General features: G+C 39.8%; 37 protein-coding genes, 12 pseudogenes and 1 other annotated feature. Of the genes and pseudogenes, 24 read left to right on the top strand and 25 right to left on the bottom strand.

The features are described from left to right. Window positions 1-159 precede the first annotated feature (159 nt). The 3 genes and pseudogenes from EGS47_RS01600 to EGS47_RS01585 all read right to left on the bottom strand — a co-directional run. Window positions 160-636: pseudogene (locus EGS47_RS01600) on the bottom strand (IS3 family transposase); the annotation flags it as partial. A 79-nt stretch (window positions 637-715) separates the two neighbouring features. Next, window positions 716-1957 carry a group II intron reverse transcriptase/maturase gene (gene ltrA, locus EGS47_RS01595; RefSeq protein WP_004826931.1) on the bottom strand — a complete coding sequence of 414 codons (1242 nt, stop codon included), beginning with the start codon at window positions 1955-1957 and terminating at the stop codon, window positions 716-718. A 504-nt stretch (window positions 1958-2461) separates the two neighbouring features. Continuing rightward, window positions 2462-2824 (bottom strand): annotated as a pseudogene (locus EGS47_RS01585) (IS3 family transposase); the annotation flags it as partial. Window positions 2825-3327: 503 nt separating this feature from the next. On the opposite strand from EGS47_RS01585, the gene EGS47_RS01580 reads away from it, so the two are divergent. Continuing rightward, entirely contained in the window at window positions 3328-3849 is a 522-nt protein-coding gene (locus EGS47_RS01580; protein WP_125269126.1) for a DUF6973 domain-containing protein, read from the top strand. Window positions 3850-3879: 30 nt separating this feature from the next. Beyond that, window positions 3880-4212, top strand: coding sequence for a hypothetical protein (locus EGS47_RS01575; protein ID WP_005253224.1), 333 nt, complete (start codon window positions 3880-3882; stop codon window positions 4210-4212). 291 nt (window positions 4213-4503) lie between these two features. On the opposite strand, the gene EGS47_RS01565 is transcribed toward EGS47_RS01575, so the two are convergent. The 6 genes and pseudogenes from EGS47_RS01565 to EGS47_RS01535 form a co-directional block, all read right to left on the bottom strand. After that, window positions 4504-5208 carry an IS6-like element IS1008 family transposase gene (locus EGS47_RS01565; RefSeq protein WP_125269125.1) on the bottom strand — a complete coding sequence of 235 codons (705 nt, stop codon included), beginning with the start codon at window positions 5206-5208 and terminating at the stop codon, window positions 4504-4506. Between the two features lie 104 nt (window positions 5209-5312). Further along, window positions 5313-5597 (bottom strand): annotated as a pseudogene (locus EGS47_RS01555) (transposase); the annotation flags it as partial. A 10-nt stretch (window positions 5598-5607) separates the two neighbouring features. After that, window positions 5608-6039: a MarR family winged helix-turn-helix transcriptional regulator gene (locus tag EGS47_RS01550; protein WP_005401805.1), complete on the bottom strand. Its 432-nt coding sequence runs from the start codon at window positions 6037-6039 to the stop codon at window positions 5608-5610. A gap of 6 nt (window positions 6040-6045) precedes the next feature. Beyond that, window positions 6046-6474 carry an organic hydroperoxide resistance protein gene (locus EGS47_RS01545; RefSeq protein ID WP_062034276.1) on the bottom strand — a complete coding sequence of 143 codons (429 nt, stop codon included), beginning with the start codon at window positions 6472-6474 and terminating at the stop codon, window positions 6046-6048. 269 nt (window positions 6475-6743) lie between these two features. Then, on the bottom strand, window positions 6744-7376 hold the full coding sequence (locus EGS47_RS01540) for a glutathione S-transferase family protein (RefSeq protein ID WP_078390380.1): 633 nt from the start codon (window positions 7374-7376) through the stop codon (window positions 6744-6746). A 16-nt stretch (window positions 7377-7392) separates the two neighbouring features. Then, window positions 7393-8412, bottom strand: a complete 1020-nt coding sequence (locus EGS47_RS01535) for an NADP-dependent oxidoreductase (protein WP_078390381.1) — start codon at window positions 8410-8412, stop codon at window positions 7393-7395. 143 nt (window positions 8413-8555) lie between these two features. Here EGS47_RS01535 and EGS47_RS01530 point away from each other — a divergent pair, with 143 nt between their 5' ends. After that, entirely contained in the window at window positions 8556-9164 is a 609-nt protein-coding gene (locus tag EGS47_RS01530) for a TetR/AcrR family transcriptional regulator (protein WP_078390382.1), read from the top strand. 113 nt (window positions 9165-9277) lie between these two features. Then, window positions 9278-9508 (top strand): hypothetical protein, encoded by a 231-nt coding sequence (locus tag EGS47_RS01525; protein WP_029574618.1) that lies wholly within the window; start codon window positions 9278-9280, stop codon window positions 9506-9508. Window positions 9509-9591: 83 nt separating this feature from the next. On the opposite strand, the gene EGS47_RS01520 is transcribed toward EGS47_RS01525, so the two are convergent. The 5 genes from EGS47_RS01520 to EGS47_RS01500 all read right to left on the bottom strand — a co-directional run bounded on the left by EGS47_RS01520 (window position 9592) and on the right by EGS47_RS01500 (window position 14502). Continuing rightward, window positions 9592-10719 carry an alkene reductase gene (locus EGS47_RS01520; RefSeq protein WP_078390383.1) on the bottom strand — a complete coding sequence of 376 codons (1128 nt, stop codon included), beginning with the start codon at window positions 10717-10719 and terminating at the stop codon, window positions 9592-9594. 104 nt (window positions 10720-10823) lie between these two features. Continuing rightward, a complete protein-coding gene (locus EGS47_RS01515) occupies window positions 10824-12212 on the bottom strand; it encodes an NAD-dependent succinate-semialdehyde dehydrogenase (protein ID WP_010116205.1) in 1389 nt (462 codons plus the stop codon). 58 nt (window positions 12213-12270) lie between these two features. Beyond that, window positions 12271-12570: a DUF1330 domain-containing protein gene (locus EGS47_RS01510; RefSeq protein WP_010116206.1), complete on the bottom strand. Its 300-nt coding sequence runs from the start codon at window positions 12568-12570 to the stop codon at window positions 12271-12273. Window positions 12571-12580: 10 nt separating this feature from the next. Continuing rightward, the gene (locus EGS47_RS01505) at window positions 12581-13258 is read right to left on the bottom strand and encodes a type 1 glutamine amidotransferase domain-containing protein (RefSeq protein ID WP_125269124.1); all 678 of its coding nucleotides are present in this window, start codon (window positions 13256-13258) and stop codon (window positions 12581-12583) included. Window positions 13259-13344: 86 nt separating this feature from the next. Next, the gene (locus EGS47_RS01500) at window positions 13345-14502 is read right to left on the bottom strand and encodes an iron-containing alcohol dehydrogenase (RefSeq protein WP_062034281.1); all 1158 of its coding nucleotides are present in this window, start codon (window positions 14500-14502) and stop codon (window positions 13345-13347) included. A 225-nt stretch (window positions 14503-14727) separates the two neighbouring features. On the opposite strand from EGS47_RS01500, the pseudogene EGS47_RS01495 reads away from it, so the two are divergent. The 3 genes and pseudogenes from EGS47_RS01495 to EGS47_RS01485 form a co-directional block, all read left to right on the top strand. Beyond that, window positions 14728-14875, top strand: a pseudogene (locus EGS47_RS01495) (transposase); the annotation flags it as partial. 126 nt (window positions 14876-15001) lie between these two features. Next, a pseudogene (locus EGS47_RS18485) lies at window positions 15002-15151 on the top strand (transposase); the annotation flags it as partial. An 82-nt stretch (window positions 15152-15233) separates the two neighbouring features. Then, window positions 15234-15938, top strand: coding sequence for an IS6-like element IS1006 family transposase (locus EGS47_RS01485; RefSeq protein WP_125269123.1), 705 nt, complete (start codon window positions 15234-15236; stop codon window positions 15936-15938). A gap of 35 nt (window positions 15939-15973) precedes the next feature. Here EGS47_RS01485 and EGS47_RS01480 read toward each other — a convergent pair whose 3' ends face one another. Beyond that, window positions 15974-16546, bottom strand: coding sequence for a recombinase family protein (locus tag EGS47_RS01480; protein WP_005401814.1), 573 nt, complete (start codon window positions 16544-16546; stop codon window positions 15974-15976). A gap of 190 nt (window positions 16547-16736) precedes the next feature. Between EGS47_RS01480 and EGS47_RS01475 the strand changes: the two are divergent. From EGS47_RS01475 to EGS47_RS01465, 3 genes and pseudogenes are all read left to right on the top strand, one after another. Beyond that, window positions 16737-17120 (top strand): annotated as a pseudogene (locus tag EGS47_RS01475) (integrase core domain-containing protein); the annotation flags it as partial. Window positions 17121-17870: 750 nt separating this feature from the next. Further along, window positions 17871-18227 (top strand): annotated as a pseudogene (locus EGS47_RS01470) (type II toxin-antitoxin system RelE/ParE family toxin). Next, window positions 18220-18522 carry a helix-turn-helix domain-containing protein gene (locus EGS47_RS01465; protein WP_104039651.1) on the top strand — a complete coding sequence of 101 codons (303 nt, stop codon included), beginning with the start codon at window positions 18220-18222 and terminating at the stop codon, window positions 18520-18522. The pseudogene EGS47_RS01470 and the gene EGS47_RS01465 overlap by 8 nt, the downstream one beginning before the upstream one ends. A gap of 47 nt (window positions 18523-18569) precedes the next feature. Here the strand turns inward: EGS47_RS01465 and EGS47_RS01460 are convergent, their stop codons facing one another. The 3 genes from EGS47_RS01460 to repM all read right to left on the bottom strand — a co-directional run bounded on the left by EGS47_RS01460 (window position 18570) and on the right by repM (window position 23802). Further along, window positions 18570-19769 carry a hypothetical protein gene (locus EGS47_RS01460; RefSeq protein WP_104039650.1) on the bottom strand — a complete coding sequence of 400 codons (1200 nt, stop codon included), beginning with the start codon at window positions 19767-19769 and terminating at the stop codon, window positions 18570-18572. 1288 nt (window positions 19770-21057) lie between these two features. Further along, window positions 21058-22133, bottom strand: a protein-coding gene (locus EGS47_RS01455) for an IS3 family transposase (protein ID WP_085946061.1) whose coding sequence is annotated in 2 segments (ribosomal slippage) — window positions 21058-21881 and window positions 21881-22133 — 1077 coding nt in all. Because the reading frame shifts where the segments join, the coding sequence is not laid out codon by codon here. A 721-nt stretch (window positions 22134-22854) separates the two neighbouring features. Further along, window positions 22855-23802: a replication initiation protein RepM gene (repM, locus tag EGS47_RS01450; protein WP_213070258.1), complete on the bottom strand. Its 948-nt coding sequence runs from the start codon at window positions 23800-23802 to the stop codon at window positions 22855-22857. Window positions 23803-24194: 392 nt separating this feature from the next. Between repM and EGS47_RS01445 the strand changes: the two genes are divergently transcribed. From EGS47_RS01445 to EGS47_RS01415, 7 genes and pseudogenes are all read left to right on the top strand, one after another. Then, window positions 24195-24833, top strand: a complete 639-nt coding sequence (locus EGS47_RS01445; protein WP_104039648.1) for an AAA family ATPase — start codon at window positions 24195-24197, stop codon at window positions 24831-24833. A gap of 2 nt (window positions 24834-24835) precedes the next feature. Then, window positions 24836-25135 (top strand): hypothetical protein, encoded by a 300-nt coding sequence (locus EGS47_RS01440; protein WP_104039647.1) that lies wholly within the window; start codon window positions 24836-24838, stop codon window positions 25133-25135. A 791-nt stretch (window positions 25136-25926) separates the two neighbouring features. Further along, entirely contained in the window at window positions 25927-26223 is a 297-nt protein-coding gene (locus EGS47_RS01435; RefSeq protein ID WP_104039646.1) for a hypothetical protein, read from the top strand. Next, complete coding sequence (locus EGS47_RS01430) at window positions 26220-27989, top strand: VapE domain-containing protein (RefSeq protein ID WP_104039645.1); 1770 nt, start codon at window positions 26220-26222, stop codon at window positions 27987-27989. The genes EGS47_RS01435 and EGS47_RS01430 overlap by 4 nt, the downstream gene beginning before the upstream one ends. Window positions 27990-28180: 191 nt before the next feature. After that, a pseudogene (locus tag EGS47_RS01425) lies at window positions 28181-28435 on the top strand (DNA-directed DNA polymerase); the annotation flags it as partial. Window positions 28436-28489: 54 nt separating this feature from the next. Next, window positions 28490-29698 (top strand): IS256-like element ISAba26 family transposase, encoded by a 1209-nt coding sequence (locus EGS47_RS01420; RefSeq protein ID WP_004987597.1) that lies wholly within the window; start codon window positions 28490-28492, stop codon window positions 29696-29698. Window positions 29699-29731: 33 nt separating this feature from the next. Continuing rightward, a pseudogene (locus tag EGS47_RS01415) lies at window positions 29732-30154 on the top strand (DUF4113 domain-containing protein); the annotation flags it as partial. A 164-nt stretch (window positions 30155-30318) separates the two neighbouring features. On the opposite strand, the pseudogene EGS47_RS01410 reads toward EGS47_RS01415, so the two are convergent. From EGS47_RS01410 to EGS47_RS01390, 4 genes and pseudogenes are all read right to left on the bottom strand, one after another. Beyond that, window positions 30319-30606, bottom strand: a pseudogene (locus tag EGS47_RS01410) (type II toxin-antitoxin system RelE family toxin). 73 nt (window positions 30607-30679) lie between these two features. Beyond that, window positions 30680-31899, bottom strand: a protein-coding gene (locus EGS47_RS01405; RefSeq protein ID WP_125269079.1) for an IS3 family transposase whose coding sequence is annotated in 2 segments (ribosomal slippage) — window positions 30680-31623 and window positions 31623-31899 — 1221 coding nt in all. Because the reading frame shifts where the segments join, the coding sequence is not laid out codon by codon here. Then, window positions 31508-31624, bottom strand: a sequence feature (AL1L pseudoknot). (Overlaps the previous gene by 117 nt.) Before the next feature lie 47 nt (window positions 31900-31946). Further along, window positions 31947-32096, bottom strand: coding sequence for a type II toxin-antitoxin system Phd/YefM family antitoxin (locus EGS47_RS01395; RefSeq protein ID WP_125269121.1), 150 nt, complete (start codon window positions 32094-32096; stop codon window positions 31947-31949). A gap of 68 nt (window positions 32097-32164) precedes the next feature. Beyond that, window positions 32165-32869, bottom strand: coding sequence for an IS6-like element IS1006 family transposase (locus EGS47_RS01390; RefSeq protein ID WP_004676054.1), 705 nt, complete (start codon window positions 32867-32869; stop codon window positions 32165-32167). A 146-nt stretch (window positions 32870-33015) separates the two neighbouring features. Here EGS47_RS01390 and EGS47_RS01385 point away from each other — a divergent pair, with 146 nt between their 5' ends. Next, a complete protein-coding gene (locus EGS47_RS01385; protein WP_004676056.1) occupies window positions 33016-33318 on the top strand; it encodes a hypothetical protein in 303 nt (100 codons plus the stop codon). 198 nt (window positions 33319-33516) lie between these two features. On the opposite strand, the gene EGS47_RS01375 is transcribed toward EGS47_RS01385, so the two are convergent. Next, window positions 33517-34842, bottom strand: coding sequence for an ISNCY family transposase (locus EGS47_RS01375; protein WP_020899627.1), 1326 nt, complete (start codon window positions 34840-34842; stop codon window positions 33517-33519). 845 nt (window positions 34843-35687) lie between these two features. After that, a pseudogene (locus EGS47_RS01365) lies at window positions 35688-36104 on the bottom strand (DNA breaking-rejoining protein); the annotation flags it as partial. A 210-nt stretch (window positions 36105-36314) separates the two neighbouring features. Between EGS47_RS01365 and EGS47_RS01360 the strand changes: the two are divergent. After that, window positions 36315-37640 carry an ISNCY family transposase gene (locus EGS47_RS01360; RefSeq protein WP_020899627.1) on the top strand — a complete coding sequence of 442 codons (1326 nt, stop codon included), beginning with the start codon at window positions 36315-36317 and terminating at the stop codon, window positions 37638-37640. A 51-nt stretch (window positions 37641-37691) separates the two neighbouring features. Here EGS47_RS01360 and EGS47_RS01355 read toward each other — a convergent pair whose 3' ends face one another. Next, a complete protein-coding gene (locus EGS47_RS01355) occupies window positions 37692-38420 on the bottom strand; it encodes a DUF6998 domain-containing protein (RefSeq protein WP_044432702.1) in 729 nt (242 codons plus the stop codon). A 723-nt stretch (window positions 38421-39143) separates the two neighbouring features. Between EGS47_RS01355 and EGS47_RS01350 the strand changes: the two genes are divergently transcribed. From EGS47_RS01350 to tpgA, 5 genes and pseudogenes are all read left to right on the top strand, one after another. Next, a complete protein-coding gene (locus tag EGS47_RS01350) occupies window positions 39144-39713 on the top strand; it encodes a hypothetical protein (RefSeq protein ID WP_016659739.1) in 570 nt (189 codons plus the stop codon). A gap of 26 nt (window positions 39714-39739) precedes the next feature. Next, the gene (locus tag EGS47_RS01345) at window positions 39740-39976 is read left to right on the top strand and encodes a hypothetical protein (RefSeq protein WP_016659738.1); all 237 of its coding nucleotides are present in this window, start codon (window positions 39740-39742) and stop codon (window positions 39974-39976) included. Window positions 39977-40618: 642 nt separating this feature from the next. Further along, window positions 40619-41280 (top strand): annotated as a pseudogene (locus EGS47_RS01340) (IS5 family transposase); the annotation flags it as partial. A 294-nt stretch (window positions 41281-41574) separates the two neighbouring features. Next, window positions 41575-52848 (top strand): ESPR-type extended signal peptide-containing protein, encoded by an 11274-nt coding sequence (locus tag EGS47_RS01335; RefSeq protein WP_125269120.1) that lies wholly within the window; start codon window positions 41575-41577, stop codon window positions 52846-52848. Between the two features lie 60 nt (window positions 52849-52908). Beyond that, on the top strand, window positions 52909-53697 hold the full coding sequence (gene tpgA, locus EGS47_RS01330; protein WP_004282048.1) for a trimeric autotransporter adhesin/peptidogylcan-associated protein TpgA: 789 nt from the start codon (window positions 52909-52911) through the stop codon (window positions 53695-53697). Window positions 53698-53783 lie beyond the last annotated feature (86 nt).

The following is a 53783-nucleotide window of genomic DNA, read 5'->3' as shown; positions in this document are numbered from 1 at the left end:
TATTATAAAGCAGCTTTTAAACACCTACAGTCAAGGTAGGCTGAAGTGAATAGTGGACTGCACCCAGTATCCTAGACATTGAAGTAGCTTCATTTTGAAGCTACTTCAATGTGAACCGTACCGGGTTTGTCGGAGACTTTTTTATTTAAGTTAGGCCACCTAACCTAACGGGTTAATCTTATCATAGTACATTGCTTCAAACTCAAAAGGCGATACATAACCCAGTGCACTGTGTACACGCTTTTTATTGAACCAATCTACCCAGTTTAGTGTCGCAAGTTGTACATCTGCTAAACCTTGCCAATCTGCTTTTAGATATTCAATCACCTCTGTTTTGTATAAGCCATTCACTGTTTCAGCCAAAGCATTATCGTATGAATCACCAGTCGTACCGACTGATGCTCGTAAATTTGCAGCTTCTAAACGATTGGTATAGCGAATGGAAAGATATTGCACACCTCTGTCGGAATGATGAATCACATTCTTTGGCATGCCTCGATCGTGCAATGCTTGCTCAAGTGCATCGAGTACCATATCTGTATTCATCCGTGTAGATACTTTCCATCCAACAATTGCTCGTGAGAACACATCAATAATAAAGGCGGTATAGACCCAGCCTGAATTTGTTTGAATATACGGGTGAGTAGACCAAGGGAATTTCACCCTTAGCCCCTCGCAGAACCGGACATGAACCTCTCAGCTCATCCGGCTCCCATTATCCAACCGATGGTAAACATCCCATTTTCCAGTGCACAAAGGCATTTGGAAAATCACGCGCAAGTCGCCCTAAGGCATATCTAGCCCGTCTTTTATGACGGGCCAAGTTTTTATACTTACGCCTCATCCAGCGTATAAGATAAGCATTCATGTGTTGCCAGATCGCTGACATTGCTGAACCATGGAATCGACCATAGTATTGCTGCCAACCTTGAAGAATTGGATTGAATATTGCAGATAAATCACTTAATTCGCGATTACACATCAGATGTAGATGCCATTTCCGAATAGTCTGTCGCATTGCTTTAAGTGCATCACGACTGACTGCAGGAGAGAAATTTACATAAACTCTTTTATACTTGTCCACAGCCTTACGGGGCCTAAACGTGTACCCGAGAAAAGTAAATTGAACATCGGGATATGCTTTACGACGATTAATATCTTGGCAATAAACAATCTTTGTCTTGTCTGGATGCAATTCGAGACCACATTCACGAAATCGTGCATCGATCTTTTGTAAAACAAGTTTGGCTTGAGATAAACTCCGACAATGAATTACGCCATCATCTGCATAACGGCAGAACCGTACACTTTGAAGATGTTTCGTAATCCACATATCAAAAGCATAATGCATAAATAAATTCGCCAATAAAGGACTCACAACACCACCTTGTGGTGTGCCGCGATTCCTTTCTAAAAGATGGCCATTTATGTGTTGCATTGGTGCTTTTAACCAACGTTGCACATATAAAAGAATCCATGGAATTTCACAGTGTTTCTTGAGTGCACGCATTAGTAAATCATGGTCGATGTTATCAAAGAGACCTTTGATATCAAATTCCACAACCCAGTCATAATCCCAACTTCGTCTCCTCACTATCGCAATTGCATCATGGGCAGAACGCCCCGGACGATATCCATATGAGTTTGGATGAAATAATGGATCAATTTTCGGCTCTAATAAGAGCTTAACTGCTGTTTGCGCGACTCGATCTGCAACTGTTGGAATACCTAGTATACGCACGCCACCTGACTTCTTTGGAATCGGAACAGCCTTAACTGGCGGTGGAAAATAACTGCCAGAACAAAGTCGATTCCATAGTTTGTATAGGTTGTTCTTTAAATGCTTTTCGAATTGCTCAATAGATTCATGATCAACGCCTGGAGCGCCACCATTCTCTTTGACTTTTTTAAATGCCTCCCAGATTAACGCTTTAGGAATGTTAAATGGTTTGGTCATAAAGTTTTGCTCCTCCTGCTTGCACAGTTGACAAATCCGTAGACCTGGATAATGCAACCCCTTCGCTCCATTACCATTACAGTAACTTCAACACTACTACGAGTTGCTCCGCCCCTTGGTGACGCATTGCTATTATCAGCCTTGCCTTTTGAGCTTGTGCCTTTCGCTTGACATCGCCACCGAAGGTTCCCGCAGTTCAACGTAAGAGCCTGAATTAGGATCGCGCTGCCTCTACGCCGGACACCGAATGGCCCGTAAGCAGGTAACGGCCAAACTAATCGCGGGGTAACTTCCATCCCCGGTTTTGATGTCATTTGAGTACTTTCGACACTTGAACGGCAGTTCACTGTTGTTCGCCTTCCTAATTCTTACCTGACATCTCTACGATGCCTTTTCCATAACGCTCACGACCGGGACTTTTGATCCAAGCCGCTTATGGTGGTTTGCTACCTGCTCCTGCAAGCCGATAGCGAGGGGCCATACCCTCATCTCTTACGCCGCTTGCTGCGGCACACTAAAATCACTTACCCACAGTTGGTCAGGTCGATCAGCATTAAAATTACGTTTCACTAAATCATCTGCTCGTTTTTGGTCATCTCGGTTACGAGTAGTTTGTTTATTCTTACCACGCCAAACACCTTGTATACCTAACTTCTGCATCAATCGAGCAACTGTACAACGTGCAATAACATAGCCTTCACGTTTCAATTGTTGCCAGACCTTACGCACACCATATCGACCTGAACTTTCTTTCCAAATTCGTTGAATTTGTTCAGCATGATGCTCATCATGTAGATCTCGTTTCGCTCGATGTTCTGGATTGTCAGCGAGATCTAAAGTTCGGTAATAGGTTGAAGCTGCGATCGGTGTGTGAGAGTAAAAAAGTATCATACTAGGTTACTCTTAACTCTTTGATTTTAAATGGTAAGACCTAAGCTAAAAAAATAAAGACTCATACTGAAGCAATCCAACATGACCAACTAATTTTTTTTAAAGTAATAAAGTTTCATACTTATATGAAGCTTTAGGCTCAATGAGTTAATTTCATCTTATAAGTCTTATAAAAATTAAATAAACAAAAGATTACTTTGTAAGGCAGAAAACATTCTAAATTGGAATATCAATCGAATTAAAAGGATACTATTGGAAAATGAAAAAAACTTATATTCTTGCTTTGTCTTTATCTTTAATAACAGGACAGTTATACGCTGCTGGCTGCTGATAGTAATACTGCTTCTCCTGAACCTGTAATCACCTATAATGCTTCTGTTACTAATTCAATTGACAATATTGCTGAAAAGTTACGTGAATTTCAGAATAAAAACCCTGATGCTAGTGAAGCTGAATTAAATGAATATGCCGATTCTTTATTGAAAACAGAAGTAGTGCAAACTCCTGGGCGCTCATCCAGAGCTACAATTTCGTCTGTATATACCGATATGGACGGATATATAAATGGTTATCTAAATGCTCAAGAACAAGCACTTTATAATACAAACCGAGCTAAGGGTTTACTATGTATCGCAAATGCCAAAACTGCTATAGATCTTACTAAAGCGAGATATGTAAATACTAGTTCAGTTATGCATAATGGAAATGGTGATGCATTTAGACATGCTGTTTGGAACTTTGGCATGACAATAGATGTGGGAGCCGATTTTGCAAAAAAATGGAGTGATGCACATGAATTCGGTTCTACAGGACAGCCTGCAACAGAACGGTCTATGGATATTTATAATAACTCGATAGGTATCAGTTTAGGGAAAAACAATCCTACGACGCTTTTACAATCATCATTTGCGAGTTTAACTCAAGCTCAAGTACGGGCAGGAAGATTGAAAATCATATCAAATGGGAATTTGGTATGGTCAAATTCAGTCGGTGAAAAATAAAAAAATTAGGATTTATAAGGTGGAATGTCTATGACTTTTAATAAAGGTATTTTATTAGGTGCTGCGAGTATATTTATAGTGGCTTGCTCACCTATGGAAAAAGATAATGGAACTATCACCGTAAATAACAAAACTGATAGTCCCGTTTATAATGTTAATTTTAAGTATGAAACATCAAAAAAAGTAGATGTTATTGGTGATTTAGCACCAAATGCTTCATATAAATATCAAATACAGTATTCAGATACTGAGGATTCAATAAGTATTAATTATACGGACAAAGATAAAAAACTTCATTCTGAGTCTGTAGTAGCATATTCTGCTAAATATGATAAAGAAAATCTTATATTTGATATCAAATAGATATATCAAATTAATTTAAAAAACCACTGGAAAGTGGTTTTTTGTAGAATTAAAAAATTTATGGATAATAGAATATTAAACACTATTACTTAGTATGAAACTTTTTTACTCTCATACATAAGCACTTTTTAAAGGAAACTTTATCGACTCAAATCTCTATTTGCAACAGTGCCGTTATTCACCGGTTTTTAAATAACGGTATACCGCTTGGCGACTAATTCCAAATGCCTGACCTAATGCGGCACTGTTGCAAATAGAGATTTGAGACGATGATATTCCCTTCAAAAAAGCTTAGAGACCGAAAACCCTGTTGATTAGACACACTTCACCCTGAGGCTGACCATAATAAAATGACGATGCTTGTCCTTTACGTAGTGCACGCATGACTTCAATACCTTTAATTGTGGCATAAGCCGTCTTCATAGATTTGAATCCTAATGTGGCCCTGATGATCCGCTTTAACTTACCATGATCACATTCAATGACATTATTTTTATACTTAATCTGCTTGTGCTCAATATCTACTGGACATTTTCCTTCTCGCTTTAACCGTGATAAAGCATGGCCATAGGTCGCTGCTTTATCTGTATTGATGACCCGTGGAATTTGCCATTTTTTCACCGTATTGAAGATCTTTCCTAAGAAACAATAGGCTGATTTACTGTTCCGTCTAGCGGAAAGGTAAAAGTCAATCGTATGACCACGTTGATCAACTGCACGATACAGGTAAGTCCATCGCCCCTTCACTTTGATATAAGTCTCATCCATATGCCATGAATGTAAATCTGTAGGATTACGCCAATACCAGCGTAACCGTTTTTCCATTTCTGGAGCATAACGCTGAACCCAACGATAAATTGTACTGTGGTCCACATTTATGCCTCGTTCAGCGAGCATTTCTTGAAGTTCACGATAGCTGATGCCATATTTACAATACCAACGAACAGCCCAAAGAATGATTTCACCTTGAAAGTGCCGACCGTGGAAGGGATTCATCTGCTGTATCTCGAAATAAATAAGATATTTAGCTTATCATGTCAGCCTATTTGCAACAGTGCCATAAAAAATGGGTAACTGTCAGATCAGGTTTGAGCTAGTACAGCTAAGTAAATGACCTTTTTCACTGAATTATTAGAAGAGAAGATCTTTCTCTTTTTAGCTGAATGGCGGATTACGCTATTCAACGATTCAATCGCATTCCTCGTATAAATTACATGACCTATTTCAGCTGGATTGCTAAAGATCGTTCGTATATTTTCCCAATTTTCCTGTCAAGATTCGCCAATTTTTGGATATTGTTGATTCCATTGATCACACAAGATATCTAGGGACTTTAATGCATTGTCCTCTGTGCTTGTCTGATAGATTGCTTTTAGACCAGATGTAAAAGAGGTCTCAAATTCTTTCTGATAATAGATTAACTAATGCTTTTAATTCATCTCGTAATTGATTTAAGTTAGCAAACTCAATGTTCTTGGTAAGCTCTTTAGGAATCTTTTCTGCTTCAGCAGATAAGTCTCGCCCTTTATCTTTTAATGAAATAAGAACTCGTCTTTCATCATTAGGATCACGTGATCGATTAATTAGACCAGATGTCTCCATTCTTTTTAATAGTGGGGTTAATGTTCCACTATCAAGATGTAAAATTTGTCCAAGATCACCCACACTTACACAGTCTTTTTCCCACAAAACCAACATTACTAAATATTGAGGATAAGTAAGTCCGAGAGGTGTAAGAAAAGGGCGATAAGCTTTTACGATTAAATTAGATGCAGCATAAATAGGAAAACATAGTTGCTCATCTAAGCAAAGCTGATTCTTGGACATAACTTTTTATTTGGTATAGACAGTGGTAGACACCTGTATATTACCTCGAATAGCATTTGAATAAGGACATACTTGATGTGTTTGTTCCACTATTTTCTCTGCGTCAGCTTGTGAAATACCTGAAATCGTGACATCTAAGTGTACTGTCAAGGCAAATCCACCATTGCCATTAGCAACCATTCCAACAGTGCTCAGGACTTCTACATCGTTATCACGGATTTTATATTCTTTATTGCTACGAGTTACATGGATCACTGCATTTCCAAAGCATGCAGCATAGCCAGCTGCAAATAATTGCTCAGGATTCGTTGCATCACCTTTACCACCTAATTCTTTTGGTAAAGCCAATTTCAACTCTAGAATACCATCTTCGCTACGAATAGTTCCCGAACGCCCACCAACTGCTTTAACTTGAGTTGAATAGAGATTACTCATGTGTGTTACCTTAATTTAATTTGTACAAAATATAATTGCACACAATTTAAATTAGATCAAATATTTGTTCACTATTTCTTTCTATTAATTGGACTATCTTCTATATAGATATTAGGATAAAGATTCCGAATCCTTATCTATCTTTAAAATAGAAAACGCCCAATGAAACTCATTAGGCGTTTACTTAAAATAAGTGTCAGCTTATTTTAAGGCTAGAAAATCATCATCTTTTTTCTCAATCTCCTTGAGAAAAAATCAATCTTGCTATTTTAGCTTTTCACACCATCTTGTTCAATTTGTACTGCGGCTTGCCAGCTAGGTAGTTGACTTAAGCTTGCTACATAACGTTGAATATGGGGATAATTTTCACCTTGTCCCATATGATGAACTAAAGCATGTAGTCCAAAGCCCATCATAAAGTCAGCACCGGTTAAACGGTCTCCCACCAGAAATGCTTTATCTTTTAAATAATCATTTAAATGACCAAATACTTTATCGAACTCAACTTGAGTATAATTTTCTAGAAATACCAACTCTGTGCCCTGCTGGGTTTCTATCGCATTAAACGTTTTTAACAAAAATGGCAGCATAGCAGAGCTTTCTGAGAAATGAATCCACTGTAGATAATCTACATAGGCAGCTTCATTCATATCGGGTGCTAAATGCGGCGCAAGTTTCTGAATTAATAACTCAACGATCGCACCCGACTCTGCAATAATTTTGCCATCCCATTCCAATACTGGAGATTTCCCTAAAGGATGGATGGTTTTTAACGAATCAGGCGCTAAATGCGTGCTTAAGTCGCGATAATAGCGTTGCAGCTGATAAGGCTGTTTGATTTCTTCAAGTAACCACAAAATGCGAAAAGAACGTGATTGATCTAAATGATGTAGTGTAATCATGATAATTCCTATTTTTTTAAAGTTTTACAACCACTTTGCCAAAGTTTTCGCCTTTTAACATGCCATTAAAAGCATTGATCGTATTATCCAAGCCTTGCACCATATGCTCTTTATATTTGATTTTTCCGTCTTTCAACCATTCAGACATTTGCTGATTGAATTCCGGATACTGACTGCCATAATCATCAAAAATAATAAAGCCTTGCATGCGAATACGCTTTCTTAAAAGGGTGGAGATAAAGCTCGGTAAACGGTCTGGCCCTTGTGCTTGCTCGGTGGCGTTATACTGGGAAACCACACCACACACCGGTACACGTGCCGCAGAGTTAAGCAATGGCCATACCGCATCAAACACTTTCCCCCCCACATTCTCATAATAAATATCAATACCGTTGGGAACTGCTTGTTGTAATTGCTCTGCAAAATTTTCATCATGATGATTAATACAAGCATCGAAGCCGAGTTCTTCTACTGCATAACGGCATTTTTCAGCCCCACCTGCGACGCCAACCACGCGACAACCTTTAATTTTGCCAATCTGTCCAACCGTAGCACCAACAGGTCCCGTTGCAGCTGCAACCACTAAAGTTTCACCGGCTTTAGGCTGACCAATGTCCAACAACCCCATATAAGCAGTAAAGCCAGGCATCCCCAAAATACCCAATGCCCAAGATGGATGTTCAGGCTGCATACCTAAGCTTTGACATGCAGTCCCATTAGAAATTGCGTAGCCCTGCCAACCATTTCCGGAAAGAACCCACTCGCCTTCTTTGAATTTTGGGTTTTTAGAGGCCACCACTTGACTGACTGTTCCACCGACCATCACTTCGCCAATTTCAACCGGTGCTGCATATGAGGGAGCATCACTCATGCGACCACGCATATAAGGGTCGAGTGACAAGTAAATGGTTTTTAACAACATTTCGCCTTGTTTAAGTTGAGAAAGCTCAACTTGCTCAATTCGAAAATCGCTGTGTTTTGGCTCACCGACTGGCCGTTTAGCTAAAACGATGCGTTGGTTATTAATTGTGCTCACCTGTATAACTCCATGTTTTATATAGAAGTATTTCTATTGATAATCAAAACTGTCGATTAAAACGTCTTTACATCCATTGTAGATGAGTTATAATGAAAAGCAATACGACTGGTCTATTTTTTACAATAGAGTACACAATTAATATGAAGCTTACCCCTATTAAGAAGTCTGAAGCTAAGCGCTTACACATTCTTAACACCAGTTCAGACCTAATTTTGCATAAAGGTTTTACCGGTGTAGGATTACAAGAAATTTTACAAAGCTGCGAGATCCCTAAAGGCTCATTTTATCATTACTTCCAATCCAAGGAGTCTTTCGGCTGTGAATTGGTACAGTATTATGTAGATAATTACCAAGTCCGTTTAAATGAAGTATGGCGTAGTGATCAATCCGCTTATCAAAAGCTGATCGGGTATTTTAAATTATGGATTGAAGATCCTGAAACGCAGTGTGGTTGGGCAGATAGCTGTTTAATTGTGAAACTTGCCGCAGAAGTTGCCGACCTATCTGAAGATATGCGCTCCATTATGTCCGCTGGTGTCGATGATGTAATCCAACGGATTGCTGGGTTAATTGTTTTGGGAAAACAAGATCAGTCTATCCAAGCAGACACTGATGCCTCTACGTTGGCACAAGTGATTTACCAAATGTGGTTGGGTGCAGCATTACTGAGTAAGTTGCAAAAAGATAAAACACCATTACATCAAGCCCTGAGAGCGACTGAGTTTCTATTAAAAAGTGCAGAGTCTTAAAAAGATTATATTCAATATCAATTAGATAAGTAAAAAGTTGTGATAGCAGCCAAATGATTTCTTATTAATGTGCTGCTATTACATCAACTTAGTATCAATGAGTATAGCGCACAATGAATTCTCCTTCTAAAGCCCTCCTGACTCGTATTTTAGTCGGATATTTAGGCTTATATCCCACACTATTACTGGTACTGACTTTATTAAAGCCAATTACTCAGCATCAAAGTTTCCCGATGATGGTGTTCATTGAAGTCATAGTATTAGTGCCCGTGACGCAACTCATTTCCTTTCCACTGGCGGGTTGGCTCATTACACAGCTAAAAAATCTTAAGAATTTGTTTTAAGAAGAAGTTATGCTGGCAACAGCAATCCTAAGTCCTTATTTTGCCAACCACAAAGGTTGGCAAAATAACTCACTTAGTCAATATTAATCTGCGTAAGCTGGATAATCAATATAGCCTTTTTCCGTCCCACCATACATAGTGCTTGCATCTACTGCATTCAATGGCCAGCCATTGGCGATGCGAGCGGGTAAATCTGGATTCGCAATAAATGGGCGTCCAAATGCAATTAAATCGGCCAGCCCTGCCTCTAAAATTCGAGTCCCTCTTTCTGCAGTATATCGACCTGCGTAAATAATGCGACCACTGAAAGTGTCTCTGACATCTCTACGAAAATCATGAGGAAGTTCTGGTGCATTATCCCAATCAGCTTCTGCAATTGATAAATAGGCAATCCCAACTTCTTCAAGTATTTTTATGGCTTCAATATAAGTCACATGTGGATCATCTTCAACTAACCCCATGTAAACACGATCTTCCTCTGTACTTTCAAATAGCGGGGCAAAACGCACTCCTAAACGATCTGCACCAACCACCTCAGCAACTGTCTCTACTACTTCACGTAAAAAACGCAAACGATTGTTTAATGATCCACCATATTCATCTTCACGGTGGTTACTATGTGCAGAGATAAATTGATTCACCAAATAACCATTTGCACAATGAATTTCAACCCCATCAAAACCAGCAGCCAAGGCATTGCGTGCTGCTTGAGCATAGAGTTGCACTAATTCTTTAACTTCTGCATTGCTTAAAGCACGTGGCATGGAAGGATCAGCCAAGGCCCCTGCATTGGGCCCCGTCTCAATAAAGACTTTAACATTGCTATCAGCCGCAATAGCCGAGGGTGCGACCGGTGCTGCATGATTGGGTTGCAAAGATGTATGTGAAACACGCCCAACATGCCAAAGTTGCGCAAAAATAATGCCTCCTTTGGCATGCACTGCTTCGGTCACTTTACGCCATCCAGTAATCTGTTCAGGGCTGTAAATACCAGGAGTCCAAGCATAGCCTTGACCACGTGGCTCGATTTGCGTACCTTCGGTGACCATAAATCCAGCCCCGGTACGCTGTTGATAATAGGTCGCCATCAACTCATTTGGAATATTCCCTGGCTGAGTACTGCGCGACCGCGTTAATGGTGGCAATACAATACGGTTTTGCAAAACATACGGGCCTAAGCTCAGGTTTTGAAAAAATTTGCTGGCTTTCATTTCATTGTTTCCAAGTGATCATGACCATAATTGATCTAAATTTTAAAAAAAATACCCCTCCTTCCTGCAACAGAAAAAATAAAGGGGTAAAAGGGTATTAGAGGCTAGGCTTTGGTTTTACTATCAGTAACATAAATCAGTTTATGATTAATAAATTCTTTGATACCAAGACCGATAAGTTCACGCCCATAACCAGAACGTTTGATTCCTCCAAAGGGAAGATTTGCATTGGAAAAAGCAGGTCGATTAACGAATACCATTCCACTCGAAATACGCTTAGCTACTTCAGCACCATGTTTTGTATCTTCTGTAAAGACCGACCCACCCAGACCAAAAGGCGAATCATTAGCTATATCAATTGCATCTGGTTCATCTTTAGCACGTAAAATCATTGAAACAGGACCAAAAAACTCCCAATAATACGCTGGATTTTCAGGGGTTAGATTAGTCAGGATAGTTGGTTGCACAAAAGCTCCTTGACTCGGCACTCTAGCTCCTACTTCTGTAGCAATAGCACCATGTATAACTGCTTGACGAATTTTCTCACGTACTTCTTCAGCAGCTGCCTGTGAGGATAGAGGTGCCAATGTAGTTTCTACATCAAAAGGATTCCCTGCTTTTAGTTGTGCAACACCTTCTGTATAGAGTGTTAAAAATTCATCATAAATTTCATCTACAACGATTATTCTTTTAGATGAAATACATACTTGACCTGCATTTGAATGACGGCCTTTTACTGCCCATTTTACAGTTTCTTTTAATACCGCATCACGCAGAACCACCAATGCATCTGCGCCTCCTAATTCCAATGTGGATTTTTTTAATGCCTGCCCTGCTTGGGAAGCAACAACAGAGCCTGCACCTTCTGAACCTGTTAACGCGACTCCATGTACGCGTGGATCATTCAAGATAGTCTTAATTTGCTGTCTTGTTGCAAAGATATTACTGAAAGTACCTACAGGAAGACCTGCATCTAACATCAATTTTTCAAAAGCTAAAGCACATTGTGGGACATTGGATGCATGTTTGAGAATCAATGTATTACCAGCTGCTAATTGCGGCGCCAAAATGCGTGCAATTTGATAATAAGGAAAGTTCCAAGGCTCAATAGCCAATATAATACCCAAGGGTTCATGAACTAGTGTTGCTTGCCCTTCATTAGGATCAAATGGTAACTGCTCATCAGCCAGTAAAGACTCTGCATTCTGAACGTAATATTCGAAAATACGTGCAGAAATTTCAACTTCTGCCAATGCTTCACTGGTGATTTTACCCATTTCAAGAGTAAGCAAACCTGCGTATCTATTCGCATCTGCACGCAGGAGATCAGCGGCACGTTGCAAAATCACACAACGCTCAGAAACCGATCGATCTTTCCAAGCCAAGAATGCTTGATGAGCGTTTGTGAGGATTTGTTCTACTTCTGTATCACTTGCAACAGGAAAGGTTTTTAGTACTTCACCGTTATAAGGATTAATAGATGCATAAGCCATATTATTTTCCAGATTTTGTAATCAAAAACATACTCTGATTAATTTTGTTACCACCCTATTAGAGTGCTTCTTCGATACCTTCGATCATAAAAACACGATAAGTCGCCCCTTTCAGACGATGTTGTAATGCTTCTTGGTAGGCAGGACTGTGATACCAGTCTCGCGCTGCCGCCATATCAGGAAAGCGTAGAATGACAGCTCCTTCAATTTCATTGCCTTCGAGCACTTCTAATTGACCATAAAAAGCCAATGCTGTTAACTCACGACCTTCACGAGCAAGTGGGGCTTTCTCTGCATATTGCACCAGTTGCTCAGAATCAGAAGTTTGCTCACGGGTAAATACCACATATGCAGACATTGACTACTCCTTATTTTAACAATTGAAGTAATGCTGTGGCGGTTGCAGCAGAAGAGGCGGGATTTTGTCCAGTAACCAGTAAGCCATCTACTTGGACATGCACTTGCCAATCACCCGCTTTAGAATAATGACCACCATTTTCTTTGAGCATGTCTTCGACCAAAAACGGTACAATTTCGGTCAACCCTACAAAGGCCTCCTCAGTATTGGTAAAACCAGTCACAGATTTACCGCTGACTAAAGGCATTCCATTACTCTCTTTCACATGACGAAGAACACCCGGGGCATGACAAACTGCTGCAACTGGTTTTCCAGACTGAATCGCCTGTTCAATCAGAGCAATTGAAATCGGATCTTCTGCTAAATCCCACAATGGACCATGCCCGCCCGGATAAAACACTGCATCATAATCAGCAACAGAAATTTCGCTAAGTTTTTGCGTCTGTGCCAATGCTTGCATTGCAGTTGGATCCGCCTCAAAACGATGTGTGGTTTCAGTTTGTGCATCGGCTAAGTTACTTTTCGGATCGAGTGGTGGCTGCCCACCTTGAGGTGAAGCCAGCGTGACTTCAGCCCCGGAATCAATAAAGGTGTAATACGGTGCAGCAAGTTCTTCTAGCCAGAAACCTGTTTTCTCACCAGTATTGCCTAGTTGTGCATGTGAGGTCAGAACGAGTAAAATTTTCATATTATTTCTCTGATAATTTTTAGGATTGGGGGAGCATCGTTACATGATCACATGCCGTGTGGCGTGACCATGACAGATACGCTTGTTTAGAGGCTCGTCTCGAGAATTTGGCGACTGATCTCTAATGAAACATTTTTATGTTCACCTAACTGGGTCAGATTGTGTGATTCGAGTTGCGTAATGATGATCTCAATATCTGTCGCCCCCAATTGATAATCGCTAAGACGAGTTGGCAGTCCGAGTTGCTCAAAGAAGGTTCGAGTACGGGCAATGGCTGCATCAATACGTTGTTCTTCATCACCTTCGACAATCTGCCAGACACGAGTCGCATATTGTAGTAATTTTTCTCGCTTCTCTTGACGACGTACTTGTAGATTGGCCGGCAACACAATTGCTAAGGTACGAGCATGATCAATACCATGTAAAGCCGTGAGCTCATGTCCAATCAAATGGGTCGACCAATCTTGTGGTACACCTGCTCCAATCAGGCCATTCAGTGCCATGCTGGCGGTCCACATTAAATTGGCACGCGTGTCATAATCTGCCGAATCTTCCAAGACTTTCGGTCCAATCTCAATCAGGGTTTGCAATAGACCTTCGGCAAAACGATCTTGTACTTGTGCATTGACAGGGTAAGTTAAGTACTGTTCCATGACATGAATAAATGCATCGACCACGCCATTTGCCAACTGGCGCGTCGGCAAGCTATAGGTTTTATTCGGGTCTAGCACCGAAAATTGCGGAAAAACATAGGGACTGCTAAATGCAAGTTTGGCTTGGGTCGATTTTCGGGTAACTACCCCACCGTTGTTCATTTCTGAACCGGTTGCCGGAAGAGTGAGTACACTGGCAAAAGGCAAAGCTTGGCTAATTTGAGTGCCATGGGTTTCTAAAATTTCCCATGTATCACCTGCATAATTGACTGCTGCTGCAATAAATTTGGTGCCATCAATCACCGAGCCACCGCCGACAGCCATTAAGAAATCAAGCTTTTGTTCACGAATCAGTTCTACTGCTCTCATTAGGGTTTCATAGCTCGGATTCGGTTCGATTCCTCCGAATTCGTGAATTTCTCGTGTACCTAATGCTTCACGCACTTCAGCTAATGTGCCATTTTTACGGGCACTTTCGCCACCATACAGCATTAATACCCGTGCTTCTGCAGGCACATAGTCATTGATTTTGACAATCGTGTCGGCACCAAAAAGAATACGGGTTGGATTATAAAAGTCAAAATTCAGCATATTTTTATCCTCAAAAATCAGTTAATGATTTGAAAAACCACCGTTATTAATCGCGTCAACTATAAAAATTAATCCACACTGCGGTTTTTGCTGTGATCATGCAGCAACTATATACAAAAATAGACCAGTCGTCTATTTATATATAAATTAAAGAAGAAGGCACTGTTGCAAATAGAGATTTGAGTCGATGATGTTCCAATAAAATGGCTAATTAACGAGGTGCTTATTAGCAGTAAGCGATACCCTGAAGAATTCAAAATTGAAGCAGTAAAGCAAGTGACTGAAAAAGGTCATAGTGTGGCTGAAGTTGCCGCACGTTTAGGTACAACCACGCATAGTCTTTATGTCTGGATTAAACGTTATGATCCTCAACAGCCTAAAATCATAGAATCTGGGGCACTGTTGCAAATAACCACGAATGGTAAGCTGAAGGGCACTGTTGCAAATAGAGATTTGAGTCGATGATGTTCCAATAAAATGGCTAATTAACGAGGTGCTTATTAGCAGTAAGCGATACCCTGAAGAATTCAAAATTGAAGCAGTAAAGCAAGTGACTGAAAAAGGTCATAGTGTGGCTGAAGTTGCCGCACGTTTAGGTACAACCACGCATAGTCTTTATGTCTGGATTAAACGTTATGATCCTCAACAGCCTAAAATCATAGAATCTGGGGCACTGTTGCAAATAACCACGAATGGTAAGCTGAAGACTGTTTTAGCTAAAGGTGCAGCATATGAATCCTTTCCATGGTCGGCATTTTCAGGGCGAAATCATTCTTTGGGCTGTGCGCTGGTATTGTAAATATGGCATTAGCTATCGTGAACTGCAGGAAATGCTGGCCGAACGGGGTGTGAATGTTGATCACACGACTATTTACCGTTGGGTTCAACGTTATGCTCCTGAAATAGAAAAACGTTTACGCTGGTATTGGCGTAATCCTACAGATCTGAGCTCGTGGCATATTGATGAAACCTATGTAAAAGTGAATGGACGATGGTCTTATCTGTATCGTGCAGTCGATCAACGTGGCGATACCATTGATTTTTATCTTTCTTCTAGACGTAATACCAAATCAGCATATTGTTTTCTTGGAAAAATTTTAAATAATGTGAAGAAGTGGCAAATTCCACAAGTGATCAACATGGATAAAGCACCCACATATGGACGTGCTTTATCACGGTTAAAACGGGAAGGTAAATGTCCACCAGACCTTGAGCACAGGCAGATTAAGTATAAAAATAACGTGATTGAATGTGATCATGGCAAGCTAAAGCGGATCATCAGGGCCACATTAGGATTCAAATCTATGAAGACGGCTTATGCCACAATTAAAGGTATTGAAGTCATGCGTGCACTACGTAAAGGACAAGCATCGTCATTTTATTATGGTCAGCCTCAGGGTGAAGTGTGTCTAATCAACAGGGTTTTCGGTCTCTAAGTACTTTTTAAAGGGAACATCATCGACTCAAATCTCTATTTGCAACAGTGCCCTTTCAAATACCGATATACCGCCTGACGACTAATTCCAAATGCCTGGCCTAATGCCATTTTTGAAGAGTACTTTCCTTCCTTCCATGCTTGTCTTAAAGCTTCAGCCTGGTCAGGTTTCAATTTATGTACACGACCTTTATATTTCCCTTGAGCAGAGGCTAGTTTTATTCCTTCCTTTTGCCGTTCCAGAATGATTTCACGTTCAAATTGTGCAAAGGCCCCCATCAGTTGCAGCATTAAATTATCCATCGGGGTAGATTGAGCAGTGAAAGTAATATTTTCTTTTACAAACTGGATGGAAATCCCTCGTTTGACCAGTTTATCTACTTCAGTGACCAAATCTTTTAAGCTTCGCGCAAAACGATCCATGGAATGTACTATCACCCTGTCCCCTTCCCGGACATAGTTCAACATTTCTTGAAATTTCGGTCGGTCGGTATTTTTACCCGAAGCACGGTCAACAAAAATCCGGTCGACTTCAATCCCCTCAAGTTGACGCCCAGTATTTTGCTCGACCGAACTCACTCGCACATAACCTACTTTTTGGCCTTTCACTCTTTCTCGCCCCAATTGGATAAAAATGAACAATTTTGTAAATTATAAATCTTTAATATCAAAGTTACATGTTACTTATGATTAAAAATCATTTAAATGGTACATGGTTTTACGAACTTTTAAAGTGTTACTTTAGGGTATAGTCTAAAATAACATAAATTCTATCTGTTACTTATAAACAAAAGCGTGGATACTAGATCCTGCACTTGAGCAAGCATTGCACGATCGAGGCATGCCAAAGAATGTGATTCATCATTCCGATAGAGGTGTGCAATATCTTTCCATTCGCTATACCAATCGTTTAGAAGCAGCAAATATACGAGCATCAGTCGGTACGACTGGTGATTCATACGATAATGCTCTGGCTGAAACGGTGAATGGCTTATACAAAACAGAGGTGATTGAATATTTAAAAGCAGATTGGCAAGGTTTAGCAGATGTACAACTTGCGACACTAAACTGGGTAGATTGGTTCAATAAAAAGCGTGTACACAGTGCACTGGGTTATGTATCGCCTTTTGAGTTTGAAGCAATGTACTATGATAAGATTAACCCGTTAGGTCAGGTGGCCTAACTTAAATAAAAAAGTCTCCGACAAACCCGGTACGGTTCAGCCTTTAGTAGAGATTTTTGCAACAAAGCCTAACAAAGATGATTAATCAATTTTGCGATTTTTTAAACAAGAATAAAATTTGATTGAATAGCAATTTATAGCTTTGTTCGTACATATCTGAAAATATTTTCTTGATTGATAAACTAATTAAAAAAGAAAAATATAGAGATGCATACCAATCATTCACAGGATAATGAGTTACTGATAAAAATATATGAAAAACTATATTGAAAAATATTAGGAATATAAAAAAAACAAGGACCTTAGCAAGGTTTAACTGAATGAATTTCATAAATCATCCTTAATCAATTTATTTTTGATCTTTACCTTTCTATAAATACTATACCAAAATATAGATTACAATCTATATTTTTGGTTTCACATATGGACTGTGGACCGTTGCTCCTGAACCTGAAATTATCCCCATTTATTATGGATAAAATTCAGACTATTTTGTACGCTTTGGCTTACGTGAATTCCGGTTCTTTACTGCTAGTCGGAATACTGGAATTTTTTTATGATGAGTACATCGAGAGCAGGATGCTCCAAATAATAAGAAAATCGCACAAGGATCGGCAGGTACGACAGGAGTTATACCAAGCGAACCAAATATGAAAAACCTTGGCAGGATGCCAAGGTTTTTTATTGCCATTTGAAAACTTACTAAGTTACCTATAAAATATAGACTATAATCTATATTATGGTTGTGATATGTGGACAGTCATCACGACAGATCTGTTTAATGAATAGCTTGAACAGCAAGATGAATCAACACAAGAGAAAGTCTTAGCCGCTCTGGTTGTTCTACAACAGCAGGGACCAAGTTTAGGTCGTCCTTTAGTTGATACCGTGTATGACTCTAAATTTACCAACATGAAAGAGCTACGTGTTCAGCACCGAGGTAAACCACTGAGAGCCTTTTTCGCATTTGATCCATTACGACAGGCCATCGTGCTATGCATTGCTGATAAAGGCGGTAAAAAGCGGTTTTATACAGAGATGTTGGCTATTGCAGATCAGCAATACGAGCTTCATCTCTCCACATTAGGAGATAAATCTAATGGCTAAGACTCTACAAGAATTGTTAGCTAGCCGCTCTCCAGAGAGCCAAGCGCGTATTCAAGAAATGGCAGATGAACTACTGCTAGAAAGTCAGCTTCACCTGATTCGTGAAGAGCTGGAGATTTCGCAAAAAGAACTCGCTGAAGCTCTTGGAATCAAACAGCCATCTCTTTCAGCAATTGAAAATCGTGGTAATGATCTTAAGATTTCAACCATGAAAAAGTACGTTGAAGCGATGGGAGGAAAGCTCCGTATTGATGTAGAGCTTCCAACAGGAAAACATATAGGCTTCAATGTTTAACATAGAAAATGGGAGCTTTAAGCTCCCATTTTTGTGAGGCTAATAAATTAAATTTTTTCAAATAACTCTGCAGCAATTTTTCTGGCCAAATTATCTTTTTCCCGATCCAATTCCGGTAAATGGATAGCATGCTGAATTGCCTCACGGCCTCCGATTGCCATAGGTCCATAATCATCATAAGCTTCACCTGTATAAGCATTGTAAGCTTTCAAATCATCCTGAGTGAAATCAACGCCACACATTTGAGCCAAATAGATATACAACCAGGCTTCTCCAGTATTCTTGAATATTTCTTCGTAAAGAAAATGTTCAATAGCCTCAACATCTCCTCGATTACACAAATACAGGAACTGTTTATAAATCGTTTCAGTATCTGCATCCAAGTCAATTTCATGAAGATTCACAGGTGAATTTTTAATATGAGATTTAAAATCTTCAGCTTGCTTGATGTATTGTTCATACTTCTCTTTATTTTTTTGAGTTTCTTCAGAATGAATATATTTTTGTTTACTGTTATCCCAACGACTTCCAAAATTTGAGCCATTTCGACCATAAGGAGCGATCTGATTGGCTAAATAACAGTAATACGCCCCCAGCAAAGCATAGGCATCTGCGTTATTACGGTCTTTTGCATAAGATAATATCTTCTCAAAATTCTCCCCTATTTTTTCAAACTCCACGTACTCATCATCAAACTCCAGATCTGTCACTAAACCATTTTCAAAATCAATATAAGTTAGCGCTTCTCTTATGGAACTAAAGTTAATCACTTCCAAGTTGAGCCATAAAAGCTCTCTATAAACTGTTTTAGCAATGGATAAGTAAGATTCTTCTGAAATGTCTAATTTCAATAGATTATGAAGTTTTAAAATGATTTTTCTGATTTGGTCCAGGAACTCTCGACCTTCATAATCATCCCAATGCAGTTCATCTTCGTCATAATTTGAATAATCAGATTCAGGTGGGTTTTTCAATATTTCCCAGGTTAAAGCATCAACCAGTTCATGCTGATAATATTCTTCAGAATCATCATATTCAGCTTTAAGTAACAGATTCTGAGCAACAAAAGAGTTATAAGTTTTATAGTCTTGATCTAAAGCAATTAATTCATAAATATGTGACCGGCCAATCTTTACAGAATGCTGTTCCTGAATTTTTTTAGATAATTGAAATGCGAATTCTTGAATAGACATAATTTTCTCTACTTTCAACTCTAAATTCTTTATACAAAGAATTTTTGGCGTCATAAGACTTTTAGCAACGCATGTTTAAATGCTAAGAACCAAACGAGTTGATACTTAAGAAAATTAAATTTTAGATATGGCTTAAGCAAGTAAACCTATATTTTTTTATCCCTTTTCTACTCATGCGTAAGTACGGTAGGCGACCTTATTTTTAAGATAATAAATTTCGCATAAATTTACAACCACTTAAATAGAAAACTGCTATTTGTAGACACATTTAAAGAGCTACATGATTGTCTTTAATAGCATGCCATCGCTTATTCATAATTCAGTTATAAATCCCAAATAGCAATGTCCGGTTTCTCCAGAGTAAGTATGTTATACCTTAGCGATTAAAATCTATGAAATACTTATCAGACATGCATTTCTGGACCGCCACCACTCTTCTAGATAAATTTTGTCACTTTTTAGATAAAATATTGGTGGCAGTTCATATATGGACAAATTCCTGACAAGTACTACAGGAGGAATTTTCCCTCACATAACTCCCTTGCAGATTACATAAGATCACAAGTTTCATAAGTTATGAAACTTTAAACATTTATATTCTTTGCAGAGCAGCCCCTGGCAGTTCTTCTGACCAGATACATGCTTATCTGCAAGCAATGAACTGCCATATATGGACAAATTCCTGACAAGTACTACAGGAGGAATTTTCCCTCACATAACTCCCTTGCAGATTACATAAGATCACAAGTTTCATAAGTTATGAAACTTTATACATTTATATTCTTTGCAGAGCAGCCCCTGGCAGTTCTTCTGACCAGATACATGCTTATCTGCAAGCAATGAACTGCCATATATGGACAAATTCCTGACAAGTACTACAGGAGGAATTTTCCCTCACATAACTCCCTTGCGGATTACATAAGATCACAAGTTTCATAAGTTATGAAACTTTATACATTTATATTCTTTGCAGAGCAGCCCCTGGCAGTTCTTCTGACCAGATACATGCTTATCTGCAAGCAATGAACTGCCATATATGGACAAATTCCTGACAAGTACTACAGGAGGAATTTTCCCTCACATAACTCCCTTGCGGATTACATAAGATCACAAGTTTCATAAGTTATGAAACTTTATACATTTATATTCTTTGCAGAGCAGCCTCTGGTAGTTCTTCTGACCAGATACATGCTTATCTGCAAGCAATGAGCTGCCATATATGGACAAATTCCTGACAAGAACTACAGAAGGAATTTTCCCTCACATAACTCCCTTGCGGATTACATAAGATCATAAGTCTCATGGTAATCCTCCCATAAATAACCGAAGTTAAAAGTAGAGGTTAAGCAGCCATTAGAGGTGGCTTTCCTTTGTTAGCTTGATGTGGTCTTTCATGGTTGTAATGCCACAACCAGTTTGTTGCATAATCTTGTACTTCATCCAAAGTATCAAATAAATGCTTGCTCAGCCAACTATAACGTATGGTCCGATTATAGCGTTCAATATACGCATTCTGCTGTGGCTTACCCGGTTGAATATATTCAATACGAATACCGTGCTCAGTAGCCCAGCGCACAAATTCGTGACTGATAAATTCGGGGCCATTATCGCATCGGATCACTAACGGTTTTTCTCTCCACTCCAGCAATTGATTCAACGTACGAATAACCCTGATTGTGGGCAATGAGAACCCTGCTTCAATGGCTAGGCCTTCGCGGCGGTAATCATCAATCACATTCAATAATCGAAACTTGCGACCATCGGAAAGCTGATCATGCATAAAATCTAATGACCAAACCTGATTTTCTCGGATTGGTTCTTTCAATGGTTCAGGCGCATGCCGTTTTAGTCTTCTTCTCGGTTTAATACGCAGATTCAGTGCCAACTCACAGTAAATGCGGTAAACCCGCTTGTGATTCCAGCAGCAACTCTCAACATGCCGTAAATACGAGAAGCACAAACCAAAGCCCCAATCGGAATTTTCCTCAGTGAGTTCAATGAGCTGTTCAGCAATGAGTGCATTGTCATCGCTGAGATTGGCTTGATAGCGGTAGCAGGTTTCACTAATGCCAAATGCTTTACAAGCCAAACGAATACTAATGGCATGCTGGGCAACTGCCTGTTGTGCCATCTTACGCCGGCAAGATGGCTTTACCACTTTTTTGCCATCGCTTCCTGGATGATTTCGGCCTTTAATCGCTCTTCCGCATACATCTTTTTAAGTCTGGTATTTTCGGCTTCTAGCTCTTTCAGTCGAGCCATTAATGATGTATCCATACCACCATATTTGGCACGCCATTTATAAAAGGTAGCATTACTCATGCCGTGTTCACGGCAAAGGGTCGCTACAGGTGTGCCAGATTCTGCCTGTTTCAAGATGGACATGATCTGACTGTCAGTAAATTTAGATGTTTTCATGCAGAATCTCCTGCTCGTATCTTAAGAGAAAATTCTACTTTTAGATCCTATTATTTTTAGGGGGGATTACCTCATAAGTTATGAAACTTTACACATTTATATTCCTTGCAGATCATTGTAATAGTTCTCAAGTAAAACGGACACTTCTCAATTAAGCCCTAGTCATAACACTAGGGTTAAGAAGTATTCTATGGAACGTATTGAAGTTATTGCATCAGTTTAATCTCATCGACGTTATTCAGGTCAGGAAAAAGCCCAGTTTGTCACCATGACCATGCAACAAGGCTCATTCGTTTCTTCTGTTGCCAGATAGGATAGAATCTCACCAAGTTTGCTGTTTAAATGGAAAAGACTTATGCAGGATGGCGGAGTAACCAGAATGGAAACCAAAGATCAGATCGTCAGGGTGACTAACCATAATGCGCTGTTAAAAAGGTCAATAGCTTGAGTAAATTTTTGGACGCAAAACTGTAGAAGTCTCAGGGATTGCTCAGGCAAAGAATACATATCACACATGCCATCATCACCACTTGAAGCCACCTAACACTAAAAATAACTTATAATTTGAAATCTTAAGATTAAATCATTCATGATCAATGAGATAGAATAAAAATTTGGCTCCTCACTTAAAATATTGCAATCTGCGAACTTAGCTTTATTCATTACTAAGGCTGACTAATTTTTTCCTGTAGGTTCAAAATAAGAATTTCTATTATTCAGATTACGATTCCTTTTCTGATTTATATTTTTCTTTATAGCCCACTTTTAACAAATCAGAATAATACTTTTTTACCTTTTCAGGGTCGAGAAGTTCAAGTGAAATCCTTTCTTTAAACTCTTCGATCTCTTCACCTACATTGGCATATTTACCCCCGAATTCAGGATATTTGATAAGGTCACACAATTTTTGAGCGAAAAATATAGATTGTTTTGGTGTCAACTGATATGTCGGTTCCAGGAACTTATCACTAACAATTAAGGAAGCTTTTTGATTAAAAGAAAATTCAATATGTGTAATTGTTCTTCCTTCTTTCTTCTGCTCATAATTTACATCGATATCAGTAAATTTATTAATTTGGTTTATGGCAACCGTCAATACACGCTTTTTGAAATCGCCCATAGTCTTATATTCATTTTCAAGTAGACCTAACTTATCACGCAATTCAACCATACTAATATATAGCTTGCCTTTGTTACGCCATCTAATCAAAAGTTCATACAGCCGTATAGCGTATACACTAGATAATTGAGAAATTTGCTTTAATTCATAACGAGTAAACTTTTCTTCAAGTTTTACAAAAAGCTGTAAAATATCAGGAGCAAAAATTAGTTGAGCGCATGCAGCTTCTTTAACATAACCAACTTTTGATACCCAACGGCTTTTATAGACCGCAGGCTTACCGGTAACAGGATCTATGGCCTTATAGGTGAGTCTACGTTCGAACAAGTTATCACACGCTCCCTGAAGAGCTTCATAGGCAGCTTGACGACCTAAATTAAAGTGCTTCATATATTGAGATGCATGTATTGTTAGCAATGTATCCGATGTAAGCTCTTTTTCAATTTCCCGAGCTGCAATAATTGCAACTAAAATTAAACGTTGTTCCGACAGAGTCAACGCATAAGATGCTTCAATCAAGTTATTATCTTTATAAATTACATTTGCCATGTTGTGATCAAAGAAACAAATATTATTAGTGGACATTAACACTTAATGTCCACTAATGGAAGCCCCATTTATATCAGGAAAACGTCTATTTATGTCAGGAAAAAGTCCATTTAAATAAAGGAAAACGTCCACTTATTGTCAGGAAAAAGTCCATTTAAATAAAGGAAAACGTCCACTTATTGTCAGGAAAAAGTCCATTTAAATTCTCTAAAAGCTATACGTTGCAAGAGATACAAGATCCTTATAAATATAAATTTAAAAATATATATAAATTTAAAAAAGTGCATTATTTGTGGATAACTTTATTTTTAACTTTATTTTTCACAATAGTTGATTCAAGAGGTTAAAACTTATACATTGCTTCTAACAAAATTACGTAACTTACATAACTTATGATTATTTTAGTAGGCGGTGAAAAAGGCGGAGCTGGTAAGAGCTGCCTTGCCCAAAACTTAGCAGTTTATTTACAAACCAAGAATAGAGATGTTCTACTTCTAGATGCAGATCCTCAAGGTACAACAACTGACTGGATTAAAGAACGTGATGAGAATGAGGATTTAAAAAATATCCCATCTGTACAAGCTTCAGGCAATATTCGTCAAGTTTTAAAAGATTTATCAAAAAGATATGAAGATATTATCATTGATGCTGGTGGACAAGATTCAGAAGCATTGCGCTCGGCTATGACTATAGCAACACATATGCTATTACCTTTTAGACCTAAACGTAGAGATCTAAAGACTTTAGATCATATGGAACAAGTATTAAAACTGGCACGAGCAGTGAATCCAAATTTGAATGCTAGAGCAATTATTACACAATGTCCAACACTGCCATCACAAGTACAGAGAATTTTAGATGCTAAAGAAGCCTGTGTATCATTCGGAATAAAAGCCTTAGACCAAATCACGACAAATCGGAATGTTTATGATGATGCAGATGAAAATGGTTTGTCTGTTTTTGAAGTAACAAGTGATCTTAAGGCAAAAGCAGAAATTGAAGGAATTGCTCAAGAGTTTTTAGGAGTATAACTATGGCGGGTCTTAGCGGTTTAAAAAAGAAAACTGATGAGCTTTCAGATCAAGATAAATTGGTTGAAAATTTCATATCTGGAGCTGATAAAAGAGTTAAGGATTTAGAGGTTTCACAAAAGAAATTCGTTCGTTGTACCTTTTCTTTAAACCAAGAATTAAGCGAGTTAATCGATGAGCTAATTATCAAAAGTAATAACGCTCGTGTTAACAGATCTAGTATTGTAAGAATAGCTTTAGAGTCTTTGGCAAAGCAAAATGTAGAAGATTTTAAGCAGCTAGTTGATAAAAGTATTAAATAAAATGAGAGCGGAATGGGTTATTTAATCTATAAAATTAAATAACCTAACTTCATAACTTCATAACTTCATAACTTCATAACTTCATAACTTCATAACTTCATAACTTCATAACTTCATAACTTCATAACTTCATAACTTCATAACTTCATAACTTCATAACTTCATAACTTCATAACTTCATAACTTCATAACTTCATAACTTCATAACTTCATAACTTCATAATGCTATGAAAATAGTTTTGTTACATAAACATTTTGTAAGATACTGACTTTTCAATTTTTATTAGATTTTTAAAAATTAATCCAATAAAAGCATATTGTTAAGTATATGTGTAGCAAAGCTAAATCCCTACTTTCCCCTTAGATTGAGATTAAGCAAAGCGAAAACCTAGGCTCGCGACAGTCATGTCAGCGATTTACATGGCAAAACCTGACATTTAAATAATTCTAAAATTAAGACATGCCAAAGCAGTTAGAAGTCGATTCGTGTTGGTATATCGATTTTTACTGAGTAAAAAAAAATCACTGACGTATTTTTATGTCAATAATCAAACTTTTTTTTGAAAATCCCAACTTTTAGAAAATCAAATTTTTTTTATTTGTTAATGTCAGTTACTGGGACACGTCGAGGACATATAGCTGATTACTTAATGAATAGGGAGTGAGCTATAGACCTGACTGTATTCAGAAATATTGCTTCAGAAGTCGAAGTCTCATAAATAAAAAACCCCGATAGCTAAATCCAGTGATGGGACTAGCTATTAGGGTTAGAATTACGGGTACATTGTATAATGTTCAAAACAAATATACATGATTTGTTGTTCAATCTTAGCTACGAAACAGACAATTTACTGTTTAATTTTGTGCTGGATAAACAATACCGCATTCCAAGCCTGGGGAAAGGCCGGAAAAATCGCTCAACTTCGGTGGTTTTGAAGTCTGATGGCACCTATTTAATTAACGATCATACGAATGATACAAGTTATTCATTCAACCCTGAATGGTCACAGATCAAGGCTGAACGCGATATTTGGGATCGAGCAGAAGTAATGCTGCAAGCACTCCATAAAAAAGGAGTGGCGGCATGAATGCACAAACAGAGCTAGAATCAATTGCAACCGATTGGGATGCTGAAATACGTGATATTTCATTGCCTGCTAAGGAGTTCCACATAAATAAAATGTGGAATATCTCGCAACTTCATCCTGAAAATTTACATATAGTTTCTGAAAACACACCGTATAAAGATGGGGTGATCCTAGGGAATAATTTCATTTTCCAGCGATACGATAAGTTTCTAAAAAATAAAGTTGGTTTTTCAGTTGTAGATCAATCTGGAAAGGTAGTCAGCAGTTATGGAGTGAAGGGAATTTGCGCCTTTAATCTCCATGTAAAAAGCCCTAGATGTTATATAACAACAGAAAGACACCCATTTTTTGCGCTCAAATTGGCTGAAATGGGACAACCAATTATCAACCTACCTCACAAGAAAGCAGCTTCTTCATGGCCTGATCTTTTTCTAATTGATGGTGATTCTGTTTTTGATGACTATGATTTGGAACTTGATAGCAGAAAATTAAGGAAAAAACTTAATGATGCAATTCAAAAATTAGAACTAGCTGTACAGAATGAAGTAGGAGAAGCGGAACCATTCATTCAGTGGGCGCACTTAAAGCCAAATGGCAGACCAGCAGAGACAATTGAAAATCTTGATGCGATTTTGAAGGCTTATGGAATTGTATGTAGATACAACGTGATTAAGAAAAAGGGGGAGTTTTTAATTCCAAACCTTACAACCTCAATTGATAATCGCGAAGTGGCAGTAACGGCAACAATAAAGTCACTATGTCACCAGAACAATCTACCTACATCAAATATAAATGAGTTTCTCTCTACAATCGCAGATAAGCGCCCATTTAACCCAGTTTTAAACTGGATACATTCTAAAACATGGGATGGAAAAAATAGGCTGCATGACTTCTTAAAAACAGTTGGCGTGGATAACCCTTCCACCTTAAAAAATGGCGAATTATTCCATGAACATCTAATTAAGAAATGGATGATTCAAGCTATATCAGCAGCATGTTACCCAAAAATATCAGCAGCAGGCGTTCTAGTATTTCAAGGTAAACAAGGTTTAGGGAAAACAAGCTGGTTTAAACACCTTGTACCCCGTGAGTTTGATGGTGAATTGATTAAGGCGGATTCTTCTATAGATCCACAGGATAAAGATAGCGTTTTTCAAAATATCTCTTATTGGCTTGTGGAGCTGGGAGAGTTAAACGCAACTTTTAATAAATCCGATGTAGCTGTATTAAAGAAATTTATTTCTAGTGATCTTGATTTAATCCGAAAACCTTATGCAGCAGCGGCTAGCGAATTTGGGCGGAAAACCGTATTTTTTGCATCTGTGAACAACACTGGCTTTTTAGTTGATGAAACAGGAAACAGGAGATACTGGACGATCCCAACGACAAGAATCCAATATATTCATAATTTCGACATGCAACAGGTCTGGGCGGAAGTTTACGAGCTGCTTAATGCTGGTGAATCTTTTAGATTGGATCAAGAAGCCAATGATTTGTTAAATGCACTTAATGAAGAACATACTTCTACTGATCCAATAGAGGAGAAACTGCAATCTGAATTGGATTGGGATTGTAAAAATAAAACATTCTGGAGTTGGTCAACAGCAACGGATATTTATATCTCATTGTTTGGAGTTCCACCAAAAAGAGCCGAAGCAACCAGGTTGTCTCATTATTTAAAAGAGAGAGATTTGGAGTTCAAAAACAGTGGTGGTAAAAAGTTTTTAGTGCCACCAATGAAAAAAATATTTCCATACCCTATTTAATTTGAACCAGTGAACCAAAAGTGAACCAGTCTATTTTTAGTTGGTTCACTTTTTTTCATTTATTTACAATAGTTTATATTGAATTTGAACTAGTGAACCAAGAAGTAAGAAATAAAACAAAATAAATAAATATTGGGTATTGGTTTTTAAAGTGTTGGCAAATTGGGTTCAGTTGGTTCATTGGTTCAAATTTGGCTTCCCCTCTGATGATCAGGGACCAATTTTCTGTAGTGATGCACAGAACTTTATTGGAACTGCAGGGAATTGCTTGTATTGAACTGGAACATACGCCACCAGCCAAGAAGCAAATCATTGCTAGTCGTTCTTTTGGTCAACGCATCTACCACATTGATGATCTTAAAGAAGCCATGTCATTGTATGTCATGGATGCGATTAGCAGACTGAGAGATGATAATCTGTTGTGTGGGACTGTTCTAAATTTTGTGTAAGTACTTAATTTTCATTTATCCTTCAGAGGATAATTACAAAAGGTACTTCACATGGATGAAGCAACAATCAAAAGTATGGCTGCTGAATTGGCTAAGGGTCTAAAAACACCAGAAGACTTAAACCAAATGACCGCCATATTTAAAAAGTTCATGATCGAAACTGCACTCAATACAGAGCTTTCAGATCATCTTGGTTATGAAAAGCATCAGCCGAAAAAAGGCTCAAATAGCCGAAATGGTTTTAGCTCAAAAACTGTTTCAACTCAAGATGGGCAATTGGCTTTAGATATTCCACGTGATCGGGAAGGTTCATTTGAGCCACAAATTATCAAAAAACATCAAACACGCATTACCAGTATGGATGACCAAATTCTTTCCCTGTATGCCAAAGGAATGACCAATAGAGAAATTGTCGCATTTTTCAAAGAAATGTACGATGCAGATGTCTCAGCATCACTTATAAGCAAAGTGACCGATGCTGTGATTGAGCAAGTGACTGAGTGGCAAAATAGAGCATTAGATAGTCTGTATCCAGTCGTCTATCTCGACTGTATTGTTGTAAAAGTCCGTCAACACTCCAATGTGATTAACAAGTCTGTATACCTTGCTTTGGGCATCAATATGGATGGGCAAAAAGAATTACTCGGTATGTGGATTGCTCAGACAGAGGGTGCCAAATTCTGGCTATCCGTCATGACAGAACTCAAAAATCGAGGGGTACAGGACATTCTTGTTGCCTGTGTAGATGGGTTAAAAGGCTTTCCTGATGCCATTGCCTCTGTTTATCCTCATACGGACATTCAGCTGTGTATCGTGCATGTTGTACGCAATAGCCTGAGATTTGTAAGCTGGAAAGACTACAAGGCTGTTACAGCTGGTCTAAAAGCGATCTATCAAGCAAGTACAGAAGAAAATGCCTTAAAATCTCTAGATATCTTCTGTGATCAATGGAATCATCAATATCCGAAAATTGGAGAATCCTGGAGAGCCAATTGGGAAAATATCCGTACAATATTTAGCTATCCAGCTGAAATACGTCATGCGATTTATACAACCAATGCAATTGAATCGTTGAATAGCGTAATTCGCCATTCAACCAAGAAGCGAAAGATCTTCTCGTCAGATGATTCAGTCAAAAAAGTCATTTACTTAGCAACAACCAATGCTGCTAAGAAATGGACAATGCCAATTCAAAATTGGCGTTTAGCAATGAATTGGTTTACGATTCAGTTCGATGATCGATTAAAAGATCATTTATAAAAAATAGAACTTACACAAAATAATTTACAGGCTCTGTTGTGTGGTTGTTTGATTGGTTTCGTACAATCAAACCCATTTGATAGCTCAAAGCCCTTCTACAACAAGTCTTTATCCTTGGCTTTACCAGAACCTACCGACAACCTGTTGGTGCTCTCTAAACTCGCTACAGCGATGATTGATGGCCTGTATGCAAAGGATATAGCATTCAAGAAATGTGGCGTGATTCTGACGTGTCTCGAACCAAAGGCAAGCCATGTATATGACATGTTTACCGACATGAAGCACATCGAAGTCAGTGATGCTTTGATGGATTCCCTTGAAGCGATTCATCTTAAGTATGGCAAAACCAAGATTGCCTTGGGCGCAAGTTTAATGCCGAACAGAACATGGAATATGTCACGAAATCGGCTAACACAGAACTACTTTAAATGGGATCAACTGCTTTGTGTGAAGTAAATGTCCTGCCTATAAATTGATTTCGTTTTGGTTTCATAATAGTTGTTTATTGATTTCAAAATAGTTGTAATTTACTACTACCTAATCGAAGATTATCTACATCAAAAATGCCCATAAACATGAGTGTTTTCATAGACACTACCTGCTTATAGGCATTACATCTTTTATGAATGACGAGAGTTGGCATCATCATAGACGGCATTGTTTTCACGTCTGCCTACAGCAATCACGATGACAACTACCTCATCATCAACGACTTCATAAACCAGACGATAACCAATACAACGAAGTTTAATCTTGTAGCGGTTAGGATATCCTGACAACTTGTTTTTGGGAATGCGAGGATTCTACAAAACCTTGATCAACTGCTTCTTCAATGGCTGCTTAATACTTGGATTTAGCTTATTCCATTCTGCTAATGCTTCTTCTAAAAAGTCTAACTTATAGGTCATCAATATTTACTCGAATGCGTTTCTGATTCGCACGTGAACCGTACCGGGTTTGTCGGAGACTTTTTTATTTAAGTTAGGCCACCTGACCTAACGGATTAATCTTATCATAGTACATTGCTTCAAACTCAAAAGGCGATACATAACCCAGTGCACTGTGTACACGCTTTTTGTTGAACCAATCTACCCAATTTAATGTCGCAAGTTGTACATCCGCTAAACCTTGCCAATCTGCTTTTAAATATTCAATCACCTCTGTTTTGTATAAGCCATTCACCGTTTCAGCCAAAGCATTATCGTATGAATCACCTGTCGTACCGACTGATGCTCGTAAATTTGCTGCTTCTAAACGATTGGTATAGCGAATAGAAAGATATTGAACACCTCTATCGGAATGATGAATTACATTCTTTGGCATGCCTCGATCGTGCAATGCTTGCTCCAATGCATCGAGCACCATATCTGTATTCATCCGTGTAGATACTTTCCATCCAACAATTGCTCGCGAGAACACATCAATAATAAATGCAGTGTAGACCCAGCCAGAATTGGTTTGAATATACGTAAAGTCACTGACCCATAATTGGTCAGGTCGATCAGCACTAAAATTCCGTTTCACTAAATCATCTGCTCGTTTTTGATCATCTCGGCTGCGGGTAGTTTGTTTGTTCTTACCACGCCAAACACCTTGTATATCTAGCTTCTGCATCAATCGAGCAACTGTACAACGTGCAATAACATAGCCTTCACGTTTCAATTTTTGCCAGACTTTACGTACACCATATCGACCTGAACTTTCTTTCCAAATACGTTTGATTTGTTCTGCATGATGTAAATCATGCTGAGCACGTTTCGCTCGATGTTCTGGGTTATCAACGAGATCTAAAGCCCGATAATAGGTCGAAGCTGCAATCGGTAAAATTCTACAAATCGCTTCAACACCATATCGATCTTTATTGTTATGGATAAAATCCACCATTATTTGTGTGGGCGGTCGAGCTCCGCCTGGGCGAAAAAAGCGGCTGCTTTACGTAGAATTTCATTGGCACGTTTTAATTCTTTAATTTCACGTTCCATTTGCTTCATTTTTTCTTGGTCAGATATCTGTTGTACTTTGGCAGGATTTAGTTGATCCATATGCTTTAAATACCAAACACGCAATGTTTCAGGAGTACAACCAATCTTAGGTGCAATAGCTGTGATTGCTGCCCAAGTAGAAGGATAATCTTTTTCAGATTCAATTAGTAATTGAACCGCTCTTTCTCTAATTTCGGGGGTATAGTTTGGTTTTTTCATCGGAATAGTCTCTCAGAATATTGACCCTCCGACAAACCCGGTACGGTTCAACGAGCATCTGCAATCTTATTCAGTTCTAGGTCTTCTAGTTGTTCCATCATCGTTTCATACAGATCAGCTGGAACACAGTAAAACGCTGGTGTATTACGATTGAGGATTGCGACAGGTTCGCCTTTGCCTGCCAACACTGTATCCATCGGACTCTTTTTGAGTGGCACTGTTGCAAATAGAGATTTGAGTCGATGATGTTCCCTTTAAAAAGTACTTAGAGACCGAAAACCCTGTTGATTAGACACACTTCACCCTGAGGCTGACCATAATAAAATGACGATGCTTGTCCTTTACGTAGTGCACGCATGACTTCAATACCTTTAATTGTGGCATAAGCCGTCTTCATAGATTTGAATCCTAATGTGGCCCTGATGATCCGCTTTAGCTTGCCATGATCACATTCAATCACGTTATTTTTATACTTAATCTGCCTGTGCTCAAGGTCTGGTGGACAGTTACCTTCCCGTTTTAACCGTGATAAAGCACGTCCATATGTGGGTGCTTTATCCGTGTTGATCACTTGTGGAATTTGCCACTTCTTCACATTATTTAAAATTTTTCCAAGAAAACAATATGCTGATTTGGTATTACGTCTAGAAGAAAGATAAAAATCAATGGTATCGCCACGTTGATCGACTGCACGATACAGATAAGACCATCGTCCATTCACTTTTACATAGGTTTCATCAATATGCCACGAGCTCAGATCTGTAGGATTACCCCAATACCAGCGTAAACGTTTTTCTATTTCAGGAGCATAACGTTGAACCCAACGGTAAATAGTCGTGTGATCAACATTCACACCCCGTTCGGCCAGCATTTCCTGCAGTTCACGATAGTTAATGCCATATTTACAATACCAGCGCACAGCCCAAAGAATGATTTCGCCCTGAAAATGCCGACCATGGAAAGGATTCATATGCTGCACCTTTAGCTAAAACAGTCTTCAGCTTACCATTCGTGGTTATTTGCAACAGTGCCTTTTTTTAAACCTTATGGCTAATATAAAACAACAATTAGTTGCAAATTAGTTGATATAATAACTTATGCTTTTGGAGATAAGTTATGTCTGTTCAAGAACGCTTAAATAAATCTACAGTCCAATTTCTTAAGATTGCACATCATGTTGTATTCGCCAGGAAACGCTATGAAAACGGCAGACAAATAGTAGTTGCCCTGATTTATATTGCACAAGATGCACACCCCATAGCGGCAATCACAGGAACAGACCGATTTTGGGATTGTCACGACATCAGTAAGGCAACACGATCAATTAGACGACACAATAAAAACTGCCTAATCCTGGATCGTAGAGACTTCATTTTTGAGAAAACGGAAGACCTAAAAGGCTTCAATGGCATCCATTGATTATTCGCCAAAGCTAAACAAAACCGTGGAACATTGATTGTTTTTTGATCGTGAAACATGAAAAATCATAAAAAAAGCCCAATCGGGTGTGATTGGGCTATAAACTAGAAACTACAGCATTGATTTCTAAGGAAAATTATAACAAACACTGTTATTCCTAAGTAGAAATGTCCTACCTAATAACCAAATAGAAATGTCCTATATGGACATTTCCAAGTCAAGCACAGGATTTAGATTTCGTTCTTGAATTGCTGTTTTCTGTGCACGTCTGCTTGGCATCTTTTGAGAACGATTACGTTTGTTTTGCTGTTCCAGTTCTTCATGCTGTTGTTGGATATGATTCAGAACAGCACCCAACCGTTTATTCTCAACAATCTCTCGCTGATTCAGCTGACTTAATTTATCGAAGAGGCTGTAATTGATCTTTCGGCTATTATGCATGATGGCTACAGTACCATCCGGGTATTCAAGGAACTCAAGATACTTACCGATCAACCTTTGATTTTCTTCGGTGTTTTCCAGGAGATATACGCATTTATCATAAGTAATCGTCAGACTATTCGTGACTCTGCGGGGTTCACGCCAAGTAAAAATATCATCTAATTCTTCGGCTGTTTCAGTGATAGACCGATGTAGATTCTTAGGATTAAAAGCCATCTTGGCGAACTTCTGATTGAACTCCTCAATGAAGCAGGGTAGCCAGACATTAGCTTGCTCAATCGAACAGATGCCTTTCAGGCGCATCTCCTTGATCAGACGGTCCTGAAGGGTTCTGTTGGCCCGTTCCACACGGCCTTTGGCCTGCGGTGAATTAGCGAAGATGATATCGATATTCAGGGTGCTGAGTACACGTCCAAACTGGGTAATCTTGGTGTCTTTCTTGCTGCTTTGATTCACTCTAAAGACTGAATGTTTGTCGCTGTAAAACGCTAAAGGCTTACCGTGCTGTTCGACATATAAGCGTGTTGAAATCATATAGTCAAAGGTTGATTCTGACTCACAGAAGCGTAAATGCTGCAATTTTCCTGTAGCATCATCGATAAACACCAGCAGACAGCATTTAGCAGCGCGTCCTTCAAACCAGTCATGGTGTGAGCCATCAATTTGGATCAGTTCACCAAAGCAATCCCGGTTGTAACGAGGCTGATACGGTCGTTTCAGGCGCTTGGATCTAGGCATCCATAAGTCAGCTGCAATCATCCAAGAACGCAGGGTTTCTACTGAAAGATCGAATCCATGTACGGTGGTAAGCTTTTCATGCGCTAAAGTGGGTCCGAAACCATGCAGTTGGTCAGAAACAATATTGAGGCACTTGAGTCTGAGTTCTTCAGGAAGTTTAGAATTGCTGATTTGGCCACGACCGGCATGGGCTAATGCAGATGGACCTTGAGCTTTGTATTTCTGCAGTAAGCGTCTGATCTGACGTTCTGAAATATGAAGTAGCTGAGCAGCCTGGGATTGAGTTATGCGTTGATCGCAGATTTCCTGCAAGACCGACAATCGTTTAAGTTCTTTATCCGACATAGACACCAACATATCAAACCGTCCGCTAAGGAAATTGCAGAAGTGCATATTCTAAAAGCGGACATTTTTACTTTGGAGAAACCGGACATTTCTATTTTGGAGTTACAAACACATTTCGTATAAGGTGTATTATGTTAATTTTAGGAAATCTTAAATAGATATTATTTGGTATTATTGATAATTATTCTTACTTATAATTTTTTTATGAAAATATTAAACAAACTCCTTAGTCTTGAATTAGCAATTGGTTCTTCATTAAGTCAGAAGACTAATTTAATCCTCTCTTTTTTATTTGCTTTAATTTTTACAGGGATCGCTCTTTCTATTGAGAATAAAACTTACATATGTATTTTTGCAGGAATGCTACTTTTTTGGCAGAGATACGTTGTTTTGAAGTTAAGAAATAAAGAGCTAAAGTAAATGAAATTAGTAAAAAAATATCCCCACTTAACATAATGGCGGTTATACGAAAACGAGGATCATAAATCCTCGTTTTCGCTTTAGATCAGAAGTACTGGCTAGAAACATAGATTCAAAAGTTATTGATTCAGAGATACTTACCCGCCATAAATAACTGCATCTAGTATCTCAAAACGTTCATGTGTATCTAATTCAACTAATGATAGATCTGCTCTTTTCTGTGTTTTCCCAGCCGGAGAAGTCAATTTCCCATTTTCAAATTTCAAAATATATTCTTTATTTTCTTTAGAGAATATCGTGACTAAAGCTGTTCCATTTCCTTGACGGACGACTCCAAACTGACATTGTCTAGTAGGCTGTCCTAAGCTTAAAGAACAGGGTAACTCTCCTGTAGCATCAAAATTTTTAGTGCCTTTGCTAGTATTTTGATCGAATATTTGAACATAAAGCTGAAAATTTACAGTCTTATTTCGGCGAGCACTATTTCTCATTTGATAGAGTTGTATGGTGTATTCACCATTTGAAGGTAAAACAATCTCTCCAACTTGCCCTTCAGTAGAACCAATAAAGATTGCTTCATCTTTCCCTGGTTTTTTACCAGGAGAAAAAATATTGATATTGGCTAAATTATTATTGCTCGTTACCTTAAATTTAAGAACTTGCCCTTTTTTTGCGTAAATTTTATATTGAACATCATCATATCCCTCAAATTTTCCTTTTTGAGTTTTTTGATTTGTACCCTTTGTAAACGTTATAGATTGCTCAGCAGTTTTAGCAAAAGTAGATACCGAACTGAATGATAGAAGTATTGATAAAAGGCCAATATGTATAGATTTTTTCATCTTTCATGTCTCAAATATTGATTTATAAAAGTATAAATTTTTTTAGAATTTATTCTGTAACATTTTTCTATTTAACATAATGGCGGTTATACGAAATCACTAATGTAACTCCAAAATAGAAATGTCCGGTTTCTCCAAAGTAAAAATGTCCGCTTTTAGAATATGCACTTCTGCAATTTCCTTAGCGGACGGTTTGATATGTTGGTGTCTATGTCGGATAAAGAACTTAAACGATTGTCGGTCTTGCAGGAAATCTGCGATCAACGCATAACTCAATCCCAGGCTGCTCAGCTACTTCATATTTCAGAACGTCAGATCAGACGCTTACTGCAGAAATACAAAGCTCAAGGTCCATCTGCATTAGCCCATGCCGGTCGTGGCCAAATCAGCAATTCTAAACTTCCTGAAGAACTCAGACTCAAGTGCCTCAATATTGTTTCTGACCAACTGCATGGTTTCGGACCCACTTTAGCGCATGAAAAGCTTACCACCGTACATGGATTCGATCTTTCAGTAGAAACCCTGCGTTCTTGGATGATTGCAGCTGACTTATGGATGCCTAGATCCAAGCGCCTGAAACGACCGTATCAGCCTCGTTACAACCGGGATTGCTTTGGTGAACTGATCCAAATTGATGGCTCACACCATGACTGGTTTGAAGGACGCGCTGCTAAATGCTGTCTGCTGGTGTTTATCGATGATGCTACAGGAAAATTGCAGCATTTACGCTTCTGTGAGTCAGAATCAACCTTTGACTATATGATTTCAACACGCTTATATGTCGAACAGCACGGTAAGCCTTTAGCGTTTTACAGCGACAAACATTCAGTCTTTAGAGTGAATCAAAGCAGCAAGAAAGACACCAAGATTACCCAGTTTGGACGTGTACTCAGCACCCTGAATATCGATATCATCTTCGCTAATTCACCGCAGGCCAAAGGCCGTGTGGAACGGGCCAACAGAACCCTTCAGGACCGTCTGATCAAGGAGATGCGCCTGAAAGGCATCTGTTCGATTGAGCAAGCTAATGTCTGGCTACCCTGCTTCATTGAGGAGTTCAATCAGAAGTTCGCCAAGATGGCTTTTAATCCTAAGAATCTACATCGGTCTATCACTGAAACAGCCGAAGAATTAGATGATATTTTTACTTGGCGTGAACCCCGCAGAGTCACGAATAGTCTGACGATTACTTATGATAAATGCGTATATCTCCTGGAAAACACCGAAGAAAATCAAAGGTTGATCGGTAAGTATCTTGAGTTCCTTGAATACCCGGATGGTACTGTAGCCATCATGCATAATAGCCGAAAGATCAATTACAGCCTCTTCGATAAATTAAGTCAGCTGAATCAGCGAGAGATTGTTGAGAATAAACGGTTGGGTGCTGTTCTGAATCATATCCAACAACAGCATGAAGAACTGGAACAGCAAAACAAACGTAATCGTTCTCAAAAGATGCCAAGCAGACGTGCACAGAAAACAGCAATTCAAGAACGAAATCTAAATCCTGTGCTTGACTTGGAAATGTCCATATAGGACATTTCTATTTGGTTATTAGGTAGGACATTTCTACTTAGGAATAACACACTAAAAAGCCAAATGCTTTATAGCTTTAATCACATGATCTCCTAATTGTTGTGTATTTTTTGGATTACCTGCAGAGTTATCGATAGGAACATTCAATGAAAAAGCTATTTTTCTCAAAATTTCTTTAGCTGAAGGTTGTTTTTCACCATCTTTATAGACTTCTATCCTAGCATTTTCATATTGTTTTATTTCATACCCATCATGATTAATAGTATTTATAATTAATAACTTATGATTGTTATTGGTTTCTTCTTTAGGTTGAATTTCGATGTCTATTGGAACGTTAAAACCTATATCTAAGGCTGAGTTATCTAAAAAATTTCTGTTAGTAATACCTAAAATATATTTACCGCCATACTCTCGTGATTTAATTTGAAATTGTTCCATATCTAAGTCATAGACGACTTCAATGCATAGATCTGAAGGATTAATTCTTAAAACAATAACTCTATCAACTAATCCAATCGTTTTAAGATTGAAATCTACATGACTAGCTGTAGTAACAGTCTTTACAGATATTCTTTGTCCACTAGCTGAAACTACATCATATCCTTTCTGATTGACCGAATCAGCTAATTGCCCCAGAGTCATCATAGCTACATAAAGTTCACCAATTCTGCCAGTTAAATGTCTTAATTCAGCAATAGGCATCCCCCAAGAAAGTTCTTTTTCAAACCAGGCAATAGATTCACCGAGAGATTTAATAATATCGAATTGGCTTAAAGCCATGTTTATTTTCCTGAGGTTAATCAATGATAAATTTTATGACGAATACGAGTTTACATTTAACTCAGTTATAAATAGCGTCATATTATACAAAATAAAAAACCCCGACATCCTGTCGGGGTTTTTCGTATTTGGTACTAGGGTCAACTCCTGTCATCCCTCGCGTCCTGTCGCTGATCTTATTGTTGTTATGTGGAACATCCTGTTCTCGATGAACTCATCATAGGAAATTTAGCTGAGTATGGCTATTGGCAATTTTCTTGAATGGCTGTACGCCAAAACGTACATGATTTTATCAGGGATTTATCCCGATATTTGTCCGCAGGAAATGGGGATAATTTCAGAAATGAAGGCCTTTAGAAATCAGGAAAAATTGAAATTTTGAGTATTTTTTAACCAATTTTATTGGCTAAAAGTGACAAAAGTGCTTAAAAAGCAGCCGACTTGTTTCCGAGTCGGCTTTTTACCTATTTTTTAGTCATGAATAATTTTTTAAATATTTGAAAAACAATAACTTTTTATAAATGATTTCGCATAACCGCCATTATGTTAAATAGAATGTATATTCAGATAATGAAAAATATTCTCTATGTATATTTCGGAATTTTTGTAAATTTTAAAAATATTCTCTGCGTATGTATTGATATTCGTTTTGTATATATGTATATTTGGCTTATTGAGACTCGATATACAAATTTTAAAACCAATATTTATAGGATATACGTCATGAATAACCAAAAAATTGAACATCAATCTGTAATTGTCTTTACATCTGAGTCGAAAGATTCTTTAGTGAAGAATGGTGGAAGTAGAGCTTGGCGAGCTGTACTAAGTAAATTAGAACAAGCAGAATATTTAATATGTACTCAGAATACGAATAAGCTACATGAGCACGATCCTGAAATTGATCATGGACAAGCTTTTTATATTGGTAAGGTTCGGAATATTGAAATTGTTGAAGATGATCGAAAATTTATACAAGTTTCTGAATATGCATTTTTACCGAATGATGTTGTATTTAAAGAAGCATGGAAGCGGTTGACGCAAGGCGAATCAAATCAAGCCCAACAATATCCCGTAGCATATAAGGATACTAATGAGTTATTTGAAATGTTGCATTTGAACTTAGATGAATTGGACTGGATTACCGTAGATCAAACACAACGTATTAATTTAAATGAGCCAAAGACAATTACATCTGTAAACTTGCCTGAATTAATAGAGGAAGCCAGGCAGAAAATTTCAGAGGCTGCCAATGTAAGCCCAGATAAAGTAACAATCCAAATTTCATTTTAAAGTAAATAAATCTAGAAGGAATCAAGATGAATAATCAAATTTTTGACGCTATCCGTGAAGCTTTAGCAAATGCAGATGAAAGTTCTTGGACACAGGAATTACATATCCAAGTTATTAAATATGCAGATAGTTTGGCTGATGTCACAGGAAAAGAATTTTGTGAGGCCGTCCAAATTAAGGATAGCTATTTTGCTGAATTTAATAAGATGAAAAAGATAGCAACAAGATTAATCGCAGCAGGATTAGATGTTAGTCGTCTCTAGCCTTTATTTAAATTATCTAAAATTAACATAATACACCTTATACGAAACGTGTTATAATTTTCATTAGAAATCAATGCTGTAGTTTCTAGTTTATAGCCCAATCGAGCCCGTTTGGGCTTTTTTTATGATTTTTCATGTTCCACGAATATTCTTTAATCAATGTTCCACGGTTTTGATTAGATATTTTAATCATTCCAGTAAGAGCCGGCGAGTGTCTACGAGCGACCACCTGGCATTAAAATTTCGCCCCTGCCTTTTCTCTGATTACAAGCTCCCTTTCGATTTTAAACGGTAGGTACAGAGCATCCCGAATGGGTGCGAACTTTGGAGCTTTTGCTTTTCAAAAAGTTATAAAATATAAATCCTTATTTAAGTTTTTATAACGCAGTATTCCATTAACCTTTTTGATTAAAAAAGCACCATTAAAGTTGGACTTAAGAAAGTCCAATTTTAATGGTGCTGATGAAAATCATCACTTTGTAAAAATGAGTTTCAGTAGTTTTATAAATATTAAACTACTATAAGATCCAATCTCTTATTTCCATTGGAAACCAAAAGAGACACCACCACCAAAGTCACCGCGGCTGTTACCTGTTCCAGCAGCCTTATATACCCATTAATTGTTTTCAGTTATTCCACTGACCGGATTACTCCACCCTCTGTAGACGACAAAAGCATATTGATATTGCGATAAGCTATCAAAAAAGTCATGAGGGACTACATCTATTGGTCGACTCAACTAGCTTAAAGTTTTTAGGCGAAGGCGAATGGAAACGCAAGAAACATCAGCCTGAATATCGTCGCCAATGGCATAAGCTTCATATTGCTATAGATGCTGAAACCCTTCAAATACGTGCAGTACAACTCACCACAAATAATGTCAGCGATTCACAAGTACTTAGTGATTTACTTGATCAGATTCCATTGGATGAGCAAATAGACTCTGTTTATACCGATGGAGCTTATGACACAAAAAGATGCCGTCAAGTCATTGCAGATCGACAAGCACATGCAGTGATTCCTCCTAGAAAAAATGCAAGACCTTGGAAAGATACAAAATCACATTCTCAGGAGCGAAATGAATTACTTCGAACAGTTAAACGTTTAGGCAGAACACTATGGAAAAAATGGTCAGGCTATCATCGGCGAAGTTTGGTGGAAACCAAGATGCATTGCATCAAATTATTAGGGGAGAAACTCAGCGCTAAAAATTTAACAATCAAGTCAACGAGATTCATGCACGTGTGGCAGTCTTAAAGAAATTTACAGAATTAGGTCAACCTCATACCCAAGTTGCCACTTAAATTTGGATCACTTAGGGGCAGCTGTGCATTTCAAGCCTTTGTGCAACAAAGCCGGGTCAAAGTGTGATTTACTTCTCACAAGAAAAACTTTATTTTACTCTATAATAAACTTCTTGCGTTAGTCAAAATTTAAACAGCCCAAAGCTACATTTTATAAGGTTTTAGCCAATTCAAAAATTAGGTAAAACGATACTTTCGCAAGAGGTCTAATAAATTACATTTTTTTACTTGGTAAACCGACTTGTATACATAAGGCTACAAGTTCTAACTTCTTTTCTGCATTTGGAAATTATTATGAATAAAGTTTATAAAGTTGTTTGGAATGCATCTCTCGGTATTTGGGTAGCGGTTTCTGAGTTAGCCAAAGGGAAAACAAAAAGTTCTTGTTTAAACGAGGAACAGCATAACAACGATAATTCAATTACTAACAAACTACAGGACAAATTATTTTTTTTAAAACCTTTGTCTTTTGCCATTATTACAATTCTTATACCATCTTTTGTTTTTGCTGAAACTGGGGTTAATGGTGGTACTAGCAGTCAGAACAATAGCACTGCTATTTCTCCAAGTAATGCACAGTGTGGTACTTTAAGTACAGCAACAATCAGCGGAACTTCGACTAATAGCACGGCAATTGGATGTGGAACGACAATAGATAGTGCACCTGATTCGGTTGCTATTGGTAAACAAAATACAATTAGCGCAACTAATACGACTAACCAACAAATAGCAGATAGACGGACTGGGGCGAGTCTTGTCAATTACCCTACTGGGCAAACTGGATATTCAAGTGCTTCAGTTGCCATCGGTACTCAAAATACTACTGGTGCAGGTGGCGGTGTCGCAATTGGTAATGGTAATCAGGTCGATTCTGCATTTCATGGGGTTGCTATTGGACAAGGAAATAGAACAACAGGTGGATATGCAGTTAGTCTAGGCATTGGTAATGCTGCGAGTGGTGTATCAGCTGTATCAGTTGGTACTGCAAATGATGCATCAGGTAACACAGCGGTGGCTATTGGCCGACAAACTTATTCCAAAGCTGATTATGGTATTGCTGTTGGTAACGTTGCAACTGTGGAGGTTGGAGCAACAAATGGTATCGCGATTGGTAATACTGCCAGTGTATTAGGAACAGCAACGAATAGTGTTGCTATAGGTAAAGATGCGACTTCTAATGTAAGTAATTCCGTTGCATTAGGTGCTGGTTCGACTACAACTGCACAGTCGGGTAATTCTTTTCTAACGAATGTTGCACCATCTGCTACGAATGGCGTAGTTTCAGTTGGCACAACTGGTACAACTCGACGCATTCAGAATGTCGCTGATGGTGCTGCACTTACTGATGCAGTGAATGTAGCGCAATTGGATAAGGCTTATGATGACGCACATAGCCGATTAGCAACAGCTTTGGGTGGTGGGGCAACGTATGATCCAGTCACAAATGCCTATACAGCACCAACCTATAATGTCACTACAGATCCAAATGCAGGAACAAAAACTGGTAATGTAAATAATGTTGGTGCTGCACTTTCTGGTTTAGATACAGCGGTAAATAAAGCAATAACATTTAATGCTAATACAGGCAGTTCAACTAATAAACTAGGGTCAACATTAAATATTACTGGAACAGGTTCAACAGCTGGAACTTATTCTGGAAATAATTTAAAAACGTCAGTAAGTGGAAATACTGTTAGTATTCAAATGGCTGATGCACCAGTATTTACAGGTACAGTTACAGCTGGAAATCTTGCAACTGGTGGCACATTGAGTGTTACGGGTGTAAGTAATTTAAATGGCGGTGCAAATCTAAATAATCAAAAGATCACAAATGTTGCAGCAGGTACAGCATCAGGTGATGCGGTTAACTTTGGTCAGTTAACTACCACGAATAACAATGTAACGACTGCGCAAAATGCAGCAAATGCGGCACAGACATCGGCAAATGCAGCTCAAACTACTGCGAATTCAGCATTAACAGAAGCACAAAAAGGTTTGAATTTTAGAGCAAATGCAGGTGCTACAGATAAAGTTAGTTTAGGTGAAACAGTTACTTTAGCGGATGGTACCAATACCACTGTAACTTATGATGCTGCTACGAATACGTATAAATATAGCGTAGTAGATGCACCAACATTTACAGGAACAGTCACAGCAGGAAATCTTGCAACTGGTGGCACATTAAGTGTAACGGGAGTAAGTAATCTAAATGGTGGTGCAAACCTAAATAATCAAAAGATCACAAATGTTGCAGCAGGTACAGCATCAGGTGATGCGGTTAACTTTGGTCAGTTAACTACCACGAATAACAATGTAACGACTGCGCAAAATGCAGCAAATGCGGCACAGACATCGGCAAATGCAGCTCAAACTACTGCGAATTCAGCATTAACAGAAGCACAAAAAGGTTTGAATTTTAGAGCAAATGCAGGTGCTACAGATAAAGTTAGCTTAGGTGAAACAGTTACTTTAGCGGATGGTACTAATACCACTGTAACTTATGATGCAGCAACAAATACTTATAAATATAACGTAGTTGATGCACCAACATTTACAGGAACAGTCACAGCAGGAAATCTTGCAACTGGTGGCACATTGAGTGTTACGGGTGTAAGTAATTTAAATGGCGGTGCAAACCTAAATAATCAAAAGATCACAAATGTTGCAGCAGGTACAGCATCAGGTGATGCGGTTAACTTTGGTCAGTTAACTACTACGAATAATAACGTAACGACTGCGCAAACTACAGCGAATTCAGCACTAGCAGAAGCACAAAAAGGCATTAATTTTGGTGATGGTAGTACCTCAAATAACTATGCGTTGGGAGAAACTATCAATGTTAAAGGTGATAGTAATATCAACAGTGTTACTACTGCAGGTGGTGTGCAATTAAGTTTAGCATCGGATATTAGTGTCGACAGCGTGACCACAGGTAACAGTAAGCTCGACAACAGTGGCTTAGTGATTACAGGTGGCCCAAGCATCACGACTACAGGTATTAATGCCGCGAACACCAACATCAGCAATGTTGCGGATGCCACCACAGCAGACCAAGCGGTGAACAAAGGCCAATTGGATGCAGTAACAGCAGCAGCGGATGGCAAAACTGATGCATTGGGCAACAGCACAGCCAACAACTTAGGTGGTGGTGCAACATACAACAGTACGACAGGCGCAGTGACAGCACCGACCTATAGCGTGAATGGCACAGACGTGAACAACGTAGGTGCTGCGATCAGTGAATTAGACAAAGGCTGGAACTTGGCAAGCAATGGTGTCAATGCAGGTGCAATCAAAGCGGGCGATACGGTAGATATCGGTACAGCAGCAGGCGAAACGAATTTACAAGTTGCGAAGAGTGGCAACACAATTCAATACAGCTTAAGCCGTGACCTTGACCTTGACAGCGTGACCACAGGTAACAGTAAGCTCGACAACAGTGGCTTAGTGATTACAGGTGGGCCAAGCATCACGACAGCGGGTATTGATGCAGCAAACACCAACATCAGCAATGTTGCAGATGCGACCACAGCAGACCAAGCGGTGAACAAAGGCCAATTGGATGCAGTAACAGCAGCAGCGGATGGCAAAACTGATGCATTGGGCAACAGCACAGCCAACAACTTAGGTGGTGGTGCAACATACAACAGTACGACAGGCGCAGTGACAGCACCGACCTATAGCGTGAATGGCACAGACGTGAACAACGTAGGTGCTGCGATCAGTGAATTAGACAAAGGCTGGAACTTGGCAAGCAATGGTGCCAATGCAGGTGCAATCAAAGCGGGCGATACGGTAGATATCGGTACAGCAGCAGGCGAAACGAATTTACAAGTTGCGAAGAGTGGCAACACAATTCAATACAGCTTAAGCCGTGACCTTGACCTTGACAGCGTGACCACAGGTAACAGTAAGCTCGACAACAGTGGCTTAGTGATTACAGGTGGGCCAAGCATCACGACAGCGGGTATTGATGCAGCAAACACCAACATCAGCAATGTTGCAGATGCGACCACAGCAGACCAAGCGGTGAACAAAGGCCAATTGGATGCAGTAACAGCAGCAGCGGATGGCAAAACTGATGCATTGGGCAACAGCACAGCCAACAACTTAGGTGGTGGTGCAACATACAACAGTACGACAGGCGCAGTGACAGCACCGACCTATAGCGTGAATGGCACAGACGTGAACAACGTAGGTGCTGCGATCAGTGAATTAGACAAAGGCTGGAACTTGGCAAGCAATGGTGTCAATGCAGGTGCAATCAAAGCGGGCGATACGGTAGATATCGGTACAGCAGCAGGCGAAACGAATTTACAAGTTGCGAAGAGTGGCAACACAATTCAATACAGCTTAAGCCGTGACCTTGACCTTGACAGCGTGACCACAGGTAACAGTAAGCTCGACAACAGTGGCTTAGTGATTACAGGTGGGCCAAGCATCACGACAGCGGGTATTGATGCAGCAAACACCAACATCAGCAATGTTGCAGATGCGACCACAGCAGACCAAGCGGTGAACAAAGGCCAATTGGATGCAGTAACAGCAGCAGCGGATGGCAAAACTGATGCATTGGGCAACAGCACAGCCAACAACTTAGGTGGTGGTGCAACATACAACAGTACGACAGGCGCAGTGACAGCACCGACCTATAGCGTGAATGGCACAGACGTGAACAACGTAGGTGCTGCGATCAGTGAATTAGACAAAGGCTGGAACTTGGCAAGCAATGGTGCCAATGCAGGTGCAATCAAAGCGGGCGATACGGTAGATATCGGTACAGCAGCAGGCGAAACGAATTTACAAGTTGCGAAGAGTGGCAACACAATTCAATACAGCTTAAGCCGTGACCTTGACCTTGACAGCGTGACCACAGGTAACAGTAAGCTCGACAACAGTGGCTTAGTGATTACAGGTGGGCCAAGCATCACGACAGCGGGTATTGATGCAGCAAACACCAACATCAGCAATGTTGCAGATGCGACCACAGCAGACCAAGCGGTGAACAAAGGCCAATTGGATGCAGTAACAGCAGCAGCGGATGGCAAAACTGATGCATTGGGCAACAGCACAGCCAACAACTTAGGTGGTGGTGCAACATACAACAGTACGACAGGCGCAGTGACAGCACCGACCTATAGCGTGAATGGCACAGACGTGAACAACGTAGGTGCTGCGATCAGTGAATTAGACAAAGGCTGGAACTTGGCAAGCAATGGTGCCAATGCAGGTGCAATCAAAGCGGGCGATACGGTAGATATCGGTACAGCAGCAGGCGAAACGAATTTACAAGTTGCGAAGAGTGGCAACACAATTCAATACAGCTTAAGCCGTGACCTTGACCTTGACAGCGTGACCACAGGTAACAGTAAGCTCGACAACAGTGGCTTAGTGATTACAGGTGGGCCAAGCATCACGACAGCGGGTATTGATGCAGCAAACACCAACATCAGCAATGTTGCAGATGCGACCACAGCAGACCAAGCGGTGAACAAAGGCCAATTGGATGCAGTAACAGCAGCAGCGGATGGCAAAACTGATGCATTGGGCAACAGCACAGCCAACAACTTAGGTGGTGGTGCAACATACAACAGTACGACAGGCGCAGTGACAGCACCGACCTATAGCGTGAATGGCACAGACGTGAACAACGTAGGTGCTGCGATCAGTGAATTAGACAAAGGCTGGAACTTGGCAAGCAATGGTGCCAATGCAGGTGCAATCAAAGCGGGCGATACGGTAGATATCGGTACAGCAGCAGGCGAAACGAATTTACAAGTTGCGAAGAGTGGCAACACAATTCAATACAGCTTAAGCCGTGACCTTGACCTTGACAGCGTGACCACAGGTAACAGTAAGCTCGACAACAGTGGCTTAGTGATTACAGGTGGGCCAAGCATCACGACAGCGGGTATTGATGCAGCAAACACCAACATCAGCAATGTTGCAGATGCGACCACAGCAGACCAAGCGGTGAACAAAGGCCAATTGGATGCAGTAACAGCAGCAGCGGATGGCAAAACTGATGCATTGGGCAACAGCACAGCCAACAACTTAGGTGGTGGTGCAACATACAACAGTACGACAGGCGCAGTGACAGCACCGACCTATAGCGTGAATGGCACAGACGTGAACAACGTAGGTGCTGCGATCAGTGAATTAGACAAAGGCTGGAACTTGGCAAGCAATGGTGCCAATGCAGGTGCAATCAAAGCGGGCGATACGGTAGATATCGGTACAGCAGCAGGCGAAACGAATTTACAAGTTGCGAAGAGTGGCAACACAATTCAATACAGCTTAAGCCGTGACCTTGACCTTGACAGCGTGACCACAGGTAACAGTAAGCTCGACAACAGTGGCTTAGTGATTACAGGTGGGCCAAGCATCACGACAGCGGGTATTGATGCAGCAAACACCAACATCAGCAATGTTGCAGATGCGACCACAGCAGACCAAGCGGTGAACAAAGGCCAATTGGATGCAGTAACAGCAGCAGCGGATGGCAAAACTGATGCATTGGGCAACAGCACAGCCAACAACTTAGGTGGTGGTGCAACATACAACAGTACGACAGGCGCAGTGACAGCACCGACCTATAGCGTGAATGGCACAGACGTGAACAACGTAGGTGCTGCGATCAGTGAATTAGACAAAGGCTGGAACTTGGCAAGCAATGGTGCCAATGCAGGTGCAATCAAAGCGGGCGATACGGTAGATATCGGTACAGCAGCAGGCGAAACGAATTTACAAGTTGCGAAGAGTGGCAACACAATTCAATACAGCTTAAGCCGTGACCTTGACCTTGACAGCGTGACCACAGGTAACAGTAAGCTCGACAACAGTGGCTTAGTGATTACAGGTGGGCCAAGCATCACGACAGCGGGTATTGATGCAGCAAACACCAACATCAGCAATGTTGCAGATGCGACCACAGCAGACCAAGCGGTGAACAAAGGCCAATTGGATGCAGTAACAGCAGCAGCGGATGGCAAAACTGATGCATTGGGCAACAGCACAGCCAACAACTTAGGTGGTGGTGCAACATACAACAGTACGACAGGCGCAGTGACAGCACCGACCTATAGCGTGAATGGCACAGACGTGAACAACGTAGGTGCTGCGATCAGTGAATTAGACAAAGGCTGGAACTTGGCAAGCAATGGTGCCAATGCAGGTGCAATCAAAGCGGGCGATACGGTAGATATCGGTACAGCAGCAGGCGAAACGAATTTACAAGTTGCGAAGAGTGGCAACACAATTCAATACAGCTTAAGCCGTGACCTTGACCTTGACAGCGTGACCACAGGTAACAGTAAGCTCGACAACAGTGGCTTAGTGATTACAGGTGGGCCAAGCATCACGACAGCGGGTATTGATGCAGCAAACACCAACATCAGCAATGTTGCAGATGCGACCACAGCAGACCAAGCGGTGAACAAAGGCCAATTGGATGCAGTAACAGCAGCAGCGGATGGCAAAACTGATGCATTGGGCAACAGCACAGCCAACAACTTAGGTGGTGGTGCAACATACAACAGTACGACAGGCGCAGTGACAGCACCGACCTATAGCGTGAATGGCACAGACGTGAACAACGTAGGTGCTGCGATCAGTGAATTAGACAAAGGCTGGAACTTGGCAAGCAATGGTGCCAATGCAGGTGCAATCAAAGCGGGCGATACGGTAGATATCGGTACAGCAGCAGGCGAAACGAATTTACAAGTTGCGAAGAGTGGCAACACAATTCAATACAGCTTAAGCCGTGACCTTGACCTTGACAGCGTGACCACAGGTAACAGTAAGCTCGACAACAGTGGCTTAGTGATTACAGGTGGGCCAAGCATCACGACAGCGGGTATTGATGCAGCAAACACCAACATCAGCAATGTTGCAGATGCGACCACAGCAGACCAAGCGGTGAACAAAGGCCAATTGGATGCAGTAACAGCAGCAGCGGATGGCAAAACTGATGCATTGGGCAACAGCACAGCCAACAACTTAGGTGGTGGTGCAACATACAACAGTACGACAGGCGCAGTGACAGCACCGACCTATAGCGTGAATGGCACAGACGTGAACAACGTAGGTGCTGCGATCAGTGAATTAGACAAAGGCTGGAACTTGGCAAGCAATGGTGCCAATGCAGGTGCAATCAAAGCGGGCGATACGGTAGATATCGGTACAGCAGCAGGCGAAACGAATTTACAAGTTGCGAAGAGTGGCAACACAATTCAATACAGCTTAAGCCGTGACCTTGACCTTGACAGCGTGACCACAGGTAACAGTAAGCTCGACAACAGTGGCTTAGTGATTACAGGTGGGCCAAGCATCACGACAGCGGGCATTGATGCAGCAAACACCAACATCAGCAATGTTGCAGATGCGACCACAGCAGACCAAGCGGTGAACAAAGGCCAATTGGATGCAGTAACAGCAGCAGCGGATGGCAAAACTGATGCATTGGGCAACAGCACAGCCAACAACTTAGGTGGTGGTGCAACATACAACAGTACGACAGGCGCAGTGACAGCACCGACCTATAGCGTGAATGGCACAGACGTGAACAACGTAGGTGCTGCGATCAGTGAATTAGACAAAGGCTGGAACTTGGCAAGCAATGGTGTCAATGCAGGTGCAATCAAAGCGGGCGATACGGTAGATATCGGTACAGCAGCAGGCGAAACGAATTTACAAGTTGCGAAGAGTGGCAACACAATTCAATACAGCTTAAGCCGTGACCTTGACCTTGACAGCGTGACCACAGGTAACAGTAAGCTCGACAACAGTGGCTTAGTGATTACAGGTGGGCCAAGCATCACGACAGCGGGTATTGATGCAGCAAACACCAACATCAGCAATGTTGCAGATGCGACCACAGCAGACCAAGCGGTGAACAAAGGCCAATTGGATGCAGTAACAGCAGCAGCGGATGGCAAAACTGATGCATTGGGCAACAGCACAGCCAACAACTTAGGTGGTGGTGCAACATACAACAGTACGACAGGCGCAGTGACAGCACCGACCTATAGCGTGAATGGCACAGACGTGAACAACGTAGGTGCTGCGATCAGTGAATTAGACAAAGGCTGGAACTTGGCAAGCAATGGTGCCAATGCAGGTGCAATCAAAGCGGGTGATACGGTAGATATCGGTGTAGCTGATCCAACAGATAGCAACTTAACAGCAACTAAGACAGGTAATAATGTTGCATTTGCTTTAAGTAAAGACTTGACTTTGGATAGCGTAACGACTGGTCAAATAGCAGTTGGAAATGTTGCTATCGATAGTACGACAAATACTATCAAAGGCTTAAGTAATAAAGACTTAACGGCTGCTGACTTTGCAACTCAAGGTCGTGCAGCGACTGAAGAACAATTACAACAAGTAATTAGCAACAATATTACAGAAGTTGTTGATGGTAATGGTAATAAAGTCAACATTATTGATCAGGTTGTAAATACTCAACCAGACAATAAAAATCAGGACTCTTTGTTCCTTACTTATGATAAGCAAGGTCAAGAAACGACTGATCGTTTGACGATTGCTCAGACTGTTCAGAAGATGAATACAGAAGGTGTGAAATTCTTCCATACCAATGCAGACACTTCTAAAGGTGATTTAGGTACGACAAATGACTCAAGTGCAGGTGGATTGAACTCAACTGCAATTGGTGTCAACGCGATCGTTGAAGCGGGTGCAGATAGTTCTGTTGCACTAGGTCACAACACGAAAGTTGCTGGCGCTCAGTCAATTGCGATTGGTAACGGTGCAGAAGCATTAGGTACTCAATCTATCAGCATCGGTACTGGTAACAAAGTGAATGGGGATCATTCAGGAGCAATTGGTGACCCAACGATTGTTGATGGCAGCAACAGTTACTCTGTGGGTAACAACAACCAAGTATTGACAGACGATACCTTTGTACTTGGAAACAATGTAACTCAAACAGTTGCTGGTTCAGTTGTTTTAGGTACGGGTTCGGCAGCGACTACAGGTGCTGATGTTGCAGGTTATACATTGTCAGCAGCAACTACAGCTGACAAAACTGCAATTAGCAACACTACATCTACAACTGGTGCAGTCGCAGTTGGTGATGCTGCAAATGGTATCTACCGTCAAATTACTGGCGTTGCGGCTGGTACAGCCGATGCAGATGCAGTTAACGTTGCTCAATTGAAAGCTGTCGGTAATCAAGTGGTTGAAACACAAACTGCACTTGTAGACAGCCTTGGTGGTAATGCAAAGGTAAATGCTGATGGTACGATCACAGGCCCAACTTATAATGTGGCTCAAGGTACTCAAACTAACGTTGGTGATGCATTAACAGCACTTGATCAAGCAATTGGCAATGCTGCAACCACGTCTAAAACAACAGTGTCAAATGGTGAAAACATTGTTGTGAATAAGACGAAAAATGCAGATGGTTCAGATAACTATGAAGTTTCAACTGCTAAGGACTTAACAGTCGATTCTATTGCAGCAGGTGATACTGTTCTGAACAATTCAGGCATTAACATTGGTAATAATGCTGTTGTATTAAACAACACTGGTTTAGTAATTGCAGGCGGTCCGAGTGTAACAACACAAGGAATCAATGCAGGTAATAAACAAATTACCAATGTTGCAGCAGGTACGAGTGCTACAGATGCTGTGAATAAGGGTCAATTAGACACAGCGATTAGCAATGTAAATAACAATGTTAATGAGCTTGCGAATAATGCGGTTAAATACGATGACGCAAATAAAGACAAAATCACATTAGGTGGTGCTAATGGCACAACCATCAGTAATGTAAAAGATGGTGAAGTTGCTCAAGGCTCTAAAGATGCTGTGAATGGCGGTCAGTTGTGGAATGTTCAACAACAAGTGAACCAAAACACAAGTGATATTTCTAACATCCAAACCAATATCGACAATATCAACAGTGGTAAATCTGGTCTTGTTCAACAACAAACACCAAATGGTGAAATCACAGTTGGTAAAGATACTGGTGGTACTACAGTAAATGTTGCAGGTAAAGATGGTGATCGTGTTGTAACTGGCGTTAAAGATGGTGCAATCAAAGCAGATTCTAAAGATGCGGTAAATGGTTCACAGTTGAATACAACGAACCAAAAAATTGCTGAGTATCTTGGTGGTGGAGCTGGGTATGACAATATTACGCAAAGCTTTACTAATCCTACATATAACGTAGGTGGTAAAGATTACAACAATGTTGGTGGTGCAGTAGATGCTTTAAATAAAGCAGATCAAGCATTGAATACCAAAATTGACAATGTAAGTAATCGTCTAGAGCAAGCGTTCTACTCAACAAACCAACGTATTGATGATGTAGAAAAACGTGCGAATGCGGGTATTGCGGCGGCAATGGCTTTAGAGACAGCACCATTCGTACCAGGTAAATATACGTATGCAGCAGGCGCTTCTTATCATGGTGGTGAAAATGCAGTGGGTGTGACCTTACGTAAAACTGCTGACAATGGACGTTGGTCAATCACAGGTGGTGTTGCAGCAGCATCACAAGGTGATCCAAGTGTACGTATCGGTATCAGCGGTGTAATCGACTAATTCATTGTCGAGGAGAGTCATCTGACTCTCCTAGCTTCCAACAGATTAAGAGAGTAAAAAATGAAAAATATGATAAAAGCATTAGTATTTGGGATGGTTTCTACGATAGCAATCACTGCAATTGCAGATGATGAAGTGGTTGTTCAGCAAGAGGAAATTAAATTTCCTACGGTTGAAAAAAGTTACCTTAAACAAGTACAGCGTTATGAATATGACAATGTTGCACGCTTAGATACAGGTTTAACTAAAGACCAAATTCGATATATTTTGGGCAATCCTCAATTTAGCGAAGGGGTATTTTTTGTCAAAACGTGGAACTATGTGTTAGATATTCGCCAACCAAATAGCCAAGATTATTTACGTTGCCAATTACGCGTAGACTTTGATAAAAAAAATCTATCTGAGCGCTTATCCTGGAAAGGGGAGGCTTGTGAAGGTTTAATGGCTTGGGGTGCAAACAATCAAGTACCAAATGATACGAATTTAGCTGGAGCAAGATCAGGAAGCGTATTCTTTGCATTTGATCGTTCAAATGCAAATGCAATCGAACAAGGTTCAAGTTCTGTGGCGGCAATTGCCGAGCGAATTAAGCAAAGCAATTCAACAGGTCCGATTACAGTTGCAGGGTTTGCTGATCCATTGGGTAAATTTTCATACAACCATCAACTTTCAGCTCAGCGAGCGAATACAGTAGCGAAGCTTTTGGTAAATGAAGGCATTGATGTAAATCGCATTCAAATCCAAGCCAATAGCCAAACTGATTTATACCAACAATGTGCTGGTAACAAAGCTAATAATCGTCTTGTTGGCTGTTTAGCTCCAAATCGACGTGTGAATGTTAGTTGGTAATTTATGTATCTGGAGAGTGTTTATAACTGTGCTATATTATCAAACGATTATAGTATAATAATCTTAAGAATGAACACTCTTCTGTT

The organism is Acinetobacter sp. FDAARGOS_515, from assembly GCF_003938865.1.
GTDB lineage: Bacteria > Pseudomonadota > Gammaproteobacteria > Pseudomonadales > Moraxellaceae > Acinetobacter > Acinetobacter ursingii.
Note: the sequence above shows the minus strand (reverse complement) of the source record. Positions and strands in the feature narration are given on the sequence as shown.

What these genes read in the sequence shown, in the direction of transcription:
- EGS47_RS01440 (WP_104039647.1), top strand. Translation starts at nt 24,836, where the DNA reads ATGGCGGGTCTTAGCGGTTTAAAAAAGAAAACTGATGAGCTTTCAGAT.
- EGS47_RS01500 (WP_062034281.1), bottom strand. Translation starts at nt 14,502, where the DNA reads ATGCTGAATTTTGACTTTTATAATCCAACCCGTATTCTTTTTGGTGCC.
- EGS47_RS01505 (WP_125269124.1), bottom strand. Translation starts at nt 13,258, where the DNA reads ATGAAAATTTTACTCGTTCTGACCTCACATGCACAACTAGGCAATACT.
- EGS47_RS01565 (WP_125269125.1), bottom strand. Translation starts at nt 5,208, where the DNA reads ATGAATCCCTTCCACGGTCGGCACTTTCAAGGTGAAATCATTCTTTGG.
- EGS47_RS01385 (WP_004676056.1), top strand. Translation starts at nt 33,016, where the DNA reads ATGTCTGTTCAAGAACGCTTAAATAAATCTACAGTCCAATTTCTTAAG.
- EGS47_RS01545 (WP_062034276.1), bottom strand. Translation starts at nt 6,474, where the DNA reads ATGAGTAATCTCTATTCAACTCAAGTTAAAGCAGTTGGTGGGCGTTCG.
- EGS47_RS01515 (WP_010116205.1), bottom strand. Translation starts at nt 12,212, where the DNA reads ATGGCTTATGCATCTATTAATCCTTATAACGGTGAAGTACTAAAAACC.
- EGS47_RS01460 (WP_104039650.1), bottom strand. Translation starts at nt 19,769, where the DNA reads ATGACGCCAAAAATTCTTTGTATAAAGAATTTAGAGTTGAAAGTAGAG.
- EGS47_RS01445 (WP_104039648.1), top strand. Translation starts at nt 24,195, where the DNA reads ATGATTATTTTAGTAGGCGGTGAAAAAGGCGGAGCTGGTAAGAGCTGC.
- tpgA (WP_004282048.1), top strand. Translation starts at nt 52,909, where the DNA reads ATGAAAAATATGATAAAAGCATTAGTATTTGGGATGGTTTCTACGATA.
- EGS47_RS01435 (WP_104039646.1), top strand. Translation starts at nt 25,927, where the DNA reads ATGTTCAAAACAAATATACATGATTTGTTGTTCAATCTTAGCTACGAA.
- EGS47_RS01350 (WP_016659739.1), top strand. Translation starts at nt 39,144, where the DNA reads ATGAATAACCAAAAAATTGAACATCAATCTGTAATTGTCTTTACATCT.
- EGS47_RS01575 (WP_005253224.1), top strand. Translation starts at nt 3,880, where the DNA reads ATGACTTTTAATAAAGGTATTTTATTAGGTGCTGCGAGTATATTTATA.
- EGS47_RS01355 (WP_044432702.1), bottom strand. Translation starts at nt 38,420, where the DNA reads ATGGCTTTAAGCCAATTCGATATTATTAAATCTCTCGGTGAATCTATT.
- EGS47_RS01485 (WP_125269123.1), top strand. Translation starts at nt 15,234, where the DNA reads ATGAATCCTTTCCATGGTCGGCATTTTCAGGGCGAAATCATTCTTTGG.
- EGS47_RS01550 (WP_005401805.1), bottom strand. Translation starts at nt 6,039, where the DNA reads ATGTCCAAGAATCAGCTTTGCTTAGATGAGCAACTATGTTTTCCTATT.
- EGS47_RS01430 (WP_104039645.1), top strand. Translation starts at nt 26,220, where the DNA reads ATGAATGCACAAACAGAGCTAGAATCAATTGCAACCGATTGGGATGCT.
- EGS47_RS01395 (WP_125269121.1), bottom strand. Translation starts at nt 32,096, where the DNA reads ATGGATACAGTGTTGGCAGGCAAAGGCGAACCTGTCGCAATCCTCAAT.
- EGS47_RS01510 (WP_010116206.1), bottom strand. Translation starts at nt 12,570, where the DNA reads ATGTCTGCATATGTGGTATTTACCCGTGAGCAAACTTCTGATTCTGAG.
- EGS47_RS01540 (WP_078390380.1), bottom strand. Translation starts at nt 7,376, where the DNA reads ATGATTACACTACATCATTTAGATCAATCACGTTCTTTTCGCATTTTG.
- EGS47_RS01530 (WP_078390382.1), top strand. Translation starts at nt 8,556, where the DNA reads ATGAAGCTTACCCCTATTAAGAAGTCTGAAGCTAAGCGCTTACACATT.
- EGS47_RS01375 (WP_020899627.1), bottom strand. Translation starts at nt 34,842, where the DNA reads ATGTCGGATAAAGAACTTAAACGATTGTCGGTCTTGCAGGAAATCTGC.
- EGS47_RS01390 (WP_004676054.1), bottom strand. Translation starts at nt 32,869, where the DNA reads ATGAATCCTTTCCATGGTCGGCATTTTCAGGGCGAAATCATTCTTTGG.
- EGS47_RS01345 (WP_016659738.1), top strand. Translation starts at nt 39,740, where the DNA reads ATGAATAATCAAATTTTTGACGCTATCCGTGAAGCTTTAGCAAATGCA.
- EGS47_RS01335 (WP_125269120.1), top strand. Translation starts at nt 41,575, where the DNA reads ATGAATAAAGTTTATAAAGTTGTTTGGAATGCATCTCTCGGTATTTGG.
- EGS47_RS01520 (WP_078390383.1), bottom strand. Translation starts at nt 10,719, where the DNA reads ATGAAAGCCAGCAAATTTTTTCAAAACCTGAGCTTAGGCCCGTATGTT.
- EGS47_RS01465 (WP_104039651.1), top strand. Translation starts at nt 18,220, where the DNA reads ATGGCTAAGACTCTACAAGAATTGTTAGCTAGCCGCTCTCCAGAGAGC.
- EGS47_RS01525 (WP_029574618.1), top strand. Translation starts at nt 9,278, where the DNA reads ATGAATTCTCCTTCTAAAGCCCTCCTGACTCGTATTTTAGTCGGATAT.
- ltrA (WP_004826931.1), bottom strand. Translation starts at nt 1,957, where the DNA reads ATGACCAAACCATTTAACATTCCTAAAGCGTTAATCTGGGAGGCATTT.
- EGS47_RS01420 (WP_004987597.1), top strand. Translation starts at nt 28,490, where the DNA reads ATGGATGAAGCAACAATCAAAAGTATGGCTGCTGAATTGGCTAAGGGT.
- EGS47_RS01360 (WP_020899627.1), top strand. Translation starts at nt 36,315, where the DNA reads ATGTCGGATAAAGAACTTAAACGATTGTCGGTCTTGCAGGAAATCTGC.
- repM (WP_213070258.1), bottom strand. Translation starts at nt 23,802, where the DNA reads ATGGCAAATGTAATTTATAAAGATAATAACTTGATTGAAGCATCTTAT.